The sequence below is a fragment of the Stenotrophomonas chelatiphaga genome, assembly GCF_032054965.1.
Lineage (GTDB): Bacteria > Pseudomonadota > Gammaproteobacteria > Xanthomonadales > Xanthomonadaceae > Stenotrophomonas > Stenotrophomonas chelatiphaga.
Genome location: NZ_DAMBRS010000012.1, coordinates 76,341 through 128,459, shown reverse-complemented (window position 1 = coordinate 128,459; position 52,119 = coordinate 76,341). Strand labels below are relative to the sequence as shown.

At 68.0% G+C, this 52,119-nt stretch carries 40 protein-coding genes, 1 pseudogene and 1 riboswitch (1 of these 42 cut by a window edge); of the genes and pseudogenes, 30 read left to right on the top strand and 11 right to left on the bottom strand.

Features of this window, described 5'->3' with window-relative positions; translation table 11 throughout:
• Nucleotides 1–98 precede the first annotated feature (98 nt).
• Both RTX79_RS14525 and RTX79_RS14520 read right to left on the bottom strand, forming a co-directional pair.
• Nucleotides 99–1,226 (bottom strand): alpha/beta fold hydrolase, encoded by a 1,128-nt coding sequence (locus tag RTX79_RS14525; protein ID WP_312684513.1) that lies wholly within the window; start codon nucleotides 1,224–1,226, stop codon nucleotides 99–101.
• 114 nt (nucleotides 1,227–1,340) lie between these two features.
• Nucleotides 1,341–1,826, bottom strand: coding sequence for an RDD family protein (locus tag RTX79_RS14520; protein WP_312684511.1), 486 nt, complete (start codon nucleotides 1,824–1,826; stop codon nucleotides 1,341–1,343).
• Nucleotides 1,827–1,883: 57 nt separating this feature from the next.
• Here RTX79_RS14520 and xerD point away from each other — a divergent pair, with 57 nt between their 5' ends.
• Nucleotides 1,884–2,861 carry a site-specific tyrosine recombinase XerD gene (gene xerD / locus RTX79_RS14515; protein ID WP_312684510.1) on the top strand — a complete coding sequence of 326 codons (978 nt, stop codon included), beginning with the start codon at nucleotides 1,884–1,886 and terminating at the stop codon, nucleotides 2,859–2,861.
• 4 nt (nucleotides 2,862–2,865) lie between these two features.
• Here the strand turns inward: xerD and RTX79_RS14510 are convergent, their stop codons facing one another.
• Nucleotides 2,866–3,897 (bottom strand): hypothetical protein, encoded by a 1,032-nt coding sequence (locus RTX79_RS14510; RefSeq protein WP_312684509.1) that lies wholly within the window; start codon nucleotides 3,895–3,897, stop codon nucleotides 2,866–2,868.
• Nucleotides 3,898–4,053: 156 nt separating this feature from the next.
• Between RTX79_RS14510 and RTX79_RS14505 the strand changes: the two genes are divergently transcribed.
• Both RTX79_RS14505 and RTX79_RS14500 read left to right on the top strand, forming a co-directional pair.
• Nucleotides 4,054–4,821: a thioredoxin fold domain-containing protein gene (locus tag RTX79_RS14505; protein WP_312684508.1), complete on the top strand. Its 768-nt coding sequence runs from the start codon at nucleotides 4,054–4,056 to the stop codon at nucleotides 4,819–4,821.
• Nucleotides 4,822–4,944: 123 nt separating this feature from the next.
• Complete coding sequence (locus RTX79_RS14500; protein WP_312684507.1) at nucleotides 4,945–5,367, top strand: hypothetical protein; 423 nt, start codon at nucleotides 4,945–4,947, stop codon at nucleotides 5,365–5,367.
• Between the two features lie 57 nt (nucleotides 5,368–5,424).
• On the opposite strand, the gene RTX79_RS14495 is transcribed toward RTX79_RS14500, so the two are convergent.
• From RTX79_RS14495 to RTX79_RS14480, 4 genes are all read right to left on the bottom strand, one after another.
• Complete coding sequence (locus tag RTX79_RS14495) at nucleotides 5,425–7,518, bottom strand: glycosyl hydrolase family 18 protein (RefSeq protein ID WP_312684505.1); 2,094 nt, start codon at nucleotides 7,516–7,518, stop codon at nucleotides 5,425–5,427.
• 225 nt (nucleotides 7,519–7,743) lie between these two features.
• Nucleotides 7,744–9,300: an OTU domain-containing protein gene (locus RTX79_RS14490; RefSeq protein WP_312684504.1), complete on the bottom strand. Its 1,557-nt coding sequence runs from the start codon at nucleotides 9,298–9,300 to the stop codon at nucleotides 7,744–7,746.
• Nucleotide 9,301: 1 nt separating this feature from the next.
• The gene (locus RTX79_RS14485) at nucleotides 9,302–9,991 is read right to left on the bottom strand and encodes a hypothetical protein (RefSeq protein ID WP_312684503.1); all 690 of its coding nucleotides are present in this window, start codon (nucleotides 9,989–9,991) and stop codon (nucleotides 9,302–9,304) included.
• Nucleotides 9,992–10,077: 86 nt separating this feature from the next.
• Nucleotides 10,078–11,037 carry a hypothetical protein gene (locus RTX79_RS14480; protein ID WP_312684501.1) on the bottom strand — a complete coding sequence of 320 codons (960 nt, stop codon included), beginning with the start codon at nucleotides 11,035–11,037 and terminating at the stop codon, nucleotides 10,078–10,080.
• A 139-nt stretch (nucleotides 11,038–11,176) separates the two neighbouring features.
• Between RTX79_RS14480 and purL the strand changes: the two genes are divergently transcribed.
• The 18 genes and pseudogenes from purL (at nucleotide 11,177) to pncB (ending at nucleotide 39,524) form a co-directional block, all read left to right on the top strand.
• Nucleotides 11,177–15,058: a phosphoribosylformylglycinamidine synthase gene (purL, locus tag RTX79_RS14475; protein WP_312684500.1), complete on the top strand. Its 3,882-nt coding sequence runs from the start codon at nucleotides 11,177–11,179 to the stop codon at nucleotides 15,056–15,058.
• Between the two features lie 439 nt (nucleotides 15,059–15,497).
• Nucleotides 15,498–15,839 (top strand): annotated as a pseudogene (locus RTX79_RS18305) (ESPR domain-containing protein); the annotation flags it as partial.
• A 96-nt stretch (nucleotides 15,840–15,935) separates the two neighbouring features.
• The gene (locus tag RTX79_RS14470; RefSeq protein ID WP_428696014.1) at nucleotides 15,936–23,099 is read left to right on the top strand and encodes an ESPR-type extended signal peptide-containing protein; all 7,164 of its coding nucleotides are present in this window, start codon (nucleotides 15,936–15,938) and stop codon (nucleotides 23,097–23,099) included.
• Between the two features lie 164 nt (nucleotides 23,100–23,263).
• Nucleotides 23,264–25,162 (top strand): S8 family peptidase, encoded by a 1,899-nt coding sequence (locus tag RTX79_RS14465; RefSeq protein WP_312684497.1) that lies wholly within the window; start codon nucleotides 23,264–23,266, stop codon nucleotides 25,160–25,162.
• A 138-nt stretch (nucleotides 25,163–25,300) separates the two neighbouring features.
• On the top strand, nucleotides 25,301–27,025 hold the full coding sequence (gspE, locus tag RTX79_RS14460) for a type II secretion system ATPase GspE (protein WP_312684496.1): 1,725 nt from the start codon (nucleotides 25,301–25,303) through the stop codon (nucleotides 27,023–27,025).
• Nucleotides 27,026–27,027: 2 nt separating this feature from the next.
• A complete protein-coding gene (gene xpsF / locus RTX79_RS14455; RefSeq protein ID WP_312684495.1) occupies nucleotides 27,028–28,248 on the top strand; it encodes a type II secretion system protein XpsF in 1,221 nt (406 codons plus the stop codon).
• A 33-nt stretch (nucleotides 28,249–28,281) separates the two neighbouring features.
• The gene (gene gspG / locus RTX79_RS14450) at nucleotides 28,282–28,716 is read left to right on the top strand and encodes a type II secretion system major pseudopilin GspG (protein WP_312684493.1); all 435 of its coding nucleotides are present in this window, start codon (nucleotides 28,282–28,284) and stop codon (nucleotides 28,714–28,716) included.
• Between the two features lie 19 nt (nucleotides 28,717–28,735).
• Nucleotides 28,736–29,230, top strand: coding sequence for a type II secretion system protein XpsH (gene xpsH / locus RTX79_RS14445; protein WP_312684492.1), 495 nt, complete (start codon nucleotides 28,736–28,738; stop codon nucleotides 29,228–29,230).
• Nucleotides 29,227–29,679, top strand: a complete 453-nt coding sequence (gene xpsI / locus RTX79_RS14440; RefSeq protein ID WP_312684491.1) for a type II secretion system protein XpsI — start codon at nucleotides 29,227–29,229, stop codon at nucleotides 29,677–29,679. Before xpsH ends, xpsI begins: the two co-directional genes overlap by 4 nt.
• A complete protein-coding gene (locus tag RTX79_RS14435; RefSeq protein WP_312684490.1) occupies nucleotides 29,676–30,308 on the top strand; it encodes a prepilin-type N-terminal cleavage/methylation domain-containing protein in 633 nt (210 codons plus the stop codon). Before xpsI ends, RTX79_RS14435 begins: the two co-directional genes overlap by 4 nt.
• Nucleotides 30,305–31,183 (top strand): general secretion pathway protein GspK, encoded by an 879-nt coding sequence (locus RTX79_RS14430; RefSeq protein WP_309688214.1) that lies wholly within the window; start codon nucleotides 30,305–30,307, stop codon nucleotides 31,181–31,183. Before RTX79_RS14435 ends, RTX79_RS14430 begins: the two co-directional genes overlap by 4 nt.
• Nucleotides 31,180–32,334 carry a PilN domain-containing protein gene (locus tag RTX79_RS14425; protein ID WP_312684488.1) on the top strand — a complete coding sequence of 385 codons (1,155 nt, stop codon included), beginning with the start codon at nucleotides 31,180–31,182 and terminating at the stop codon, nucleotides 32,332–32,334. The genes RTX79_RS14430 and RTX79_RS14425 overlap by 4 nt, the downstream gene beginning before the upstream one ends.
• Nucleotides 32,309–33,061: a type II secretion system protein GspM gene (gene gspM / locus RTX79_RS14420; RefSeq protein ID WP_312684486.1), complete on the top strand. Its 753-nt coding sequence runs from the start codon at nucleotides 32,309–32,311 to the stop codon at nucleotides 33,059–33,061. Before RTX79_RS14425 ends, gspM begins: the two co-directional genes overlap by 26 nt.
• The gene (locus RTX79_RS14415) at nucleotides 33,051–33,830 is read left to right on the top strand and encodes a hypothetical protein (RefSeq protein WP_312684485.1); all 780 of its coding nucleotides are present in this window, start codon (nucleotides 33,051–33,053) and stop codon (nucleotides 33,828–33,830) included. Before gspM ends, RTX79_RS14415 begins: the two co-directional genes overlap by 11 nt.
• 9 nt (nucleotides 33,831–33,839) lie before the next feature.
• Complete coding sequence (gene gspD, locus RTX79_RS14410; protein WP_312684484.1) at nucleotides 33,840–36,029, top strand: type II secretion system secretin GspD; 2,190 nt, start codon at nucleotides 33,840–33,842, stop codon at nucleotides 36,027–36,029.
• Nucleotides 36,030–36,128: 99 nt separating this feature from the next.
• Nucleotides 36,129–36,986, top strand: a complete 858-nt coding sequence (locus RTX79_RS14405; RefSeq protein WP_057508331.1) for a glycosyltransferase family 2 protein — start codon at nucleotides 36,129–36,131, stop codon at nucleotides 36,984–36,986.
• On the top strand, nucleotides 36,983–37,819 hold the full coding sequence (locus RTX79_RS14400; RefSeq protein WP_312684483.1) for a glycosyltransferase family 2 protein: 837 nt from the start codon (nucleotides 36,983–36,985) through the stop codon (nucleotides 37,817–37,819). Before RTX79_RS14405 ends, RTX79_RS14400 begins: the two co-directional genes overlap by 4 nt.
• Before the next feature lie 526 nt (nucleotides 37,820–38,345).
• Nucleotides 38,346–39,524, top strand: coding sequence for a nicotinate phosphoribosyltransferase (gene pncB, locus RTX79_RS14395; RefSeq protein ID WP_312684482.1), 1,179 nt, complete (start codon nucleotides 38,346–38,348; stop codon nucleotides 39,522–39,524).
• Between the two features lie 60 nt (nucleotides 39,525–39,584).
• Here pncB and RTX79_RS14390 read toward each other — a convergent pair whose 3' ends face one another.
• Both RTX79_RS14390 and ettA read right to left on the bottom strand, forming a co-directional pair.
• On the bottom strand, nucleotides 39,585–40,901 hold the full coding sequence (locus tag RTX79_RS14390; protein WP_312684481.1) for an NCS2 family permease: 1,317 nt from the start codon (nucleotides 40,899–40,901) through the stop codon (nucleotides 39,585–39,587).
• 90 nt (nucleotides 40,902–40,991) lie between these two features.
• Nucleotides 40,992–42,656, bottom strand: coding sequence for an energy-dependent translational throttle protein EttA (gene ettA, locus RTX79_RS14385; protein ID WP_057507783.1), 1,665 nt, complete (start codon nucleotides 42,654–42,656; stop codon nucleotides 40,992–40,994).
• A 240-nt stretch (nucleotides 42,657–42,896) separates the two neighbouring features.
• Between ettA and RTX79_RS14380 the strand changes: the two genes are divergently transcribed.
• The 5 genes from RTX79_RS14380 (at nucleotide 42,897) to ribD (ending at nucleotide 47,433) form a co-directional block, all read left to right on the top strand.
• Nucleotides 42,897–43,607, top strand: coding sequence for a hypothetical protein (locus RTX79_RS14380; RefSeq protein ID WP_312684480.1), 711 nt, complete (start codon nucleotides 42,897–42,899; stop codon nucleotides 43,605–43,607).
• A gap of 119 nt (nucleotides 43,608–43,726) precedes the next feature.
• Nucleotides 43,727–44,230, top strand: coding sequence for an RcnB family protein (locus RTX79_RS14375; RefSeq protein ID WP_312684479.1), 504 nt, complete (start codon nucleotides 43,727–43,729; stop codon nucleotides 44,228–44,230).
• A 147-nt stretch (nucleotides 44,231–44,377) separates the two neighbouring features.
• A complete protein-coding gene (gene glyA / locus RTX79_RS14370) occupies nucleotides 44,378–45,631 on the top strand; it encodes a serine hydroxymethyltransferase (RefSeq protein WP_057507786.1) in 1,254 nt (417 codons plus the stop codon).
• Between the two features lie 152 nt (nucleotides 45,632–45,783).
• Nucleotides 45,784–46,305 carry a transcriptional regulator NrdR gene (nrdR, locus tag RTX79_RS14365; protein ID WP_042613625.1) on the top strand — a complete coding sequence of 174 codons (522 nt, stop codon included), beginning with the start codon at nucleotides 45,784–45,786 and terminating at the stop codon, nucleotides 46,303–46,305.
• A gap of 36 nt (nucleotides 46,306–46,341) precedes the next feature.
• On the top strand, nucleotides 46,342–47,433 hold the full coding sequence (gene ribD, locus RTX79_RS14360) for a bifunctional diaminohydroxyphosphoribosylaminopyrimidine deaminase/5-amino-6-(5-phosphoribosylamino)uracil reductase RibD (protein WP_312684478.1): 1,092 nt from the start codon (nucleotides 46,342–46,344) through the stop codon (nucleotides 47,431–47,433).
• On the opposite strand, the gene RTX79_RS14355 is transcribed toward ribD, so the two are convergent.
• Nucleotides 47,372–48,496: a metallophosphoesterase gene (locus tag RTX79_RS14355; protein WP_312684477.1), complete on the bottom strand. Its 1,125-nt coding sequence runs from the start codon at nucleotides 48,494–48,496 to the stop codon at nucleotides 47,372–47,374. The genes ribD and RTX79_RS14355 overlap by 62 nt on opposite strands.
• Before the next feature lie 246 nt (nucleotides 48,497–48,742).
• Entirely contained in the window at nucleotides 48,743–49,366 is a 624-nt protein-coding gene (locus RTX79_RS14350; RefSeq protein ID WP_057507789.1) for an outer membrane beta-barrel protein, read from the bottom strand.
• 159 nt (nucleotides 49,367–49,525) lie between these two features.
• Nucleotides 49,526–49,679: riboswitch (FMN riboswitch) on the top strand.
• A 75-nt stretch (nucleotides 49,680–49,754) separates the two neighbouring features.
• Here RTX79_RS14350 and RTX79_RS14345 point away from each other — a divergent pair.
• From RTX79_RS14345 to nusB, 4 genes are all read left to right on the top strand, one after another.
• Complete coding sequence (locus RTX79_RS14345; protein WP_312684476.1) at nucleotides 49,755–50,357, top strand: riboflavin synthase; 603 nt, start codon at nucleotides 49,755–49,757, stop codon at nucleotides 50,355–50,357.
• Nucleotides 50,354–51,454, top strand: a complete 1,101-nt coding sequence (gene ribB / locus RTX79_RS14340) for a 3,4-dihydroxy-2-butanone-4-phosphate synthase (RefSeq protein ID WP_042613629.1) — start codon at nucleotides 50,354–50,356, stop codon at nucleotides 51,452–51,454. The genes RTX79_RS14345 and ribB overlap by 4 nt, the downstream gene beginning before the upstream one ends.
• 90 nt (nucleotides 51,455–51,544) lie before the next feature.
• Nucleotides 51,545–52,012: a 6,7-dimethyl-8-ribityllumazine synthase gene (gene ribH, locus RTX79_RS14335; RefSeq protein WP_057507792.1), complete on the top strand. Its 468-nt coding sequence runs from the start codon at nucleotides 51,545–51,547 to the stop codon at nucleotides 52,010–52,012.
• Nucleotides 52,009–52,119: the beginning of a transcription antitermination factor NusB gene (gene nusB / locus RTX79_RS14330; RefSeq protein ID WP_312684475.1), read on the top strand. The gene runs 369 nt beyond the window's last position; the window shows 111 of its 480 coding nt (coding positions 1–111); its start codon is at nucleotides 52,009–52,011; the stop codon falls past the right edge of the window. The genes ribH and nusB overlap by 4 nt, the downstream gene beginning before the upstream one ends.

Below are 52,119 nucleotides of genomic sequence, written 5' to 3'. Positions count from 1 at the left end.
AACGAGGCCCGCATGGATGCAGTTTTTGCCGTCCCCCGACCAGCCCCACCGCCCGACCCAAACCCAGTTCAAGCCTGAAAGCCACCCGCGAGGGGGTCTCACCCGTTCGACCCTCCCACGCCGCCCGCAAGCGCCATGAAGTTCGCCTCGACCGGCGTCCGCGGCGCAGGGCACAGGCCGTCCGGGGCGGACACATCACGCGACATCCAGTCGTCCACCACGCCGCCCAGCAGATCGATCCGCATCGGCAGGGTGATGTGATCTTCGCCGCGCATTTCGATGTAGTGCGCACGCGGACTGGCCTGCGCCAGCCGACGCCCCTGGTCCACGCGGATATGCTGGTCCTGGTCACCGTGCACTAGCAGCACGCACGCGCGGCTGGCGGCCACCGCACGGCTGACGTCCACCTGGTCCAGGTCCACCCCCAGCCGCCGGTTGGCTGCGGCGATCACCGCGTCCATGTCCTGGTCGGCATACCGCCAGCGGGCATACGCAGCCACTGCCTGCGCCTGCCAGCCACTCGGCTGGCTGGCCAGCAGGTGCGGGATCATGCTGCGGATCGCATCGCCGGCGTTGGCGAAGGACTCCATCGCCACGACGCCCTGTACGTCGCCGCCCAGTTTCTCGGCGGCGAACAGCGCGGTCGCCGCGCCGTAGGACACCCCGAACAGATACAACGGGCCCTGCACCTCACCGCGGGCGCGCAAGGCACGGATCACCTCGATCACCTCGTCCGATTCCACCGTTCCATACCCCGCCGGGCCACCGCCCGAGTGACCATGGTTGCGCAGGTCGATGGTGATGACGCGGTAGCCGGACTGGGCCAGCTGCAGCGACCACGGCAGCATCGCATCGCCACTCATCATCCAGCCGTGCAGCACCACCACGGTGCCGCGCGGCGCCTGCGCATGGAACGGCCGCGGCGGCTCCAGCCGAAGGTCCATGTCCACCGGCTCACCGCCTTCATGGCGCGGGCGCGCATAGCGGTAGCGCAGGCCATAGTCGCCGGCATCGAAAGCGCGCCAGAACAGGCGCACGTGTTCGCGGCTGGTGATGTAGCCGCTCCGGTTCGGCAGGGTGGCGATGGTGGCTGCGATATGGGCCTGGTCAAGCAACGGCGAGGCGCCGCCCGGAGACACCAGGCGTTCGCTCAGCGAGGTGGAAGCATCAGGAGAGCAGGCGGCCAGCCACAGGCACGCGCAGGCCAGCAGCAGGCGCATCATCATCACGGCATCAAACGGATTGGCCGCACAGGCTACGCAGCGTGCCGCCCTGCGATCTATCGTGGATCGATGACGGCCTGATGACAGTGCGGCGTTGGTTCAGCTACGCGTCGGGCCTCAGCGCCGGGGCCGGCGGATCATCCGCGTGCCGCTGGCGCGGTCGTGCCAGGTCAGCCGGTCGCGGTCGACCAAGGCCCACCAGAAGCCCAGTCCGGCCAGGCCCAGGGACACGCTGGCAACCGTGTAGCGGGCCCACAACGCGCGCAGTGACGGCGCCAGCGCATCATCGCCAGTGACCGCGATCCGCCACGGCCGCATGCCCAGAGTCTGGCCGCCGCGGCGCCAGCTCCAGGTGGCGTACAGGCCGGTCAGCACCCAGCAGCACGCCCACAGCGCCCACTGCCAGCGGCTGAAAGGGGCGATGTTTTCGTGCGTGGAATGGCCGGTGACGGTGAACGCGATGACGAACAGGGATCCGGCCAGCATCCACAACGCAAGCGCCGGGAACAGGTCGTACAGCAAGGCGAGCAGGCGCCAGCCCAGCAGGGCGGCAGGGCGCACGGCAGCAGCAGGGGCGGCGGGGGCATCATGAGGATCAGCCATGCGGGGAAGCATACGCAATGCTGGTGGGGTGTGCTGCGCGCCGCGTATCCTGCCCGCATGTCCGTTGCTTCCACACCCGCAGAACGCCGCCAGCTGGTCCAGGCGCTACCCGAACTGGATGCCGCCGATTCGGTGGCGATCACCCGGTTCCTGGATGCGGCCTGGGCCGAACATGGCCTGGCACGGGCCAGCGTGGACAGTTACCGGCGCGACCTCGAAGGGCTGGCGCGCTGGCGCAGTGGCCAGGTCGGTGGCCTTGCCGGCGTTGATCGCGCCGGGTTGTTCGACTACCTGGCCTGGCGCACGCGCCACGGATGGTCGCCGCGCAGCAACGCCCGGCTGCTGTCGGCCCTGCGCGCGTTCTTCGCCGACAGCGTGCGCCGTGGTGCCCGCAGCGATGACCCGACCGCGCTGCTGGACCCGCCGAAACTGCCACGGCTGCTGCCCAAGGCACTGGCGGAAAGCCAGATCGATGCGCTGCTGGCGGCCCCCGACGTGGATACGGCGCTGGGCCTGCGCGACCGCGCGATGCTGGAACTGATGTACGCCGCCGGGCTGCGCGTCAGCGAGCTGGTCGGCCTGCCGGCCACTGCGGTGAACCTGCGCCAGGGCGTGCTGCGCGTGACCGGCAAGGGCAGCAAGGAACGCCTGGTGCCGCTGGGTGAAGAGTCGCAGCACTGGCTGGAGCGCTACCTGCAGCAGGCGCGACCGCAGTTGGCGAACAAACGCAGCGTGCCCGCCGACGCCGGCGGCCAGGTGCCGTTGTTCATCGAGCCCAGCCTGCGCCCGCCGAGCCGGCAGGCGTTCTGGCACCTGGTCAAGCGTTATGCGGTGGTGGCGGGTATCGACATCGCGCGGATCAGTCCCCACGCACTGCGGCACAGCTTCGCGACCCATCTGCTCAACCGCGGGGCCGACCTGCGCGCGCTGCAGATGCTGCTTGGCCACAGCTCGCTGTCCACCACCCAGATCTACACGCTGGTGGCGCGCGAGCACCTGCAGAAGCTGCACGCCAGGCACCATCCGCGCGGCTGATCGGTCAGGCGTCGCTGGAATCGTTCCGATGCAGGGCGACCCCTTCGGCCCGGCGCGCGACCAGCTCGGCTGCGACCTCCCGCTCCAGGCGATCGGATTGGTGCTCCCACAGGGGACGTGATGGGTGATCAAAAGGTCCGCTGGTCGTCGGGACGCGCTGCCTGATGTACTCCAGCAGCTCGAACGTGCGCTGACAACGCTGGTCGCCCTGCGCGAGCCCTCTAACGTTCAGATCCATTACGTCCTCCACGGCGGCGGCGACCTCGGCGCGGAAGTGCTCATACGTGGGCCAGGGCCAGAGGTCGCCCCACACGCCGTTGGCCAGCCGCAGCCAGGATGGCGGTATCTGCAGCGCAGGGTCAGGGGCAGGGGCCGACGTGGCCAATGGCAACCGGGTGTAGAGGTCCTGCAGCAGCGTGCGGACGGGCTGCAAGGCTTCATCCGGCCCGTCCGGTTGCTGGGATGCGATGAAGGACAGGATGTCGCGTGCCGCTCGGCGTTCAACCTGATCCATCTGGTCCAGCGGGCACGCCGCGTCGACGGCTTCCAGGTGCGCCTGCCGGTGGACCTGGGCCAGCAGTTCGGTGGAACAGGTGATATGGCCCTTCCACGCCGCGTCAGCCAGCATGCAGCGCGCCCGTGTACGAACCATGGCCGGTTCCAGCAGGGCGACCAGCTCCTGCTTCTTGGCGTCGGCTGCCGCGCAATAGGCGCGGACCAGGACGCTCCGGAATGCTGACGCGGTGGCTACCGGCTGGCGTGCGACCGCCCCATCGCAATCACTTTCAGGATCCAGCCGCGTATTGAGCAGCACGTCCTGGTCGGCAAGCCGACGGGCCTGGTGGTACAGCTGGTCAACGCTCAGGCGCCCTTGGCTGAAGCGGTTGGCGAGCTGTTGCTCTCGATTGTCGATGCCCGTCAATGCAGCACTGAACCGGGAGGGAGAATAGTGCGAACTGGCCAGCCTGACCTTGGCGGCAAGCTGGTTGAGAACGGTCGCCCGGAACATCAATCCGAGCTGGCTGAGGATCTGCATGGATGCACCCCGTGTTGTTATGCAACGAGATTGCGGCAGGCCTTTCATCAAAGCTTCCATCAATCGCTCAGGCGATTGCGACACCGGCAGCCCATCGCACGACGCTCTGCCCTGCTGTGCGAGAATCGGCGTTCCTCATGATCCCGCGGGCCCCCGATGTTCCGAGTCCTTACCGCCGCGCTGTTCGGCATGCTCAGCCTCAGTGCGTGCGCGCAGCCCGCGCCGCCGGCCGCGAAAACGACGACGGCCCCCGCCGCGTCGCCACGCGGTGGTGCCGAACAGAGTGTCCGTGCCGCATTGACCCAGCTGGATCCCAACTTCAAGCCCGACTACATCGGTGCGGCGCCGTTCCCGGGCTTCCGTGAAGTGGTCGTATCCGGCCAGGTGCTGTACGTGTCCGATGATGGCAAGTACCTGATGCAGTCACAGCCCTATGACATCCAGGCCAAGGCGCTGGTCAACAGCGAAGGCCTGCTGGCGTATCGCCGCGGCCTGCTGGAGAAGGCCAACCACGGTGACCGCATCGTGTTCGCCGCGCCCAATGCCAAGCACACGATCAGTGTGTTCACCGACATCGAGTGCGGTTACTGCCGCAAGCTGCATCAGGATATTGCCGAGCTGAACCGCAACGGCATCACGGTGGAATACCTGGCCTTCCCGCGCATGGGCCTGGGCAGCAAGGATTACACCGACATGATCTCGGTCTGGTGCGCCAGTGACCGTCGCAAGGCGCTCACCGCCGCCAAGCAGGGCAGCCCGGTGCCAGCGAAGAACTGCACCAACCCGGTGGCCATGCAGTACGCATTGGGCCAGCAGCTGGGCGTGAATGGTACGCCGGCGATCTTCGCCGAAGACGGCACCCAGCTGGGTGGCTACCTGCCGCCGGCGCAGCTGAAGGCCGCCCTGGACCGCCGCGCGCGCTGATGCGGACGTCGGTCATGGCGCCGGGCCATCCGGCGCCTTGAACGGCGGCGCGGTGCCGCAAAACTGCAAGTCGACGCCGCCGCCGTGGCGCATTGTAAGGGTCCCCTTGCCGGATACCTGCCCATGATGCCTGCTTCTTCCCCCGTTGCCGTTGGCCATGCGCTGACCAGGCTCGCCACGCCGCCCCTGCCTGCGGGCGGTCACCCGACTTCCGTTGCGCCCACTGTCGTAGGCAACCGGCCACCGTCGCCGGTCCTCACGACGGTTGCCAGCAACGACGGAGCCACCACGCGCGCCGGTGGCCGGGCGCTCATCCGCCAGGTGTCCATCGACAGCAACGACTCGGCGACCTGGCCGCTGGGAGCAGCGGACGACGCCGTATTCCTGAAGGCGCCGTCGGCCAACAAGGTGCCATTCGGCAACTGGCCGCTGTCGCCTGCACGCGTTTTCTGTCTGGCACCGGCAACGCCGTATGGACGCCTGGACAGCGCCGCGCTGTCACACTCCGCCAGCGCGCCGCCGTCGGTTCCAGCGCGGCAGAACTGAGCTGCCCATCGAGCCAGCGACGGCTCCCCGCGCTGAGCGCGGAGAGCCGTCCCGGGCTTACTTCAGGCCATCACTGATGCTGCGTGACAGCGTACCCTGCGCATCATCACCGCTGAACTCCCAGAAGAACGCGCCACCCAGGCCCTGCGCTTTGACGTAGCCCATCTTGCGGGTCACGTTGGCGGGGGTGTCGTAGCTCCACAGGGTGCTGCCGTTGTAGGCCCACGTGGCGCCGGCGGTGGCGTCGGTGTAGGTCGGCCAGCCCAGGTTCTTCAGCACCTTCCAGTCTTCGATGCCGGCTTCATAGGTGCCGGGCGCCGCACCGGAGGCGGTCTGGTACATGCCGTTGTTGCCGCCGCCCACGCCGTTCCAGCCGCGGCCGTAGAAGCCGATGCCGAGATTCAGCTTGGACGCCGGAACTCCGCGCGAGATGAACGCCTCGATCGCGTCATTGCTGTTGTACAGCAGCTGGTCGCCGGTGGACGGGTCGGCGGCGGTATTGAACAGCGCAGAGTGATGGTTGGTCCGCGGGTCCCACGCGCCGTGGAAGTCGTAGGTCATCACGTTGATGTAATCCAGGTACGGATGATAGGCGGCGGGATTGGTGACCCGGATCTTGTCGATGCCGGCGCCGACCGCCACCGTCAGCAGCAGCCCGGGGCGCACCGCATCCAGCTGGCGGCGGAACTCGGCCAGCAGCGCGGTGAAGTTGGCATTGTCCTCCGGTGCCCCGCAGGCGATGCCGCAGGCAACCGGATACTCCCAGTCGATGTCGATGCCGTCGAACACGCCCAGCGCCGCACCGGGTCCGCCTGCGCCATCGGTGACCGGCAGGTTGCCGCGGATGTAGGCATCGATGCAGGAGGCCACGAACGCCTGGCGGTTCTCCGGGCGGGCGGCGCTGGAGAAGCCGCGCGACCAGGTCCAGCCCCCCAGCGATATCAGCGCCTTCAGGCCGGGATGCTTGGCCTTCAGCTGCTTGAGCTGGTTCCAGTTGCCGCGCAGCGGCTGGTCCCAGCTGTCGGCGCTGCCGCTGACACTTTCGCCGGCCGCGAAGGACTTGCTGTAATCCGCGTACGCGTCACCGCCGGCGCCGGTGTTGGCATCGGACGGCTGGGTGATGCCGACCTCGCAACGATTGTTGCGCACGTTGCCGAAGGCGTAGTTGATATGGGTCAAGCCGGCCGCCGAGCCGCTGCTGTCGATGTTCTTCACCCGATAATTGCGGCCATAGATGCCCCACTGGGTGAAGTAACCGATGACCCGTTTGCCGGTGCCATCGCCGCCGCCGGCCAGCGTGGCGGCACTGACCGTACTGCCCTGGGCGGAGGCGTTGCCGGCGTTGTCGCGTGCACGCACGCGGTAGCTGTAGGTCGTGGACGGCGACAGGCCGCCGTCGACATAGGCGGTGGTCGATGGCGAACCCACCAGCGCGCCGTTGCGGTACACGTCGTAGCCGGCCAGGCCACTGCCACCGGCGTTGTCGTTGGCCGCATTCCAGCTCAGCGCGATACTGTTGGCCGTGCGGGTTCCCACCGCCAGCCCGCCGGGTACGCTGGGTGCGGTGGTATCGCCACCGGCTGCGTTGACGGTGATGGTGATGGTGGCGGTACTGGTGGTGGCATTGTTGTTGTCGGTGGCCACCGCGCGCAGGGTATGCGTGCCGGCGCTGGCATTGGCCCAGCTGGCGCTGTACGGCGCGCTGGTGTCGATGCCGATCGAGCTGCCACCACGGAAGAATTCGACCTTGCTGATGCTGCCGTCGGCATCGCTGGCGTTGGCGCTGACGGTCACCGTGCTGCCGGCGCTGAAAGTGGCGCCGTTTGACGGCGAGGTCAGGCTGACCACCGGCGCCTGGTTGCTGCCGCTGCCGTCGCAGGCGCCCAGGTTGGTGTAATACGGAGCGCCGGCAGGATGGTCCGGCTGTGCGTTCCAGATGTCCTGTTTTGCCTGATACAGGACTCCGCCTTTCTGCAGGGTATCGCCGGCGCGGTAGATCCTGGCCTGGTCCCACTGGGCCACGCCGCTGCAGTTGGCGGCCTGCGCCAGCGCGGGCAGGGCGCCACTGATGGCCAGGGCCAGCAGCCACGCTGGACGGTGGCGGGCAAGGCGGACGGAACGAGCGGCACTGCGTGCAATCGGGTCATGCATGATGTGTCTCCGATCGAATCAGGTTGTCGTGCGGGCCTGGTTGGCACCGCACGTGACGCGGGTCCGGTGGCCGCCGAGCCAGGCGACTGAGGGGGCCGGATGCTACCGTCGGCGTGCTGCGCGGCGGTTACGACAACGTTGTCATCTAATCGGATGTGAAATTGTGCGCCAGTGCGCTTTTTGCCCTCGCGCCAGAAGATCCCCACGCCGCGGCCTGGCTTCGGACTACAGCGACGTCATTGCCGGGTCTCCCTGCCCGCCGCGTGCTTGTTCGATTTCGGGCAGCACCCCCTTCCGCCAATAGGAATCGATGCCTGCACGCAGCACGGCCAGATGGCCTTCGATGGGTTCGCCTTCACCCATTTTCGCGCGTAAGTTGCCGCTGAACTGCGCTTCGACCGACACGCGGATACGGTCGTGTTCCGCCGCCAATTCCGTGTGCGGCGTCTGCCCCGCAGCCCGTACATTCTCGATACGCTCCACGTAGGACGAAAGCGCCTTCTTCAGCGAACGGTTGATTTTGCTCTGCATGCCCTTCAACGCCGTCCTGTTCTGCTCCCGGTACTCTTCAAACGCCGCGTCCAGTTGCGAACGAACGGCATCCACCTGCGGTTGCGGCAGGTGGCTGATGCTGTCACCCAGCACTGTCATGGCTGCCTCGACCTGGGTCTCGTGCAACTGCTGAAGTTCGTGGGATGTAAAGACATCCAGGGTGAGGTAGGACGCCATCTCCGCGCGGTAACACGCCAGGGCAACGGACGACAGTCCGGCGGTGAGCGCCTGCAGGTCGGCGACCGGAGCGGCATCCACCGTTTCGTCAACGCGCGCAGGTTGGAGTGGACGCGCAGGCACCAGCGCGCCGTCATGGGCACTGGCCACCTGCAGCAGCTCGGGGCTGCTCCAGATCAGGTCGGCCAGCCGCCTGCGCAGGTCCAGGTTCGAGGTGGCCCGGTCTTCGGCGTGCAGGGCCGAGGAAATGCAGCTGAAGAAGCAGTCGCCATCGGCCGGAACGTCCTCGATGACCGATTCCTGGTCGCGGCGGATCAGGCTGAAGTGGTTGCCGTGCCGCAGCAGGATGATCTCGTCGTCCTCCGGTGGCGGCAGCTCCGGCCCGTTGCCGCGATGGCATTGTTCGGGCTCGCCGGGGCGATACAGATGGATCGCGTCATGGTCGGTATCCACGATGCGCAGGGCGCGTCCCTGCGGCCATCCGGCGACATTGACGATGAGCGACTGCAGGTCGCCGCTGGCTTCGTTCCAGGTGCGTGGACGCTGCAGCAGTTCAAGGTTCAGCCCGGCGATCAGGCAGGATTTCTCCCCCGCTGTCAGCGTATGGTCTGCATCCGCAGCCGCGAGCAGCGCTTGCCGCAGGTCCTTCAGTGCTTTGCAGGACAGCAGTCTGAGCGAAAGACCGCTGTCGCCGACAAGGCGGTCGAACGTGGCCCTGCACAGCGTATCCGGCGGGGCCGCCAACAGCGGGCTGCGGTACGCATCGCGCACTGCCGCTGCGAGGTGCTGCGGCGGGGCATGCAGGTTGCCATCTGCCGGGCGGGGCGGCGCAACGCCGGTGCGGGCGAAGCGGCAGGGAGGCGGTTCCGCGTTGCGCATGTTCGTAAGTGGCATGGGGTGGTGGCCCGCCCCGGCGGCTTCCGGGGTCGCCCGGTGAATGGACGACGAAGTTGCGTAGAGGACCGGAGAGGCGACTGAAGTTGCTGGCATGGTGCTTTCCTGCAGAACGGGATGGCCGACGGCGCGCCTGCAGGCACGCCGCCGGTGATCCACTTCAAGGGGTGACGTTGTGCGCGGCCATTATCTCGGCTCGGATCTGTTCCACTGAACAGGCCTGCGGCTGGAGCGCGCCGCTGGGCTTGGCGAACATGCCGTCCTGCCACTGCTTCCTGATTGCGGCAATCTGGCTCAAGACCGTGTCGCCGCTGATCTTCGGCTCGACACGCGGCGGCTGCGCTGGGGGGACCGGAGACGCTGCGCCGGCAGTCGTCGGGGCAGCATTCAGCGCATCGCCAACGGCCGATTGTGCGATACGCGGTGGCTGCGACGCGGTCAGCGGCGATGCAGAGCGGTCAGCCGTCCCGGCCGGGTTCGCCGCGGCGCTGACCACCACCACGGATGTCGTCACGGAGAGCGCCCGGTGAGGCGTCTTGCCGGTGTACGCAGCGACATCCGGCGGATTGAACCTGCCCGAAGTGCCAAGCAGCAAGCCGGTGAAGCTGCACAGCCTGCGCTGTCCGGTCGCGGACGCCTGCTGGGTCCCTGCAAAGGAGGACACTGCGCGCGGCATCCACGCCTGTGCAGCGACGCAGTAGTTTTCGATCCGCTGGGGCTGGCGCGGCAGGGTGGTGATGTTGGCGATGCGCGACAGCAACCCACCGCTCGGGTTGCTGGGGACCGCGCGGGGCAAGCTGGCGATGGTGCGCACGATGGAGCTAGGGGCTGAATACAGGGTGCCGATCATGCTGCTGTCTCACGGTGGGAAGGAAGGCGAGGGTGGAACCTGCAGCGTCGCCTCGCCGCCAGAAATCGCGCAGGCCACCGCCCCCTTCAGCGGCGCAGGCCGATCAGCGCCCGATGAATGGCGTACGGATGCAGCTCGCTCTTCTGCGGTCGGGTGGGGTAGTGGTGCGGCGGATGCGGGCAGCGCTCCGATGGCGTTGGGATCAGTCCCCGCAGCAGGTCCTCCAGGCGGGCCATGTCCGGGCAGTGCTGGCGCCGTGCGGCGATCTGGCGCGCACAGGCGGCGGCCTGTGCGCAGAGCGCTTCGTCGGAGCGCAGCTCCTCATCGCTGGATCCCATCGACAGGCCACTGTCGGGCGAGTCGGGCCTGGTGTCATGCGCACAGGGGGGCGCCGTCGCCGATCGCCACGGCGAGCCCCCGTTGCTGCGATCCTGCGCCTGTTTCAAGGCGACTGCCCCCGCAACCGTGCCATGCACGACGCTGGTGCTGGTGCGGCTGGGCCACGGCCGGTCGCCCTGGCAGGTGTTGCGCTCCAGCAGTGGCAGGCCATGCAGGCTGATCAGGCCCAACGGATGGCGTGGATCGCGGTGCAGCGGGACGGGCAGGGAGGCGAGCCAGTCCTCCAGCGCCAGCCCGGGCTCATGGCGCTTCAGGATCGCACCGACCACCCTCGGGGGGGCAGGCTGCGCAGGGGCGCTCCACGGGCCCGTCCGCGCCAGCGCGAACACCCGCGCGGGCGGCAGCGGCACGCTTGCGTACAGCGGCCGCACTGGCAACGGCTTCGGCTTCGGCGCGCTGCCCAACAGGCTCAGCGGGTTCTCCTGCTGGCGCCAGAAGCGCATCGCGTTTTCACGCACGGCACCCAGGCCGCCCGGGTCTGGCCGATGCGCGGCGATCCGGCCTGGGCCGGCGTTGACGATATGCCGGGGCGCAGGGCCGCGATCCAGCCCGGCCGCGCGGATCTGGCGCAGGCCCTGGCGAAGCAGGGCGGTCGAGGACAGGCATCCGGGCGTAGTGGACAACAGGGTCGCGGAGGCAGAAAGCATGGCAGCGTGCTCGTCGGGCCGGGGGACGATCACCTTTGCGCGTGGTCCGCGCGGCGGCCTCCAGTTATCGGCCATCGGGGCCCGCCACGCCGCTTCCGGTACACTATCGGGCCCGTTTCCCAACCACGGTTCCCCGGACATGATGGTCCTCGAGGGCGCGCCCGCCCTGTCGGCGTTCCGCCGCGAACGTCTCGAATCCCGCCTGCAGTCCATTGCCGCCGATCTGCGCATCAGCGGAGCCTGGCAGGTGTACTTCATCCAGCCCGACGGAAAAGGCACGGCCGATGCCGCCACCCTGTGCCGGATCCTGGAGGCGCGCGAACGGGCCGAGCCCGTGGCCGACGGCGCCATCCAGCGCTTCGTGGTCCCGCGCCTGGGTACGCTGTCGCCGTGGTCCAGCAAGGCCACCGAACTGGTGCGCGGTGCGGGCCAGCCGGTCAGGCGGGTCGAACGTGGCCTGCGCATCGATGTGCTGGGCTGGCCGACCGATCCGGCCGCGCAGCAGGCGCTGGTGAAGGTGCTGCATGACCCGATGACGCAATCGGTGCTGGATACCGTGGAGCAGGGCAGCACGCTGTTCTCCACGCCGGCGCGCGGCGCGCTGGAACGCGTGGCGCTGGACGACCTGGAAGGCGCCAACCAGCGCCTCGGCCTGGCCATGGCCCAGGATGAAATCGACTACCTGCGCGAGCGCTTCGGCCAGCTCGGCCGCAAGCCGTCGGACGTGGAGCTGATGATGTTCGCGCAGGCGAACTCCGAACATTGCCGGCACAAGATCTTCAACGCCAGCTGGACCATCGACGGCCAGGAACAGGATCGCTCGCTGTTCCGGATGATCAAGAACACCCACCAGCAGACCCCGCAGCACACGCTCAGCGCGTACAGCGACAACGCCGCGGTGATCGAAGGCCACGCGGCCGCGCGTTACCGCCCGGATCCGGCCAGCGGTGAGTACCGCAGCGAACCGGTCGTGCCCAGCGCCTTCCAGATCAAGGTGGAAACGCACAACCACCCCACCGCCATCGCACCGTTCCCGGGCGCGGCGACCGGTGCCGGCGGTGAAATCCGCGACGAAGGCGCGACCGGTCGGGGTGGCAAGCCGAAGGCCGGCCTGACCGGTTTCTCGGTGTCGCACCTGCGCATCCCGACCCTGCCGCAGCCGTGGGAAGCACCGCGCGCGCTGAACCCGCGCATGGCCCCGGCGCTGGACATCATGCTCGATGGCCCGCTCGGCGGTGCTGCGTTCAACAACGAATTCGGCCGGCCGAACCTGCTGGGCTATTTCCGTACCTTCGAGCTGGCCGAAGGCGGCATCACCCGCGCCTACGACAAGCCGATCATGCTCGCCGGCGGCCTCGGTGCGATCGACCGCGTGCAGGTCGACAAGATTCCGCTGCAGGCGGGCGATGCGGTGATCGTGCTGGGTGGTCCAGCGATGCTGATCGGCCTGGGCGGTGGCGCGGCGTCGTCGGTGGCCTCCGGTGAAAGTGCTGAAGACCTCGATTTCGCCAGCGTGCAGCGCGACAACCCGGAAATGGAACGTCGCTGCCAGGAAGTGATCGACCGCTGCGTCGGCATGGGCGTGGACAACCCGATCAAATTCTTCCACGACGTCGGTGCCGGTGGCCTGTCCAACGCCATCCCGGAGCTGCTGCATGACTCCGGCGTGGGCGGGGTGATCGACCTGGGCAAGGTGCCCACCGATGATCCGTCGCTGTCGCCGATGCAGCTGTGGTGCAACGAATCACAGGAACGCTACGTGCTGGGCGTGGCCCAGGAACGGCTGGCCGAATTCGCCGCGCTGTGCGCGCGTGAGCGCTGCCCGTTCGCGGCCGTTGGCGTGGCGACCACCGAACAGCACCTGGTGGTGGCCTACGGTGCCACGCCGGGCGCGACCCCGGCCGACGCGCCGATCGACCTGCCGATGGACGTGCTGTTCGGCAAGCCGCCGAAGATGCACCGCGATACCAACCATCCGCCGGCGCCGCGCTGGCCGGCGCTGAAGACCAGCGGGCTGGACCTGCATGAAGCCGGCCTGCGCGTGCTGGCGCACCCGACCGTGGCGGCCAAGAACTTCCTGGTCACCATCGGTGACCGCAGTGTCGGTGGCCTGACCGCGCGCGAGCAGATGATCGGCCCCTGGCAGGTGCCGGTAGCGGACGTGGCGATCACCCTGACCGGTTTCGACGGCGTGGTGGGCGAGGCGATGTCGCTGGGTGAACGCACCCCGCTGGCGTTGCTGGATGCCGCCGCCTCGGCACGCATGGCGGTCGGTGAAGCGATCACCAACCTGTGCGCCGCGCCGGTGGATGCGCTGGATGAAGTAAAGCTGTCGGCGAACTGGATGGCCGCTGCCGGCCATGAGGGCGAAGACGCGCTGCTGTACGACGCGGTCAAGGCCGTCGGCATGCAGCTGTGCCCGCAGCTGGATATCAGCATCCCGGTGGGCAAGGATTCGCTGTCGATGCAGGCGCAGTGGCACGACGCCGGCCAGGCACACAAGAGCGTGTCGCCGGTGTCACTGGTGATCACCGCCTTCGCGCCGGTGCTGGACGTGCGCCAGCAGCTCACGCCGCTGCTGCAGCGCGATGGGGACAGCGAGCTGTGGCTGATCGGCCTGGGTGCCGGCAAGCAGCGCATGGGCGGTTCGATCCTGGCCCAGGTGCATGCCGACCATGGCGGACTGCCGGCCTTCGGTGGCACCGCGCCGGACCTGGATGACCCGCAGCGCCTGCGCGCCTTCTTCGAACTGATCCGCGATGCACGCCGTGATGGCCTGCTGATGGCCTACCACGACCGCAGCGACGGCGGCGCGTTCGCCGCCCTGTGCGAGATGGCGTTCGCTTCGCGCATGGGCTTGGACATCCTGCTCGATGCCTGGGGCGATGATCCGTTCCGCAGCCTGTTCAACGAAGAGCTGGGTGCGGTGGTGCAGGTGGCGCGCGAAGACCGCGCGGCGTTTGCCGACCTGGTCGAACGCCACGCGCTGACCGAATGCGCGCAGCGCATCGCACGTCCGACCACCGCCCCCGTGGTGCGGGTGTCGCTGCACGGCGAAAACGTGGTCGAGTGGCGCTGGGAGGCGCTGTTCGACGCCTGGTGGTCGGTCACCCACGCCATGCAGAAACTGCGTGACAACCCGGACACCGCCGATCAGGAACGCGAGGTCGCGCGTGCGTTCAACGCGCCGGGCCTGAAGCCGAAGCTGGGCTTCGATGCCGACGAGGACGTGGCGGCGCCGTTCGTCAACACCGGGGTGCGGCCGAAGATCGCCATCCTCCGCGAGCAGGGCGTCAACGGCCAGGTTGAAATGGCCAACGCCTTCGAACGTGCCGGCTTCAGTGCGTTCGACGTGCACATGAGCGACCTGATCGAAGGCCGCGTGGACCTGGCTGACTTCACCGGCCTGGCCGCCTGCGGTGGCTTCAGCTACGGCGACGTGCTCGGTGCCGGCCGCGGCTGGGCGACCTCGATCCTGGAGCGCAGTGCGCTGCGCGATGCATTCGCGGCCTTCTTCGCGCGCGAAGACAGCTTCTCGCTGGGTGTCTGCAACGGCTGCCAGATGATCAGCCAGCTGAAGGCGATCATCCCCGGTGCCGAGCACTGGCCGCAGTTCCGTCGCAACGCCAGCGAGCAGTTCGAAGCGCGTACCTCGCTGCTGGAAGTGGTTGAATCGCCGTCGATCCTGCTGCGCGGGATGGCCGGTTCGCGGCTGCCGGTGGCGGTGGCCCACGGCGAAGGCCGCGCGGTGTTCGACACTGCCGTGGACCAGGCCGCTGCACGCGTGTCGCTGCGCTACATCGACGGCGACGGCAGCGTTGCCAGCCAGTACCCGCTGAATCCGAACGGATCGCCGGAGGGCATCACCGGCCTGACCAGTACCGATGGCCGGGTGACGATCATGATGCCGCACCCGGAGCGCACTCCGCGCGCGCTCAACCTCAGCTGGGCGCCTGCTGAATGGCAGGGCGACTCGCCGTGGATGCGGATGTTCCGCAACGCACGGGTATGGTGCAGCTGAACGCCATTCAGTGATGCGCAGCGCCAATCCGCAGGCGTACTGAGAACCCGCCGGGCAACCGGCGGGTTTTTTCATGCCCGGTCGAAATGGACGACGTTGAGCACCGATCGCTGAGTGAACAGGCACACCTCGCGTTCATCGCTGGATAACAGCCCGTTCACATGAATGCAGGGAACCGAGAAGGCAATCACGTCATTTCTTTTTTCTTCGTCAAGGTATTGACGTCAGGAAATGTTCACGTTAAACCTCTATCTCGTTCTGGAAACATTCAGTCAGCCGCACCCGCAGGACCGCGCGCACCGCTGTTAGCTCCGCTGCTCGCCGTTCGGCAACTGCAGTAAATCACGCGAAACAAGCGCCCTCAGGGGACGTTGGGCCATTGCGCCCGGCGGTGGCGTTGCTTTGCCCGAAAACCAGTCCAACCAGGAGTCGTACTCAGATGAATCGGATTTATCGCAAGGTCTGGAACAAAGCACTCGGACAGCTGGTCGTGGCCTCGGAACTGGCCTCTTCCGACCAGCCCTGCAACGTCATCGACAAGCGCCGCCGAGGCAGTGGTCCGATCCTGGTGGGCGCCTCGTTGGCGATGGCATTGGGATGGGGAGCGGTCGCGCCGTCCGCCCTTGCCCAGTCCGTTGCGGTGGGCGGCAGCGAAGAATGCATCCTGGCAGACGGCTCGCTGGCGCAGTGCGCGGTGACCGGCACCGCGGTGGTTTCCGGTGCGACCGCCGTGGCCGTGGGTGACAACAGCGCCGCAACCGGCCTGTACGCGGTCGCCATCGGCGCCGACACCATCGCCAGCAAATCCCTTTCGTCCGCCTTCGGTGGGGGCGCGCAGGCCAGCGCGACCAGCAGCACCGCCCTCGGTGCAGGCAGCGTGGCATCGGCCAGCAACAGCGTGGCGCTGGGCGCAGATTCCATCGCTACCCGCGCCGACAGCGTGTCGGTCGGCAGCGCCGGCAGCGAGCGGCAGATCACCAACGTGAAGGCCGGCACCGCCGACACCGATGCGGTCAACCTGGCCCAGCTCGACGCGGTGGCCGATATCGCCGAAACCACCGCCAGCTATTTCCAGGCCAATGGCACCGGCAGCGCCTCCGCATCCGGGTCGTCGGCCACCGCCGCCGGTGCCGGCAGCGTCGCCTCCGGCGCCAACGCCGTGGCGCTGGGTGATGCCGCGCTGGCCACCGCCGAGGGCACCGTTGCCGTCGGCGGCACGCTTGGCGGCCAGTACGCCACCGAAGCCGCGGGTCGCTATGCGACCGCCATTGGCAGTGGATCGTATGCCCTCGGCAACGGAAGCGCGGCGCTGGGCGCCGGCGCCGTGGCCGAAGGTGCGGACAGCGTGGCGCTGGGCAGTGGTTCCTACGCTGATCGCGCAGGCAGCGTGTCGGTCGGATCGGCCGGGCTTGAGCGCCAGGTCACCAACGTCGCCGCCGGTACCGAGGGCACCGACGCAGTGAACCTGGAGCAGCTGGACGAAGTGGCGGCCGTCGCCGACACCACGGCGAAGTATTTCCAGGCCACCGGCGGTGACGACAGCGACGCCGGCGCCTTCGCCGCCGGTGCCAACGCCACCGCCATCGGCGAAGCGTCCAATGCCCTGGCCGATGGCAGCACGGCCCTCGGCAGCGGTGCTACCGCGGTCGCCAGCAATGCCACAGCGGTCGGTTTCAACGCGCTGGCCAGCGGCCAGAACAGCGCCGCCTTCGGCAACAACGCCCAGGCCAACGGCCCGGGCAGCGTGGCGGTCGGTGGTGCGGCGGTGGACGCCGATGGCAACCCGCTGATCACCAACGGCGGGGTGCCGGTGGATACCGGCGCGACCAGCGCGGGGGTGGGCGCCACCGCCGTCGGCGCCAGCGCGGAGGCCAGTGGTTTTGCGTCGTCTTCGTATGGCCTGGGTGCCTACGCCGGCGGCGCGCAGTCGTCCGCCTTCGGTGCGGTGTCCAATGCGATCGGCGATTACTCCACCGCCATCGGTACCGAATCGGTCGCCACCGGCACCAGCAGCGTGGCCATCGGCGGACCGGCGGACCTCATCCCGGGCCTGGGCTACTTCGTGCAGACCCAGGCCAGCGGCGAATCGGCCACGGCCGTGGGCGCCGGTGCCATCGCCAGCGGTGACCTGAGCCTGGCCAGCGGCACGCTGAGCGAAGCGTCCGGCGAGCAGGCCACGGCCATCGGCTACTTCGCCTATGCACCCGGCGACCGCGCCAGCGCGCTCGGCGCGCAGAGCTGGGCCAGTGGCGATGACAGCACGGCGGTCGGCTTCTACAGCACGGCGCGGGGCGCCAACAGCGTGGCGCTGGGTGCCAATTCCGAAGCGGTGCGCGCCAACTCGGTCGCGGTCGGCAGCGTCGGCAACGAGCGCCAGATCACCGACGTCGCCGCCGGTACCGAGGCCACCGATGCGGTGAACCTCGAACAGCTGGATGCGGTCGCTGCGGTGGCCGACACCACCGCCAAATACTTCCAGGCCACCGGCAGCGACGACAGCGACGCCGGTGCATTCGCCGCCGGCGCCAATGCCACCGCCATCGGCGAGGCGTCCAATGCGCTGGCCGACGGCAGCACCGCACTGGGCAGCGGCGCAACCGCTGTGGCCAGCAATGCCACGGCAGTCGGTTTCAACGCGCTGGCCAGCGGCCAGAACAGTGCCGCCTTCGGCAACAACGCCCAGGCCAACGGCCCGGGCAGCGTGGCGGTGGGCGGTGCGGCAGTGGACGCCAATGGCGACCCGCTGATCACCAACGGCGGGGTGCCGGTGGATACCGGCGCGACCAGTGCCGGCGTGGGCGGCACTGCTGTCGGTGCCAGCGCCGAAGCCAGCGGCTTCGCCGCTTCGTCCTACGGCGTGGGCGCCTATGCCAGCGGCGCGCAGGCGTCGGCGTTCGGCGCGGTGTCCAACGCCACCGGTGATTTCTCCACCGCGATGGGTACCGGCAGTGCGGCCACGGGCGACAGTTCGGTCGCGGTGGGCGCCGATTCGGTGGCCAGTGGCGGTTACAGCACCGCGACCGGCCAAGCCAGCATCGCCAGTGGCACCAACAGCGTCGCGGTGGGTGGGGCGCTGTTCGGCCTGCTCGCCACCGAAGCATCCGGCAATTACTCCACCGCCGTCGGCGGCGGTGCCTGGTCACCGGGTGCCAACAGCACCGCGCTCGGCAATGCCGCCGAGTCACGCGGTGAGAACAGCGTGGCGCTGGGTGCCGACTCCATCGCCACCCGCGCGGACAGCGTGTCGGTCGGCAACGCCGACCTGCAGCGCCAGATCACCAACGTGGCGGCCGGCACCGAAGGCAGCGATGCGGTGAACCTGGACCAGCTCAATGCGGTTGCTGCAGGGGCGGAGAACACCAGCAAGTACTTCCAGGCACAGCCGGAGACCGGCACCGACGTCGGCGCATGGGCCGAAGGCGAAGGCGCATTGGCGGCCGGTTCGGCCAGCAATGCCATCGGTGAGGGTGCCGTGGCGCAGGGCGCAGGCGCCTCTGCGGTCGGCAACGACAGCGTGGCGGTGGGCCGCAACACCAGCGCCGGCGGCGAAGGCGCGGTGGCCATCGGTGGCCTCGGCCAGGCGTATGACGAATACAACTCGCCGATCTTCAACGCTGACGGCAGCGCCGTGCTGACCGGCACCAGCGCCAGCGCGGGCTCCACGGCGGTGGGCAACGCGGCGCAGGCGACCGGCCTGGTGAGCAATGCCTTCGGCTCCGGCGCACAGGCCACCGGTGACAACAGCTTTGCCGGCGGCAACAAAGCGCGCGCGACCGGCGGCTACAGCGTGGCGATCGGTGACAGCGCGTGGGCCAGCAGCGATGAAAGCACGGCCGTCGGTGGCTACAGCTTCGCCACCGCGGCAGGCGCCACGGCGTTCGGTTCCAGCGCATGGGCGACGGCGACCAATGCCTCGGCGTTTGGTCCGGCGGCATGGGCCAGCGGCAGCGGCGCTACGTCCATCGGTTACAACAGCTGGGCCGATGGCGCCAGCTCCACGGCGGTCGGACGCGGTGCATTCGGCTACGGTGACTACAGCGTCGCACTGGGCTACCAGGCGCTTGGCAACACCATCAACAGCATCTCCATCGGTACCAATTCCGAAGCGCTGGGCGAAAGTGCCATCGCGGTCGGTGCGGGCAGCAGCGCTGCCGGTGACAACAGCGTGGCCCTGGGTGCCGGTTCGGTCGCCGATCGCGAACGCAGCGTAGCGGTCGGCAGTGCCGGCAACGAACGCCAGGTCACCCATGTGGCAGCGGGTACCGAAGGCACCGATGCGGTGAACCTGGACCAGCTGGACGCGGTGGCCGCCGCCGGCGAAGCGACCAGCAAGTACTTCCAGGCCAGCGGCAGCGATGACAGCGACGCCGGTGCCCTCGCAGCGGGCGCCAACGCAACGGCCATCGGCGAGGCGTCCAACGCACTGGCCGATGGCGCGACTGCGCTCGGCAGCGGGGCTGCCGCGGTGGGCCAGAGTGCCACGGCAGTGGGCTTCAACGCCCTGGCCGCCGGACAGAACAGCGCCGCGTTCGGCAACAACGCGCAGGCCACCGGTCCGGGCAGCGTCGCCGTCGGCGGCGTGGCCGTGGACGAGGACGGCAATCCGCTGATCACCAATGGCGGGGTGCCGGTGGATACCGGCGCCACCAGTGCCGGACTCGGCGGCACCGCCGTCGGTGCCAGCGCCGTTGCCAGCGGCTTCGGTGCAGCATCCTACGGCCTGGGCGCGTATGCCTCCGGCGCCCAATCCGCGGCCTTCGGTGCGGTGTCCAACGCCATCGGCGACTACTCCACTGCCATCGGCACGCAGACCGTCGCCACCGGCACCAGCAGCACGGCCATCGGTGGTCCGGTCGACCTGCTGCCCGGCCTGGGCTTCTTCATCTCCACCGAGGCCAGCGGCGAAGCGGCCACGGCGGTGGGCGCGGGTGCGCAGGCCAGCGGCGACAACGCCACGGCGGCCGGTACGCTGGCGTTCGCTACCGGCGAACAGAGCACCGCCATCGGTTATTTCTCCACCGCCAGTGCGGTGAACTCGGTCGCGCTGGGTGCCGACTCGGTGGCCAATCGTGCCAATACCGTGTCGGTCGGCAGTGCTGGCAACGAGCGCCAGGTCACCAACGTGGCCGCCGGCACCCAGGGCACCGACGCGGTGAACCTGGACCAGCTGGAAGCCGTGGCGGCAGCAGGGGAAACCACCAGCAAGTACTTCCAGGCCAGCGGCAGCGCAGACAGCGATGCGGGTGCTCTCGTCGAAGGCGAGAATGCACTGGCGGCAGGTGAGGCCAGCAACGCCATCGGCGACGGTGCGGTTGCACTTGGCAGTGGCGCGACCGCGATCGGAACCAACGCTGCAGCCGTCGGCTTCAATGCCTTGGCATCGGGTGAAAATGCCAGCGCCAGCGGCTTCAATGCGCAGGCCACGGCGGCCAACGCCAGCGCCAGTGGTGCCAACGCGGTTGCTTCCGGTGAGTACGCGACCGCCAACGGTGCCGAAAGCCTGGCCTCGGGCGAAATGAGTGCGGCCTTCGGTGCCGGCAGCGTGGCCAGCGGCGCCGGCAGCACCGCCAGCGGCGTGCTGGCCGAAGCCAGCGGCGAAGAGGCCGTGGCCGTGGGTTACTTCAGCACCGCCGACGGCAGCGGCGCGACGGCGGTGGGTTCCGAAGCAGTGGCCATCGGTACCACGGCGGCCAGCTTCGGCTTCGCCGCCGAAGCCACCGGCGGCTACAGCACGGCGGTCGGCGGCTACGCGCAGGCATCGGCGTTCAACACCACCGCGCTGGGCAGCTTCGCCAACGCTTCCGGCTCCAATGCGGTGGCCCTGGGTGGTGATTCGGTGGCCAGCGGTGCGTACAGCACGGCGGCCGGCCAGGGCAGCATCGCCAGCGGCACCAACACGGTCGCCGTCGGTGGCACGCTCGGTGGGCTGTATGCCACTGAAGCATCGGGCAACTACTCCACGGCGGTGGGCGGTGGCGCGTGGTCGTCCGGGGTCAACAGCACCGCGATCGGCAACGCGGCGATTTCCGCTGGGCTCAACAGCGTCGCGCTGGGTGCCGATTCCATCGCCGACCGCGACAACAGCGTGTCGGTCGGTGGCGCTGGTGCCACCCGGCAGATCACCAACGTGGCTGCCGGCAGCCAGGCCACCGATGCGGTCAACCTGGCCCAGCTGGAAGCGGTGGCCGCAGCCGGTGCAACGGTCAGCAAGTACTTCGCCGCCAGCGGCAGCGAAGACAGCGATGCCGGTGCCCTCGTCGACGGTGAAAACGCCTTGGCCGCAGGTGAAGCCAGCAACGCCCTCGGTGATGGCGCGGTTGCGCTGGGCAGTGGCGCGACCTCGGTGGGTGCCAATGCCTCGGCGGTCGGCTTCAACGCCTTGGCGTCAGCTGCCAATGCCACCGCAAGTGGTGCCAATGCGGCTGCATCGGCCGAATATGCCACCGCCAACGGTGCCGAAAGCAGTGCATCGGCGGAGTCCAGTTCGGCCTTCGGCGCGGCCAGCGTGGCCAGTGCCACCGGCAGCACCGCCGCCGGTGCCCTTTCCGAGGCATCGGGCGTGGAATCGGTGGCGGTCGGTTACTTCAGCACGGCTGCCGGCGATGCCGCCACTGCCGTGGGTGCCGAAAGCAGCGCGGGCGGCAGCGTGGCCGCCAGCCTCGGCTTCCGCGCCGATGCCAGCGGTGACTTCAGCACGGCCGTCGGCGGTCTATCGCAGGCCAGCGCGTTCAACGCCACCGCCGTCGGTAATTCGGCCATCGCCTCCGGCTCCGGCTCGTTGGCGCTCGGCGGCGACGCGGTTGCCAGTGGCGCGCGCAGCGTCGCGCTGGGCGCCGGTTCGCAGGCACTGGAAGCCAACGTGGTGTCGGTCGGCGGCGGCAATGGGGCCAGTGCACCGGCTACCCGTCGCATCGTCAACGTGGCCGAAGGCCGCCTGACCGCCGACAGCAGCGATGCGGTGACCGGTTCGCAGCTGACCAGCACCAACCAGCGCGTGGGTGCGGTGGAAACCAAGGTCAGCGATATCGACAGCCGCATCGGCGGCCTGCAGACCACCCAGGCCAACACCCTGGCCTATGACGATGCCGAGCACGGCAAGCTGACCTTCGGCGGGGCGCAGGGCACGGTGGTGGACAACATCGCCGCCGGCAGCATCAGCGGCGACAGCCGCCAGGCCGTCAACGGTGGCCAGTTGTTCCAGTCGCTGGCCAATGCGGCCAGCATGCTGGGCGGTGGCGCCAGCGTCGGCCTGCAGGGGGTGTTCGTCGCACCGAACTACATCATCCAGGGCAACACCTACACCAATGTCGGTGACGCATTGACCGCACTGGACAGCCGGGTCTCCAACCTGGGCCAGAGCCTGGCTTCAGGCACGCCGGTCAGCACCGCGCCGTCACCGGCGGCCGGTGGCAACGGACCGTCCACCGCCGCCGGCGGCGCGTTGCCGGTCGCTACCCCGAGCGCGCAGGCCAGCGCGCAGGCGGTGGTCGGCCAGGGCGCGGTCGCCAGTGGCGCAGGTGCCACGGCGATCGGGCTGGGCGCGACGGCATCGGCGGACAACTCGGTCGCACTGGGCCAGGGTTCGGTTGCAGACCGTGCCAACTCGGTGTCGGTCGGCAGCGTCGGCAACGAGCGCCAGGTGACCAACGTCGCCGCCGGCACCCAGGCCACCGACGCGGTCAACAAGGGCCAGTTGGACAGCGGCGTGGCCTCGGCCAACAGCTATACCGATTCGCGCATCAAGTCGGTCGCCGACAGCTTCGACGTGTTCAAGGGTGATGTTGACGGCAAGCTGCGCAACATGGATCGCCGCATCGACCAGCAGGGCGCGATGAGCGCGGCGATGCTGAACATGGCCACCAGTGCGGCCGGCGTGCGTACCCAGAACCGGGTCGGCGTCGGCGTCGGTTTCCAGGGCGGCGAATCGGCGTTGTCACTGGGCTACCAGCGGGCGGTCAGCGACCGTGCGACGGTCACCTTCGGTGGCGCCTTCAGCAGTGATGACAGCTCGGTAGGCGTCGGTGCCGGCTTCGGCTGGTAACGCCTGGACGAGCGAAGAAACACGGTGGCGACCGCCCGGTCGCCGCCGGCCAGTGAAGCCTGAGGGGGCGGGTCACGGCAACCCTGGCGAGGCCAGCCAGGGGTAGTTGCAAGGAGTAAGGCCGCAGGTTTGGTTCCACCATCGACCCAGAAGAGGATTTCGACGTGATCAACAAGCACAACCTTCGCATCAACGTACTCGCCGCCGCCGTGTTGTCGCTGACGACGGGTGCGGGCATGGCCCAGGCCGCCGACCTGAAGGTCAGCGCCCCCCAGCAGGTCCCCGCCACGCAGCAGCAGGCGACCAACGGCATCATCGTCAAGTACAAGGCCGGCACCAGCGCGGTGAGCACCAGCGCTGCCAAGGTGGCGGTCGTCAATGGTGCGCTGTCGCGTGCCACGTTGTCCGGCAACCGTTCGACCGCCAGCGCCCGCGCTGCCGCGTTCAGCCCGCAGGTCGTGCGCAGGCTTGGCGTGGGTGCCGACCTGATCCGCCTGAAGACCCGCCTGGGCAGCGCCGACCTGGACAAGGTGCTGGCTGAACTGCGCGCCGACCCGGCCGTGCAGTACGCCGTGCCGGATGCACGCATGTATGCCATCGACGCCGGCACCCCGGCGCGCGCCCGTGCCGTCGTGCAGGCCGATGCAACGCCCGCCCTGGTGCCGAACGATCCGTACTACGCGCAGTACCAGTGGCATCTGAACAGCGCCACTGGTGGCATCAATGCACCGGCGGCGTGGGATGTGGCTGCCGGCGAAGGCGTGGTGGTAGCAGTGCTGGACACCGGCATCCTGCCGCAGCACCCGGACTTCGCCAGCGGTGCACTGCTGCCGGGCTACGATTTCATCAGTGACGCCGAAACCTCGCGCCGCCCGACCGATGAGCGCGTCCCCGGTGCGCTGGACATGGGTGACTGGGTCGAGAACGACAACGAATGCTACGACGGCTCGCTGGCCGACGACAGCTCGTGGCACGGCACGCACGTCGCCGGCACGATTGCCGAAGCAACCAACAACGCGCTCGGCATGGCCGGCGTGGCGCACAAGGCCAGCGTGCTGCCGGTGCGCGTGCTGGGCAAGTGCGGTGGCTACCTGTCCGACATCGCCGACGCGATCACCTGGGCATCGGGTGGCACGGTGGCCGGGGTTCCGGCCAACACCACGCCTGCCGACATCATCAACATGAGCCTGGGTGGCGGCTCGGCCTGTGACCCGCTGTACCAGGAAGCGATCAACGGTGCGGTGTCGCGCGGCACCCTCGTGGTGGTGGCAGCCGGCAACTCGGCCTCCAATGCAGCCAACTTCCGTCCGGCCAGCTGCAGCAACGTGATCGCGGTGGGCGCAAGCCGCATCACCGGCGGCATCGCCTCCTATTCCAACTTCGGTACGGTCGTGGACCTGTCCGGACCGGGCGGCGGTGGCGGTGTCGATGGCAATCCGGGTGGCTACGTGTGGCAGGCCGGCTACAACGGCACCACCACCCCGACCTCCGGTGCGTACAGCTACATGGGCATGGCCGGCACCTCGATGGCATCGCCGCATGTCGCCGGCGTGGCCGCCCTGGTCCAGGGCGCGCTGGCCGATGCCGACCGCGATCCGTTGACCCCGGCGGAAATGGAGACGCTGCTGAAGAAGACCGCCCGCGCGTTCCCGGTCACCATCCCGGCCGGCACGCCGATCGGCACCGGCATCGTCGACGCCAAGGCCGCGCTGGATGAAGCCCTGAAGGAGCCGTGCACCGAAAACTGCGCGCCGCCCGCCACGCCGCTGACCAACAAGGTCGCCGTGGCCGGCATCGCCGGTGCCAGTGGCAGCGAGAAGCTTTACAGCTTCGTGGCGGCGGCCGGCAAGCCGGTCAGCTTCGTCACCTACGGCGGCACCGGCAATGTGTCGCTGCACGTGGGCGCGGACACCGGTACTTCGACCGTGGTGTACACCGCCAAGTCGACCCGTGCAGGCAATGCCGAAACCGTGCGCATCACCGCGCCGGTAGCAGGTACGTACTACGTGAAGCTGGCCGGTGACGCGGCGTTCTCCGGTGTCTCGCTGCTCGCCACGCAGTAAGTCATCGTCTTGACGTGGAAGGCCCGCCAGCACGCCTGGCGGGCCTTTTTATTTGACGCAATCGAGATTTTCCCGTGCTGAACGGCTGTGACTGACGGCGAACTGCTAAAGTCTGGACGATTGCAGGCGAGGCATTTCGTGAACGCAGTAGCCGACCAGGTCAACGTGGACACCATCGAAACGTCGCTGATCGACGCGCTGCTGCTGCGCGGGCGGTTGAAGGATGCCGATCTGGTCCGCGCCCGCACCCTGCACGCCGAATCCGGCGGCAGCCTGCTGTCGCTGCTGGTGCGGCTGGGGCTGGTGTCCGAACGCGACCAGGCACAGGTCAGTGCCGAGGTGCTCGGGGTGCCGTTGCTGGACGCGCGACAGATGCCGGAAACACCGCCGCCGTCGCTGGTCGACGCCTTGCCGGTCACCCTGCGCTTCCTCAAACAGTTCCATGTCTGTCCGGTTTCGCTGGATGAACAGGGCCTGCTGCTGTGGCAGGCCGACGTGCATGATCCCTATCCCTGCCAGGCGATCAGCCTGGCCATGGGCGTGGCGGTACATCCGCGGGTTGGCCAGCGTGCGGAGATCGACGACCAGATCGAACGCTGGTTCGGCCAGGGCCGCAGTGCCATGGGGGCGATCGTGGAAACCGCCGATGGCGAAGGCGCCGCGGTGGATGACATCGAGCACCTGCGTGATCTTGCCTCCGAAGCGCCGGTGATCCGGCTGGTCAACCTGGTCATCCAACGTGCAGTGGAACTGCGCGCCTCTGACATCCACGTGGAGCCCTTCGAAACGCGCCTGAAGGTGCGCTACCGCGTCGACGGCGTGCTGATCGACGGGGAGAGCCCGCCGTCCAACCTCACGGCCGCGGTGATCAGCCGCATCAAGATCATGGCGCGGCTGAACATCGCAGAACGTCGCCTGCCGCAGGACGGACGCATCATGCTGCGCGTGCAGGGCAAGGAGCTGGACCTGCGCGTCAGCACCGTGCCCACCGCGCATGGCGAAAGCGTGGTGATGCGCCTGCTGGACCGCGAAACGGTGGTGTTCGATTTCCAGCGCCTCGGCTTCACCGACGAATTCCTGCCGGCCTTCCGCAAGGTGCTGGAACAACCGCACGGCATCCTGCTGGTCACCGGCCCCACCGGTTCGGGCAAGACCACCACGCTGTACACCGCGCTGAGCCAGCTCAACACCGCCGACGTCAAGATCATCACCGTCGAAGATCCGGTCGAGTACCAGATCGAAGGCATCAACCAGATCCAGGCCAAGCCGCAGATCGGGCTGGATTTCGCCAATGCGCTGCGCAGCATCGTGCGCCAGGATCCGGACATCATCATGATCGGCGAAATGCGCGACCTGGAAACCGCGCGCATCGCGATCCAGTCCGCCCTGACCGGCCACCTGGTGCTGTCCACGCTGCACACCAACAACGCCGCCGGTGGCATCACCCGCCTGCTCGACATGGGCGTGGAGGACTACCTGCTCACCTCCACCATCAACGGGATCCTGGCCCAGCGCCTGGTGCGCCGGCTGGAGCCCACGCACGCCGAACGCTATCCCGCTTCGCCGGAAGAGATCGAACGCTTCGACCTGCGCCGGCTGCAGCCGGAAGGCACCATCCACCTGTACCGTCCGCGGCCATCGGCGTTGGCGCCCACCGGTTACCTGGGGCGCACCACGATCGTGGAATTGCTGGTCATGAACGATGAACTGCGGCGCGCGGTGATGCGCCGCGACGGCATGGGCGAGATCGAACGCATCGCCCGCAGTGGCGGCATGCGCACCATGTACGAAGACGGCCTGCTGAAGGCACTGGCCGGGCAGACCACGCTGGAAGAAGTCCTGCGCACCACCGAGGAAAGCTGAGCATGCCGGTGTTCCGTTACAAGGCACTGGATGCGCAGGGCGAAGTGGTGGACGGCCAGATGGAAGCGGCCAGCCAGGCCGAACTGGTGGTCCGCCTGCAGGAGCAGGGCCACCTGCCGATGGAAACCCGGCTGGCCAGCGAAGGCGGGCTGGAGGCGGGGCGCCTGCGTGGCCTGTTCAAGCAGCGCCCGTTCCAGGGCGCCGCGCTGCTGCAGTTCACCCAGCAGCTGTCCACCCTGCTCGGTGCCGGCCAGCCGCTGGACCGGGCCCTGACCATCCTGCTGAGCCTGCCGGAAGACGAACGCTCGCGTCGCGTGGTCAGCGAAATCCGCGATACCGTGCGCGGCGGCGCATCGCTGTCCAGCGCGCTGGAACGCCAGCACGGACTGTTCTCGCGCCTGTACATCAACATGGTGCGCGCCGGTGAAGCCGGCGGCAGCCTGCACGACACGCTGCGGCGCCTGGCCGACTACCTGGAGCGCAGCCGCGCGCTGCAGGGCAGGGTGGTCAATGCACTGATCTACCCGGCGATCCTGCTGGTGGTGGTGGGTGGGGCGCTGTTGTTCCTGCTTGGCTACGTGGTGCCGCAGTTCGCGCAGATGTACGAAAGCCTGGATGTCACGCTGCCGTGGTTCACCCAGCTGGTGCTGCAGCTGGGCCTGCTGGTGCGCGATGGCTGGATCTTCTTCATCGTGGTGCCGGCGCTGCTCGCCTGGCTGGGCGAACGCAAGGCGCGGCAGCCCGCGTTCCGGCTGGCGCTGGACGGCTGGCTGCTGCAGCGCAAGGGAATCGGTGGCCTGCTCGGCAAGCTGGAAACCGCGCGGCTGGCCCGTACCCTCGGCACCCTGCTGCGCAATGGCGTGCCGCTGCTGGCCGCGCTGGGCATCGCGCGCAACGTGCTGGGCAACCGCGCGCTGGCCGCCGACATCGACCTGGCTGCCGATGAAGTCAAGAACGGCAACGGCCTTTCGGCCGCGCTGGCGCGTGGCAAGCGCTTCCCCCGCCTGGCGCTGCAGATGATCCAGGTCGGCGAGGAATCCGGTGCACTGGATACCATGCTGCTGAAGACCGCCGACACCTTCGAGCAGGAAACCGCACGCAGCATCGACCGCATGTTGTCGGCGATGGTGCCGGCGATCACCCTGGTGCTGGCATCGGTGGTGGGGCTGGTGATCATCGCCGTGCTGGTACCGATGTACGACCTGACCAATGCCATTGGCTGACCCTGTTTTCCCCGTGGAAAGGAACCCCTGACGATGCGACACCGTCCCCTGAAAGCTTTCACCTCCGCTCGCCGGCAGTCGGGCATGAGCCTGCTGGAAATCATCATCGTCATCGTGCTGATCGGCGGGGTGCTCACCCTGGTGGCCAGCCGCGTGCTGGGTGGCGCCGACCGCGGCAAGGCCAACCTGGCCAAGGCCAAGGTGGAGACCATCGCCAGCAAGATCGAAAACTACCGCCTGGATACCAACCGCCTGCCGGGCAAGCTGGATGAACTGGTGACCGCTCCCAGTGGCGTCAATGGATGGATGGGACCGTATGCCAAGGCGTCGGACCTGGACGATCCGTGGGGCCGGCCGCTGGAATACCGCGCCCCGGGCGAAAGCCAGGATTACGACCTGATCAGCCTGGGCAAGGACGGCAAGCCGGGTGGCAGCAGTTTCGATGCGGACATCCGCTACGAGCAGTGATGCAGCAACAGGGCCGTCCATGTCCGGGCTGAACCGCCAGCGCAGGTCGCCGCGGCGCACGCGGCAGCTGCGCGTGGGCGGGATGTCACTGTTGGAGATGCTGCTGGTCATCGCGCTGATCGCGCTGGTCGGGCTGGTCACCGGTGGCATGTTCGCGCGTGGCATGGCCGGAGCGCAGCTGCGCAACGCCGGCAAGGAACTGGCCAGCCAGCTGCGCCTTGTGCGGGCCGAAGCGGTCGCGCGGGGATCGGTGCAGCGCTTTGTCATCGAACCGCGTGCGCGCCGCTGGGAAGGCGCGGGCGGACGCAGTGGCACGTTGCCCGAGTCATTGCAGGTCAGCTTCGAAGGGGCCGCGCAGCTGCAGCAGGGAGCGGGACGTGGCGCCATTGAATTCCATCCCGATGGCGGCTCCAGTGGCGGTCGCATCGTGATCCAGCGCGGGGATGCCCGATGGCGCATCGATGTGGGCTGGCTGACCGGCGAAGTCCGCTCCGGTCCGGATGCAGTGCAATGACGCGGTCCCGGTCGGGACTGCGGGGGCGCCGCCATGCGCGCGGCTTCACCCTGCTCGAGGTGCTGGTGGCATTTGCATTGCTGGCCATCGCACTGACCCTGCTGCTGGGCACCTTGTCCGGTGCCGCGCGGCAGGTGGGGCAGGCCGACGCCCGCACCCGGGCGGTCCTGCACGCACAGTCCCTGCTGGCCAGCATGGGAATCGAATCGCCATTGCAGGAAGGCCGGCAGCAGGGACGCTGGGAGCAGGGGCGTTACCAGTGGCAGCTGCAGGTGCGTCCGTACGTGGAACCGCGTGCGGCGCCGGCGACCGCCGCGGGGTCCGAAGCCGTTGCCGGCCCGCGCCTGGTCGAGCTGGAACTGCAGGTGCGCTGGACCCAGCCGCGCGCCGGTGAGCTGCGCTGGCGCACGCTGCGCCTGCTGCCGCCGACGCTGGAGGCACGCCCATGAAGCCGCGCGCGGCAGGCTTTACCCTGATCGAAGTGCTGCTGGCTACCGCCCTGCTGGCGGCCGGGCTGGCGTTGGCCTTCGTGACCGTGCGTTCGGCGATGACCATCAGCCAGCGCGGCGAGACGATGGCCGCCGACAACGAACGCATGCGGGCCGTGCAGGGGCTGCTGCGGCGGCAGCTGGGCCACGCCCTGCGCAGCCGCATCGAGCCGGCCGACCCGGCGCGCGAGCCGCTGTATTTCATCGGCGAAGCACAGCGCCTGCGCTTCGTTTCCGAGGTTCCGGGGTACCTGGGGCGCGGCGGTTCATACGTGCATGACCTGCAGGTCGTGCGCAGTGGGCAGGGCGTTCGCCTGCAGCTCGGGCTGGTGATGGTGCAGGGAGGCGTGCAGATCCAGGAACGTCCTCCGCGCGCGCCGGAGCTGTTGGCCGATGGCCTGCGCCAGGTGACGCTGCGTTACCGTGGCATGGACGAGACCACCGGCGCGTTGGGCGATTGGATGGACGCCTGGCCCGATACCCGGCGCCCACCAGTGCTGATAGCGGTGCAGGTGCAGCCGCTGCGCGGCCCAGCGTGGCCGGAGCTGCGCGTGGCGATTGAAAACGCCGGCCAGGAGCAGCCGCGATGACCCCGACGCGTTCGCACATGCAGCGGGGCGCGGCGCTGGTGCTGGTGCTGTGGCTGATCGCCTTGCTCACCGCGCTGGTCGGCGCCTTCGCCCTTTCCGCGCGGATCGAACAACTGCAGCAGCGTGTGCAGGACGACACCGCCCGTGCGCAGGAAATCGGCCACGCAGGGGTGGCCTATGCAATGTCGCGGCTGCGCGCCGATCCCGCGCGGCCGCCGTGGCAGCCTGATGGCCGGCTGTACCGCTGGCAGTACGACGGCGCGAAGGTGGATATCCGCATCGAGGACGAAAGCGGCAAGATCAACCTCAACCTGGCCGACCCGGCCCTGCTGGAGGGCTTCCTGCGGGCGCTGGAGGTGCCCCAGGCGCAGGCCACGCAGCTGGCCGGCGCCATCATCGACTGGCGTGATGGCGATGACCTGAGTCCTGCCGGAGGAGGCGCCGAGCTGCCCGACTATGTCGCCGCCGGCCTGCCGTATGGCCCGCGCAACGCGCGTTTCGAAACGTTGGGGGAGCTGCAGCGGGTGCTGGGCATGACTCCTGCGCTGTACCTGCAGATGCGCCCGATGCTGACCCTGCACGGCCGCCAGGCGCGCCCGGACGCGCGTTTCGCCCGCGCGCCGGTGCTGACCGCACTGGGCCTGGATGCGGCGCTGGTACTGGCCCAGCGCGAACAGGAATGGAGCGGTGCCGACGATCCTTCGCGTCCGGCCTCTATTGCCACCGGCAGCGGCACCTATAGTATCGACTGTCGGGTCACGGACGACCGGGGGCGCATCGCCACCAGCCGGGCAGTGGTGCGCAATGCCCGGAACGTGGCGATGGGACGGGCTTACACAGTGCTTGAATGGGAGCAGGGAATGGCGTCGCAATGACAGCATGGCAGCAAGGATTCAGGCAGGTCACCGCGCAGATCGCGCCGCGTGCCGGCCATTTCCTGCGGTGGTGGCGCAGTTCGCTGCTGGCCTGGTTGCCCGAGCGCTGGCAGTGGGCACTGGGCTGGGCGCCTGCCCGCCTGTTGCTGCTGCAGCAGGGTGACCAGCTGCATCTGGAACGCGAAATCGGCAGCCAGCGCCTGCGCGTGGCCAGCCTGGCCTGGCCCTGCCAGGCGACGGCGCTGGCGGCCGCGCTGCCCCCGCGCCTGCAGCGGTTGCCGCGCTACTGGCTGCTGGATGGCGCACAGGTGCTGCGTCGCACGTTGCGCGTTCCCACTGCCGCAGCGGGTCGCCTGCTGGACGTGATGGGCTTCGAGATCGATCGGCAGACGCCCTTCACCGCCGACCAGGTGACCCATGACGTACGCCTGCTCGGCGATGCCGGCACCGGCCAGCTGGACGTTGAACTGGTGGTGCTGCCGCGGGTGCGCCTGGAGCAGTGGCAGCAGGCCGTGGGCAGCTGGGCCGATGCGGTCAGCGGCATCGACGTGATCGATCCCGCCGGCAACCCGCTGCAGGTGAATCTGCTACCGCCATTGCTGCGCCGGCACATGCGCAATCCCCAGCTGCGTCTGGAACTGCTGATGGCGGTCGCAGCGGCGGTGATGCTGCTGCTGGCGGGCAGCCAGCTGCTGAACAACCGCGAACAGGCGGCCGACACGCTGCGTGCGGACGTGGAGCGCAGTGCGCGCAACGCGCGTGGCGTTGCCGATGAACGCGCACGGCTGCAGGCGCTGGTGGATGGGGCGCGCTTCCTGGACGGTGAGCGCGCGAAGCGACCGACGATGCTGGCGGTGTGGACTGAACTGAGCGGAAGGCTGCCTGACGGCAGCTTCCTGGAGAAGATCGGCGTGGAAAACCAGCAGCTCCAGTTGATCGGCCTGAGCCGCGAGGCCAACCAGCTGGTGCCGCTGCTGCAGGCATCACCGTTGTGGCAACGGGTGAACCTGACCGGCGTGCTGCAGGCTGATGGAACGGCAGGCGGACGTGACCGCTTCACCTTGACTGCCGAGCTGCGTGCTGCCGCTCCTGCCGCTGCTGCCATGACGAAAGAGGGAGCGGCCGATGCCGATGCAGCCGACACCCCGTGACCGCTGGCTGGCGCTGGCCCTGCTGCTGGCCGTGCTGGCGCTGGTGTACCTGGTGCTGGTGCACCCCTTCTTTACCGTGCCGTGGCGTGCGATCGACCAGGACATCAGCGCACTGCAGCAGCGCCAGCACCGCGTGCAGGTCCAGATCGACCAGCGACCGGAAGTGAGCGCACGCCTGCAGCAGGTGCAGCAGGCGCTGCGTGAGCGGCCCGGATTCCTGCCCGAAGCCACGGCCGAAGCGGCGGCCGCCGCGTTGTCTTCACGCGTGCAGGACGTCGTGCTGTCTGCCAGCCCGGGCAACCGCGGCTGCGTGGTCAGCAACCGCACGCCCATGCCGGACAACCGCAGCGAGGCCAGCTATACCCGGGTCGCCCTGCAGGTGCGGCTGCGCTGTGGCGTGGACGAAACCGCCAGCGTGCTGCATGCCCTGGAAACTGGAAACCCGCGGTTGTTCGTGGAAAACCTCAACATGCTCGCGCAGCGCTTCCAGCAGTCCACCGATGAAGCCGGCACCGGCCTGGATGTATCGTTCGAGTTGATCGGCTATCTGCAGCCCGGAAGCGTCGATCCCGGTGCGGCAGCCGCCGCAGGCGCGGCCACCGCCGACGGCGATGGCGAAACCGCCATGGCAGAGAGCGCCCCGGTGGCGGATCCGGCCCCGGCCACCGGGCAGGACGACGCCACCCGCGTCCCGCCTGCCGATGCGGAGCTGATCGATGCAGAGTGAGCGCTTCAGCCTGCGGGGCGCGATCCTGCTCGGGCTTGCCCTGCTGGCCGCCGCCGCATGGCTGGCGACGGTGCTCGGTGCAGGCACCCACATCCGTGGCGAGGACAACAGCGAGGTGGCCGCGCCGCGCCTGCCGACGCTTCCCGATGCCGTGGCCGATCCGATGCTGGCGCCGTCCAGCTTCGCCGCCATCACCGAACGCCCGGTGTTCGCCGAAGACCGCCGTCCGCACCCGTTCCGCCTGGGGGGGCAACCCCAGGCCACGCCGGGCGGGGCATTGCGCCTGACCGGCGTACTGCTCAGCGGCAGCTTCGGCATGGCCACCTTGTCCGGTGACAACAACCGTTCGCTGCGCCTGCGCCTGAATGGCGAAGCGCTGGAAGGCTGGCAGCTGCTGGCACTGGAGCCGCGCCGCGCCACCGTGCTCGGGCCTGACGGTGCGCAGGTGCTGGAACTGGCGGTATTCGATGGCCAGGGCGGACAACCCCCCACCCAGCTGCGCGATCCGGGTGCCGCCGGTCCGATCCGGCCGCTCGCCGCCGCACCGTCGGTGCCCGCCGCCAGCGCGCGCGCAGGCCAGGCCACGCCGGCAGCCCTCCCTGCCGGCGCTACACCCGCGCCGGCCACCCAGGAAGGGCCGGCCAACCAGGGCCCGAGCGAAGAGCAGATGCGTGCCATCCGCGAACGCATCCGTGCCCGTCGCGAACAGCTGCAGCAGCAACAGCAACGCCAGTCGACGCCGCCCCCCGGCGGCGCTGCCAACCCTTAGAGTGAAAGCATGAACCTGCGTTACCTTTCCTGCTCCTTCGCCCTTGCCCTGCTGGCCGGGTGCACCACGGTGCCGACCCCGGACGTGCGCCGCACGGCGCGCTTCGACAGCGGCACCAGCGTGCCCGCCAACGATCCTGCACTGGCCGCCGAGGACGGCGCGCCGAAGGCGGTGATCCGGCGCGGCACCGGCACCATGATCAACCGCGGCGCCGCATCCGCTCCTTCACCTGCCTTGGCGCAGGCCAGCAGCGGCGATGCCACGTTCAACTTCGAAGGCGAGTCGCTGCATGCGGTGGTCAAGGCGATCCTGGGCGACCTGCTGGGACAGAACTACGTCATCGCGCCAGGCGTGCAGGGCACGGTCACCCTGGCCACGCCCAAGCCGGTGTCCGGTGCGCAGGCACTGAACCTGCTGGAGATGGTGCTGGGCTGGAACAACGCCCGCATGGTCTACAGCGGCGGCCGCTACAACATCGTCGCCGCCGACCAGGCCCTGGCCGGCACGGTGGCGCCGAGCACCGCCCCGGCCGCCAACGCGCGAGGGTTCGAAGTCCGCGTGGTGCCGCTGCAGTACATTTCCGCTGCGGAAATGAAGAAGGTGCTGGAGCCCTATGCGCGACCCAACGCCATCGTCAATGTCGACAGCGGGCGCAACGTGATCACCCTGGGCGGCACCCGCGCGGAACTGGAAAACTACCTGCGCACCGTGCAGATCTTCGATGTGGACTGGCTCTCGGGCATGTCCGTCGGCGTGTTCCCGATCAGTTCGGGCAAGGCCGAACAGGTCGCCGCCGACCTGGAAAAGATCTTCGGCAAGGACAGTGAAACGCCCAGTGCCGGCATGCTGCGCTTCCTGCCGCTGGAAAACGCCAATGCGGTGCTGGTGATCACCCCGCAGGTGCGTTACCTGGACCAGATCCAGCAGTGGCTGGACCGTATCGACACCGCCGGCGGTGCGCCGCGGCTGTTCTCCTACGAACTGCGTTACGTCAAGGCGCGCGATCTGGCCGAGCGCCTGGCCGAAGCCTTCGGCAGCACCGGCGGTGGCCGTGGCGGCGACAGCAGCGCCTCGCTGGCACCGGGTGCCACCAGTTCGCGGATCGACGGCGGCGACGGCCGCGCGCAGGACGCCGGACTGGACAGCAGTACGCTGGGCAGCTCCGGCAACAGCGGTGGCCAGGGCGGTCCTTCGATGAACCTGCCGCAGCGCCAGTCGGGCAATGCCAGCGTCACCCTGGAGATCGCCGGTGACACCGTCGGCGTGTCGGCCGTGGAAGAAACGAACACCCTGCTGGTGCGGTCCACGCCGCAGGCCTGGCGTTCCATCCGCGAGGTGGTGGAAAAGCTGGACGTGATGCCGATGCAGGTGCACATCGAGGCCCAGGTCGCCGAAGTCAGGCTGACCGGTGAGTTGAGCTATGGCGTGAACTGGTACTTCGAGAACGCCGTGCAGGGCGTCGGGTATACCGGCGCGGTGGGCGGTGCCACGCTGCCCAACGCGGCGGGGCGCGACATCTGGGGGACGTTCTCCGGTGCAGTCACCGGTGGCAACGGACTGGGCTGGACCTTCCTCGGACGCAATGCCGCCGCCGTGGTCAGCGCACTGGACAAGGTATCCGATGTCAGGCTGCTGCAGACGCCCTCGATTTTCGTGCGCAACAATGCCGAGGCGACCCTCAACGTGGGTGAGCGGGTACCGATCACCAGCACCTCGTTCAACAGCGGCGTGGGCGGTGGAACCTACGGCCAGGTGCAGTACATCGACACCGGCGTGATCCTGAAGGTACGGCCGCGCGTGACCCGCGATGGCACGGTGTTCCTGGATATCGTGCAGGAGGTGAGCAACGCCGAGGCGGTCGCCAGCAACTGCGACCAGGCCAGCGGTGGCTGCAACCCGCGCATCACCACGCGCAAGCTGGCCACCGAAGCGGCGGTGCAGAGCGGCGATACGATCATGCTGGCCGGGCTGACCACCGACTCCGGCACCGACAGCAGCAGCGGCATCCCCGGCCTGAGTCGAATCCCGGTGGTCGGCGCGCTGTTCGGCAGCAAGGGGCGCAACAGCGGCCGTTCGGAAGTGATCGTGCTGCTGACCCCGACGATCGTGCGCAACGGCCAGGAATCGCGCAACCTCACCGACGAATACAGCCGGCGCTTCCGCGCGATGGAACCGATCAACACCCCGCGCCCGAAGTAACGGGCGACGACGGCGGTCGCATTGCGGCCGCCCTGCTTGCTACGCTGGCGGCACACGGCCGTGGCACCCGCCCGCCGTGCATCCACCAGCGGAGGCGGGATGGGGGCGATCGTGTTGTTGCCGTTGGGCGTGGATGATTCGTCGCTGGACCGCTGCCTGGCGGCACTGGATGCCGGCACCGCAGCCGGCACGGCGGTATGGCTGGCCGATGATGCCCAGGCCGGCCCACGCGCGCAGGCGGTGGTGCAGCACTGGCTGGCGCACACGCCGCTGCAGGCCGAGTACACACGCCGCGCGCGGCCCTTGGGCGAAGTCGCCCATCTGGATGAAATGCTGCGCGCCTGCGCGGGCCTGGATGTCGCGGTGCTGGCGCCGGACAGCGTGCCCGGAGCGGGCTGGCTGGACCAGCTTCAGGCCTGTTTCGCACGCGATGCCTCGATCGCCACGGCCACCCCCTGGTGCAATGCGGGGGAGACCGTTGCCTGGCCGCGGATGGGCGAGGTCAATCCAGTGCCGGAGGCACCTGCTGCGCTCTCGCAGGCCTGCGCCGGCATGCCGCCGGAACATCCGGAACTGCCTTCGGCGGTGACCCACGCGGTGCTGGTGCGGGGCACCGCCCGGCAACGTGCCGGTGGCCTGGACGCCGACAGCTATGGCGGCTGGAGCGCGGCGCTGATCGACCTGGGCCTGCGCATGGCCGGCCTCGGCTGGCGCAACGTACTGTGCGAGACCGCGTTCGTGGCACGGGCCGACGAGGGCCGGCATGCGCCGGGTGACCTGGAGGCGCTGGCCAGTCGCTGGCCGGCGTGGACGCCACGGCTGGCTGATTTCCTGATGCACGATCCGCTGCGTGCCGCACGTGAGGACCTGCAGCTTCGCTACCAGCGCGCGATAATGCCCAAGGCGCAGGGCGATCTGTTCGGCGTCGCATCGCCGCTGCAGGAGCCGCACGCTTGAACCTCGCCATCGTCGCCGTCGTCGTCACCTACCAGAGCAGCAGCACCATCGAGGACTGCCTGCAGCGCCTGCGCGACGCGCGCGGCATCGCCGAGATCCGCGTGGTGGACAACGGCTCGGTGGACGACACCGTGGACATCCTGCAGCGCCATGCCAGCCATGATCCGCGCGTGCGCTTCATCGCCAACCCGGACAACCCCGGCTTCGCTGCGGCCAACAACCAAGGCGTTGCCGATTCCAGCAGCCCCTGGCTGGCCTTCATCAACCCTGACGTGATGGTGGAAGCGGATACCCTGGCGGTGCTGTGCGAGCGTGCGCAACCGCTGGGCGATTGCCTGCTGGGGGTCGAGCAGGTGGATGAGCACGGCCGCGCGGATGATGCGGTGCGTCGGCGTGATCCGGATTTCCTGGCGATGCTGCGTTCGCCGGGCAGCGGGTCGAAGCTCGCCCTTGCGCGTGATCCGGACGTGGCGATGCAGTACGTGCCGGCGATTTCCGGTGCGGTGATGCTGATGCCGCGCGGGTTGTTCGACCGCATCGGCGGCTGGGATGCCGGCTACCGGCTGCACGCCGAAGACCTCGACCTGTGCCGTCGCGTGCGCGGCGCCGGTGGCGTGGTGGCCATTGCCAACGACCTGCAGGTGCTGCACGTACGCGGGGTGTCCAGCCGCTCGCGGCCGTTTTTCGTGGAATGGCACAAGCATCGTGGGCTGTGGCGGTATTTCCAGCGCTTCGAGGCACGGCAGCGCAGCCTGCCGGTGCGGGTGGCGGTGTGGGGGGCGATCTGGGCGCATGCCCTGCTGCAGGTGCCAAGGCTGCTGCGAGCGGCGTAGCCCCTCGTGGCTGGCGGTCTGGTTCTGGCTGCTGGTTTGGCGCCGGCTGGGTGGGTCATGCAGGACACGCCGTGAATCCGTCCATGGAGGCTCGCTGTTCGCATCCATGCGAACAGACGGTCCTGCGTGACCCACCCACCCGGCGCCCTGACAGCTTCCGTGCGCCGCCAGCCACGTAATGAAAATAAAGGAACAAAGGCAGGGGTCAGAGTCCTTTCGCTACGCGAAAGGACTCTGACCCCATCTTTCTCCCCCCTTCAAACCCCGCTCTGTCCAAGGCCACCCTGGACCTGTCGAAGGTGGGGCGGGGTGGGTTGGCGGGGGCGTTGAGCGCCATGGATGGCGCGAAACGAGGCCCGCATGGACGCAGTCTTTGCCGTCCCCCGCCAACCCACCCCGCCCCGCCAACCCACCAGCCCTGCAGCCGTTGCCGTTGCCGTCGCTCTCGCCGTTGCTCCGGCTTGAAGAAGCGGGCGCCGGGCCGCAGGCCCGGCAACAACCCCCGCACGCGGCGCATAATGGCGGCATGATCATCCAATCCCTGCTCGACACCGACCTGTACAAATTCACCATGATGCAGGCGGTGCTGCACCAGTACCCCGGCGCCACGGTGCAGTACCGGTTCAAGTGCCGCACCCCGGGCATCGACCTTGCGCAGTTCATCGATCAGATCGACGCGGAGATCGACCACCTGTGCAGCCTGCGCTTCAGCAGCGAAGAACTGGATTACATGCGCGGCCTGCGCTTCGTGAAGCCCGACTTCGCCGACTTCCTCGGCCTGTTCCACCTGGACCGCAAGTACATCACCCTGCGTGCCTCGGACAGCGTGCCCGGCGAGATCGAGCTGGACATCACAGGGCCGTGGCTGCACACGATCATGTTCGAAGTGCCGCTGCTGGCGATCATCAACGAGGTCTGGTTCCGCAACACCACCACCGCCGACATCGCCGAAGGCGAACGACGGCTGCAGGCCAAGGCGGCGCTGCTGCGTGACACCCCCGGTTTCGAGCAGTGCCGGGTCGCCGACTACGGTACGCGCCGACGCTACTCGCGTGATTGGCATGCACGTCTGTTGCCGCTGCTGCGTGACGCGCTGGGTACCCAGCTGGTAGGTACCAGCAACGTACATTTTGCCCGGCTGTATGGCATGACCCCGCACGGCACGATGGCCCACGAGTACCTGCAGGCCTTCCAGGCGATCGGTCCACGCCTGCGCGATTCGCAGGTGGCCGCGCTGGAATCGTGGGCACGCGAATACCGCGGCGACCTCGGCATCGCGCTGTCCGACGTGGTCGGCCTGGACGCATTCCTGCGCGATTTCGACATGTATTTCTGCAAGCTGTTCGACGGCGTGCGGCATGACTCCGGCGACCCCTTCGACTGGGGCGACCGCATGCTGGCGCACTTCCAGCAGCGCCGCGTCGATCCCCGCAGCAAGGTGCTGGTGTTCAGTGACGGGCTGGATATCGAAAAGGTCATGCGCCTGTTCGATTACTTCCGCGGCCGCTGCCAGGTGGCCTTCGGCGTTGGCACGCACTTGACCAACGACCTTGGCCCGACGCCGTTGAACATCGTGATCAAGATGGTTCGCTGCAACGGACAGCCGGTGGCCAAGCTGAGTGATTCACCGGGCAAGAGCATGTGCGACGATCCCGGTTACCTGGCCTACCTGCGCCAGGTTTTCGAGCTGCCGCCGGGCGTCTGATCCGCTGCGTTTACCGCTGTGCTCGCCGCGCCATGCTCGGCGAGCGTTGCGGCAGCGCGGTCACTCCAGCGCGAAGCGCAGCACGAACAATCCGGCCACCAGCCATACCGCCGGGTGGACCTCGCGCCAGCGCCCGGTGCCGGCCTTCAGCGCTGCATAGGCGATGAAGCCGAACGCCAGGCCATTGGCGATGGAATAGGTGAACGGCATCGCCAGCGCGCACAACGCCGCCGGGACCGACTCGGTCAGGTCGTTCCACTCCACTTCCACCAGTTCACGCAGCATCAGGCCGGCCACGAACAGCAGCGCCGGGGCCGTTGCATAGCCGGGCACCATCGCGGCAAGCGGTGAGAACAGCAACGCCGCCAGGAACAGCGCGGCGACCACCAGCGCGGTCAGTCCAGTGCGCCCCCCCACCTGTACGCCGGAAGCGCTTTCGGCAAAGGCGGTGGTGCTGCTCGTGCCCAGCAGCGAGCCGGCGACGATCGCCGTGCTGTCGGCCAGCAGTGCGCGGCCGAAGCGCTTCCGCGCGCCGGGCAGTTTCAGCAGGCCGGCCCGGCCCACCACGCCGTACAGCGTGCCGGTGGCATCGAAGACCTCCACCAGCACGAACACCAGCACCACCTGCAGCAGCACCGCCAGCGGCGCGCCACCGTCATGGTGCAGCAGGCCAGGCAGGTCCAGCTGCAGGAACGTGGGTGCCAGGCTCGGGGGCAGCGACACCAGCCCCTGGTACTGCACGCTGCCGAGCAGCCAGCCGGCGCCGGTGACCGCCAGGATGCCGATCAGGATGGCACCACGCACGCGGCGCGCCTCCAGCACGGCGATCAGCAGGAAGCCGGCCAGGGCCAGCAGCGGCGGGGCGGTAGTGAGGGGCCCCAGCGCCACCAGGGTGTCTTCGTTACCGACGATCACACCGGATTTCTGCAGCGCGATGATCGCCAGGAACAGCCCGATGCCGGCCACGATCGCCGAGCGCAGCGAAGCCGGGATGCCGGCCACCAGCCAGGCGCGCACACCGGTCAGCGACAGCACCAGGAACACCAGCCCGGAAATGAACACCGCCGCCAGCGCCTGCTGCCACGGCAGGCCCGCCGCGCCGACCACGGTGAAGGCGAAGAACGCGTTCAGGCCCATGCCCGGTGCCATGCCGACCGGGAAGTTGGCGGCAAAGGCCATCACCAGCGAACCCAGCGCGGCGGCCAGGCAGGTAGCCACGAACACCGCGCCGGCATCCATGCCGGTGGTGGACAGGATGTCCGGATTGACGAAGACGATGTAGGACATCGTCAGGAAGGTGGTCAGGCCGGCCAGCAATTCGGTGCGCACGGTGGTGCCGTGCTGCTGCAGCTGGAACAGGCGTTCGAAGAGGGCCATGGGAGTCTCGTGACGATCAGGTGTCACGACCCACGGTCGTGACCTGCCGGAATGCAGAAAGGCCGCGCGAGCGCGGCCTTTCCGGTTGCCTTACTTCAGTGCCTTGAAGCGCAGGCGCTTGGGCGCGGCATCGTCGCCCATGCGGCGGCGCTTGTCTTCTTCGTATTCGCGGTAGTTGCCCTGGAAGAACTCCACGTGCGAATCGCCTTCGAAGGCCAGGATGTGCGTGGCGATGCGATCCAGGAACCAACGGTCATGCGAAATCACGAAGGTGTTGCCCGGGAACTCCAGCAGCGCATCTTCCAGTGCACGCAGGGTTTCGATGTCCAGATCGTTGGACGGTTCATCGAGCAGCAGCACGTTGCCACCCTGCAGCAGGGTCTTGGCCATGTGCAGGCGGCCACGCTCACCACCGGACAGCGAACCGACCAGCTTCTGCTGGTCCTGGCCCTTGAAGTTGAAGCGGCCGATGTAGGCGCGCGACTGGATCTCCACACCGTTGATGTTGAGGATGTCCAGGCCGCCGGCGATTTCCTGGAAGACGTTGTGGTTGCCTTCCAGCGCGTCGCGGCTCTGGTCCACGTAGGACAGCTTGACGGTCGGGCCGACCACGATTTCGCCGGTATCCGGCTTTTCCTGGCCGGTGATCATCTTGAACAGGGTCGACTTGCCGGCGCCGTTGGGGCCGATGATGCCGACGATGGCACCGCCCGGCACCAGGAAGTTCAGGTTGTCGAACAGCAGGCGATCGCCGAACTTCTTCGAGACGTTCTTGAATTCCATCACCGCGTTGCCCAGGCGTTCGCCCGGCGGGATGAAGATTTCATTGGTCTCGTTGCGCTTCTGGTAATCGACCGACTGCAGCTCTTCCAGGCGCGCCAGGCGGGCCTTGCCCTTGGTGCGGCCGCCCTTGGCATTCTGGCGCGACCATTCCAGTTCCTTCTGGATCGCCTTCTGGCGCGACTTTTCCTGGTTGTCTTCCTGCTTCAGGCGCTCGTCCTTCTGGGTCAGCCAGTCGGTGTAGTTGCCCTTCCACGGAATGCCGCGACCGCGGTCCAGTTCCAGGATCCACTCGGCGGCGTTGTCGAGGAAGTAGCGGTCATGGGTGACGGCCACCACGGTGCCGGTGTAGCGCGCCAGGAACTGTTCCAGCCATTCCACCGATTCGGCATCGAGATGGTTGGTCGGCTCATCGAGCAGCAGCATGTCCGGCTTCTGCAGCAGCAGGCGGCACAGTGCCACGCGGCGCTTTTCACCACCGGACAGGGTGCCCACGATGGCTTCCCACGGCGGCAGGCGCAGCGCATCGGCGGCCACGTCCAGCTGGTTTTCCAGGGTGTGCGCGTCACCGGCGGCGAGGATCGCCTCCAGCCGCTCCTGTTCCTTGGCCAGCTTGTCGAAGTCGGCACCTTCTTCGGCGTAGGCCAGGTACACCGCATCCAGCGCGGCCTGCGCCTGCAGCACTTCGCCCACGCCTTCTTCGACCGATTCACGCACGGTCTTGGTCGGGTCCAGCTCCGGTTCCTGCGCCAGGTAACCGACCTTGATGCCGGCCTGCGGGCGGGCTTCGCCCTCGAAATCGTTGTCCACGCCGGCCATGATCTTCAGCACGGTGGATTTGCCCGAGCCATTCAGGCCCAGCAGGCCGATCTTCGCCCCCGGGAAGAACGACAGCGAGATGTCCTTGATGATCTGCCGCTTGGGCGGAACCACCTTGGACACGCGGTTCATGGTGTAGATGTATTGCGAGGACATGAAGTCTCCCAGAGGGTCGATCCACCGGGCCGAAAGCCCGGGCCGGCGGAAAACGGAATATTTGACCCGGCATTATCGCCGATCCCCCCTTTCACTGCCATGGCAGCCGGTGGCAGGTTCAGCCCTGGGAAAACGCCGAGCCGGACGAGTGGGCCTGCACGCCGGACGGCGGCCTGAAACCTGACTGTGATCGCCCGGGGCAGCGTCCAGGCTGATGGCTCCAACCCATGGAGATCACGCATGAAAGCTATCGGTTTGTTGCTCAGCGCCCTGCTGCCGGTATCGGTGGCCGCCCGGCAGGCGCCTCCCCTGCTGTTGCCGAACCTCCAGGTGTTGGATCTGCAGATGGCCCCGGGCGGCTTGAGGGAGTTCGATGTCGAAGTGGCGGCGACCGAGAAATGGCTGCCGTACGAGCTGGTCGCCGCAGCGGACGGCGCGGGTCTGTCCGGCACCCTGCTGGTGTCGCTCGCCGACGGACAGCCGCTGCGCGAGGTGGCGCTGGATGGCACGCGCATCGTCGGCGGGCTGGTGACGCTGCCTTCCAGCAGCTCCAGGCGCCGCCTGCGGATCAGCCTGCGGGGCGGCGCCAGTGATATGCGCGCCGACTTTTCATTGATGCCGTCGCGTCCGCAGCTGAGGTCCGGGCAGGTGACGCCGGTCTTTCCCCGTCGTCGCAGCGCAGCCACCTTCGCCGAGACCCTGGAGCTGCGCCTGAGCAAGGCATCCGACGTGGACCTGCGCACCTGGGGCGGGGATGCCACCGTCACCCTGCAGGTGAAGGGCGAAGCGGCAGGGGGCGGCTTCCCGGTGTCGGTGTGCAAGGACGAAGGCGATGCCTGGCGGCGCTGCCACCTGCCCGGACTGAAGGCCGGCGTCTACTACGTGTCCGTTGAAGGCACCGGCGCGCCGGTCAACCTGCTTGGAAGCTGGACGGCCAGCGAGGGCGGCTGAAGCCTTGCCGAAAAATGAACAGGGGCGTTTCCGGACGCGGAGGAAGCGTTTCCAGCCGGAATCCATTCAGATCGCATGGGCAATATGGACATCGCCCACCCATCCTGCAGAGGTAGACCATGCGCATCAATCGATTCCTGGCCGGTGCCATGGCCTCCGCACTGGCCTTTGCCGCCGTCACTCCGGCATTTGCCGACAACGACCGTCATCGTGGTCACGACCGCCGCGAGTGGCGGGATGAACGTCGCGATGATCGTCGGGACCATCGTGATCATCGCCGTGAAGCGCGCCGCGACTGGCGTGACGACCGGCGACATGACCGCCGCGACTGGCGAGATGACCGGCGCCATCCGGGTTACTACCGTCCAGCCCCGCCGCCGCGGGTGGTCTATCGACCGGCCTACCGCCCGGCGTATGGCCCGGGCCCTGGCTATGGCTGGAAGGTCGGTCACCGCTACCGGGATTACTACCGTGGTCCGATCTATGTCGTGAATGATTACAACAGCTATCACGTGCGTCGTCCGCCCCGCGGTCACCACTGGGTGCGCGACGACCGGGGCAACCTGTTGCTGGTGGCCATCGCCACCGGGATCCTGGCCGACTTCGTGATCAACGGCCGCTGAGAGCAGAGTACCCCGCATCGCCACGACGGCGCCCGCTGAGGGCGCCGTCGTCGTTCACGGCGTTCTGCGGCGATGGCCCCCCTCCCGGCGCAGGCACTACAATTGACCGCCTTGCTGTTCCTTTCCTGCCTGCCCCCGGAGAAACCGATGTTCCCGCGCGACGTCCGAATCGAAAGCTACGACCCCGAACTGGCCAAGGCCATCGCCGATGAGTCCCAGCGCCAGGAAGACCACGTCGAGCTGATCGCGAGCGAGAACTACGCCAGCCCGATGGTGATGGAAGCCCAGGGCAGCCAGCTGACCAACAAGTACGCCGAAGGCTATCCGGGCAAGCGCTATTACGGCGGCTGTGAGTACGTGGATATCGCCGAACAGCTGGCGATTGATCGTCTGAAGCAGCTGTATGGCGCTGATTACGCCAACGTGCAGCCGCACAGCGGCTCGCAGGCCAACCAGGCGGTCTACTTCGCCCTGCTGCAGGCCGGTGACACCATCCTGGGCATGAGCCTGGCGCACGGCGGCCACCTGACCCACGGCGCCAAGGTCAATGCCTCGGGCAAGCTGTTCAATGCGGTGCAGTACGGTGTGAACGACCAGGGCCTGATTGATTACGACGAAGTCGAGCGCCTCGCCGTCGAGCACAAGCCGAAGATGGTCGTCGCCGGCTTCTCGGCCTATTCGCAGGTGGTTGATTGGGCGCGTTTCCGCGCCATTGCCGACAAGGTCGGTGCGTACCTGTTCGTGGACATGGCGCACGTGGCGGGCCTGGTCGCCGCCGGCGTCTACCCGAGCCCGCTGGAGCACGCCCACGTGGTGACCTCCACCACCCACAAGACCCTGCGCGGTCCGCGTGGCGGCATCATCATCGCCAAGGGCGCCAGCGAAGAACTGGTCAAGAAGCTGCAGTCGATCGTCTTCCCGGGCATCCAGGGTGGCCCGCTGATGCACGTCATCGCGGCCAAGGCCGTGGCGTTCAAGGAAGCGCTGGAGCCGGACTTCACCCGCTACCAGCAGCAGGTGGTGAAGAACGCCCAGGCCATGGCGAAGACCCTGATCGCCCGTGGCTACAAGATCGTTTCCGGCGGCACGGAAAACCACCTGATGCTGGTCGACATGATCGGCAAGGACGTGTCCGGCAAGGACGCTGAAGCGGCCCTCGGCAAGGCCCACATCACGGTCAACAAGAACTCGGTCCCCAACGACCCGCGCTCGCCGTTCGTGACCTCCGGCCTGCGCCTGGGTACCCCGGCGGTGACCACCCGCGGCTATGGCGAACAGGACTGTGTCGATCTGGCCAACTGGATCGCCGACGTGCTGGACGCACCGGCGGACGAAGCGGTGATCGCACGCGTGCGCGATGCGGTCAGCGCGCAATGCCGGAAGTATCCGGTCTACGGCTGAGCGATCACGGCCCCAGCGGTCGGGGCGGTAACGCCCGGCCGTGCGCCTGCCCCTGCCATGAGCGGCCTTTGTTTGCTGCTCATGGCCTTCTCAGGTACCGTTGCGACGCCGCCATGTCCATCGCATGACGTTTCCGAGACTCAAGGCGCCCCATGCATTGTCCGTTCTGCCAACATGCCGACACCCGTGTAATCGATTCGCGCGTCTCTGAAGACGGCGCGACGATTCGGCGCCGGCGTGAGTGCGAGGCCTGCAGCGAGCGCTTCAGTACGCTGGAAACCATCGAGCTGAAGCTGCCGACCATCGTCAAGGGCGATGGCAGCCGCGAGGCGTTCGAAGCGCGCAAGGTGCGCGCCGGCTTCGACCGCGCGCTGCAGAAGCGTCCCGTGCCGGAAGACAAGATCGAAGCGGCGGTGCGGTCGGTGATCCACCAGCTGCGCATCTGCGGCGAGCGTGAAGTGCCCTCCATCCGCGTTGGCGAGTTCGTGATGAACGAACTGCGCAAGCTCGACCATGTCGGCTACGTACGCTTCGCCTCGGTCTACCGCAGCTTCGAGGATGTCGCGGACTTCCGCGAAGAGATCGAAAAGCTGGAACGCGACCTGCCGGCCAGCACCGAACAGCTGCAGCTGCTGGGCGATGTGATCGCCCTGACCAAGAAAAAGAAAGGCTGACGCGCGCCGCTGCGCGCCTGTGTCCAAGGAGCACCGATGAGCGCTTTCTCCGCGCTGGACCACCTGCACATGGCACGTGCGCTGCGCCTGGCCGAACGTGCTGCCTACACCACCCGCCCCAATCCCATGGTCGGGTGCGTGATCGCCCATGGCGAGCAGGTGGTGGGGCAGGGCTGGCATCAACGTGCCGGCGGCCCGCATGCCGAAGTGTTCGCACTGCGCGAAGCGGGCGAGCAGGCCCGGGGGGCCACCGCCTACGTCACCCTTGAACCGTGTGCGCATTTCGGCCGCACGCCACCCTGTGCATTGGCCCTGATCGAGGCCGGCGTCAGCCGCGTGGTGGCCGCCCTGCGTGATCCGTTCCCGCAGGTCGACGGCGGCGGTTTCGATCTGCTGCGCGCAGCGGGGATCGAGGTCGACGAAGGGCTGATGGCCGTGCAGGCACGGGAGCTCAACCGCGGCTTCCTGTCGCGCGTTGAACGCGGCCGCCCGTGGTTGCGGGTCAAGCTGGCCGCCAGCCTGGACGGCCGCACGGCGATGGCCGATGGCAGCTCGAAATGGATCACCGGCCCGGCTGCGCGGGAAGACGTGCAGCACTGGCGGGCGAGGGCGGGCGCGATCCTGACCGGGGCCGGCACGGTGTTGGCCGACGACCCGCAGCTGACCGTACGCCTTCCCGGCATCGAGGTGATGCCGCCGTTGCGCGTGGTGCTCGACGCACGGCTGCGTTCACTTGAGTGCGCGCGCGTGCGCGAAGGCGGGGCGCCTACGCTGTATCTGCACGACGCTGCGGTCAGTGCCCCGGATGCCGCCGATGCGCAGTTCGCCAGCGTGCCCAGCGTGGCCGGTCGGCTGGATCTGGGTGCGGCCCTTTCCCTGCTCGCAGAGCGGGGCATCAACGAAGTGCACACCGAAGCCGGTGCCACCCTGGCCGGGGCCTTGCTGGCGGCCGGATGGGTGGACGAACTGCTGCTTTACCAGGCGCCGACGTTGCTTGGCGAACGCGGCCTGCCGCTGTTCGCCGGCCTGGGTATCGACGCGATGGACCAGCAACTGCGCATGCAGGTCATTGAACAGATTCGAGTGGGTGAGGACCAGCGCTTGCTGCTACGTCCGCGGGCGCGGTAACGAGAGGCGTCGCGTAACTGCCGGGGGCGGGGCCTGAGGCGCTGCGTGGCGCGGTGGCTTTCGAACGTCCGACCAGTTTTCTGTTGTTGCGCCAGTCATTCCCGGCGACTTTGAACACCAGAAGTTCGCGGTCCTGCGGATTGTAGAACGCAGTGAGGAATGTCTCGCGGGATGGTGCGCCGCTCAGGTACACCGGAATCGTGCCGACTGTCTTGTACTTTCCTGACACGCCGTGGAGATGGCCGGCAAAGATGCCGAGAATGAGGTCTTCATTGTCCTTCATCAGCTGCCGGAAGCGCGGATTGTCGGGCGACTGCCAGTGTGCATAAGGCGGCTTGTGCATGTTGAGCATCACATCCTTGCCGGCTTCGCGCGCCCACTTCAGCTCCTTCTCGAGGAAGTCCAACGAGTCATTGATGATGAATGTCCTTCGAGCGGATTCGTACCTCACGCTGTAGGTCGGTTCGTTCTGCAGCTGGATCGCCAGGATGTCACCGAGAACCAGGGAGTAAGCCAGGCTGCCACGATGCGTCTCCCAGCCGTTGTCCTTGACTGAATGATCGAACGCGCGCGTGGGGTAGTTTCTTGCCCAGCCGACCATGTCCTTGTACATGTCCCGCGCGCAGCCGTTGCTGGCGCAGTCGTTTACATTGTTCTGATAGTCATGATTGCCGAGGTTGGCGTAGAAGTTCCGGCGGAAGTAGTCCTTGAACGGATGGTTGTACATGTAGTCCCGTTCCCCGCCATGCCCGAAGGCGGTGATGTCGCCGTTGAGGAACAGCGGTACGTTGTCCAGGCCACCGAACTCCATCCGGTACTCCATCGTGGCCAGCGCCTGGCGGTTGATGAAAAGTTTTGATCGGCGCACCTTCTCGTTATTGCTCTCAGGCTCTCCAGAATCTGATTTTTCGGTCCACGGATGTTGCGTGTCCGAGATGAAGACGAACTCCTGCAGTACCGGCTCTGATGCCGAGACCGGGAAGGACAACGCGCAGAAGAGGGGCGCCGACAGAAACCAGCGAGCGCTGGCGAGCGCGGGGAGAAAGGAGAAGCGGAAATTCATGGCGACACTCCGTGTGGAATACCGTCGATCAGATACTTGCTGGCCAGGGAATGCCGTCGGTGAAGTGCCCGCGGCCCCGGGAGAGTCAGGGCCGGCAGCCCGATGTGATGCCGTCCTCGGGGCAGCGAGCGTCGTCGCGCGTCACGAACGCCCTGGATGCTGTGGGTTTTCACGCACTTTCCAAAAGGCGCAAAAAAAAAATGGGCTCCCAAGGGAGCCCATCCTGTCCAGCGTGCGGTGACGGAATCAGAAGCTGGCGCGGACGCCGGCCGAGTACTGGGTCACGTCTTCGATGACCTGCACTTCACCCACCACGCCCCACATCGGGGTGATGTTGATCTGGCCGCCGACGTTGCCGACCCAGGTGCCGTCCATGTCGCTGCCATCCATGTAGCCGGCTTTCAGCCAGGCTTCGGTGCGTGCCGAGGGCTTGCCACGCACGCCCAGGGTGCCGCGGGCCGCGTTGAAGTGGTCCTTCTGGCGCAGCGTGTCGAAGCCGGTTTCCTTCAGGGTCAGCTCGGCGTTCTGGCGGGTCCAGGCGATGTCGGCGGTGAAGTCGACGCGGTCGCTCATGCCCATGTGGTAACCGATACCGAACTCAGGCTGGTCCAGTTCCAGCTTCAGGCTGCCGCCGTCGAAACCGTAGGACTTGGACACCTGCGACCAGGCGCCGAACAGGTAGACCTGCGGTGCGATCGCGAAGGAACCACGGATGTAACCGCCGTCGACCTTGGGGTCGTCCAGGAAGTCATCGTTCACCTTGAACTGGGTCCAGCCGGCTTCGACGTAGGTGTAGCTCAGCTCGTCGGCGGCGAAGGCCGACAGCGGCGACAGGGCGAGCAGGGAAGCGGCCAGCAGCATCTTGCGCATGCGTGAGTTCCTATGAGGTTGCGTTCCATTGCAGGCGGCCGGATGGACCGCCCGGGGCGACATCTTTGTCGCACTCGGCGCGGATTCTAACGAAACTTTCACAAAAAGCGAGCCTTCAGGTGCATTTGTTACACTAGCGCCGCCGGTTCGCCGGTACACAAACGTCTTCAGGGCGGGGTGCGATTCCCCACCGGCGGTAGGTGCCTCTGGCACGAGCCCGCGAGCGCTCCGGCAGGGTCACCCCGGCAGGAGGTCAGCAGATCCGGTCCGATGCCGGAGCCGACGGTCATAGTCCGGATGAAAGAAGACGGTGCCACGGGACCTTGCGGTGCCGTGTGTGCCTGTTTGCCTTGCGGCGTTTTTCGCTCACTTCCGCGGAGAACGTTACTTGTTTACTGGAATCATTGAAGGCCTCGGCCACCTGGCCGCTCGCGAAACCATGGGCGGCGATGTCCGCTTCACCTTCCACGTCGGCAGCCTGCCGTTCGACCACGTCCAGCTGGGTGAAAGCATCGCCATCAATGGCGTATGCCTGACCGTGATCGCGTTCGACGCGCAGACCTTCCAGGCCGATGCGTCGACCGAAACGCTGGGGCTGACCACGCTGGGCCAGCTTGCCGACGGTGCGGTGATCAACCTGGAGCGCGCCATGCGCCCGACCGATCGCCTCGGCGGTCATCTGGTCAGCGGGCATGTAGATGGGCTGGGACAGGTCCTTTCCATCCACGACGATGCACGCGCGCAGCGCTGGCGCTTCGCTGCCCCGGCCGGCCTGCGTCGTTACATCGCCAAGAAGGGCTCGATCTGCGTCGACGGAGTCAGCCTGACCGTCAATGAAGTGGACGAGCAAGGCTTCGAGGTCGCCCTGATCCCGCATACCGTCGCGCACACCGCGTTCTCCAGCACGGCCGTCGGCAGTGCGGTGAACCTGGAAATCGACCTGGTCGCCCGCTACGTGGAACGCCTGCTGGGCGAAGGAGCACGCGCATGAATTTCGCCCCCATCCCCGAGATCCTGGAAGACATCCGCCAGGGCCGCATGGTGGTCATCGTCGACGACGAAGACCGCGAGAACGAAGGCGACCTGATCATGGCCGCCGAGCTGGTCAAGCCCAGCGACATCAACTTCATGGTCACCCATGGCCGTGGACTGGTGTGCCTGCCGCTGACCCGCGAACGGGCCGCCGACCTCGGCCTGGCGCCGATGGTGCAGGCCAATACGGCACAGTTCCAGACCAACTTCACGGTCAGCATCGAAGCCGCCGAGGGCGTGACCACCGGCATTTCCGCGTACGACCGTGCGCACACCATCCGCACTGCGGTAAAGCCCACGGCCAAGGCCAGCGACCTGCACCAGCCGGGCCACATCTTCCCGTTGATCGCCCAGCCGGGCGGGGTGCTGACCCGCGCCGGACACACCGAAGCGGGCGTGGACCTGGCGATGCTGGCCGGGCTGGAACCGGCCGGCGTGCTGGTCGAAATCCTGAACCCCGATGGCAGCATGGCGCGGCGGCCGGAGCTGGAAGTGTTCGCCCGCGAGCACGGCCTGAAGATGGGCTCCATCGCCGACCTGATCGCCTACAGGCTGGCTACCGAAAAGACCGTCGAGCGCGTCGATGAGCGGGAAATCGACACCGAGTTCGGCGCGTTCACCCTGGTCACCTACCGCGACCGCATCGCGCATGACCTGCATTTCGCACTGGTCCGTGGCACCCCGGATGCCGATACCCCCACCCTGGTGCGGGTGCAGGTGGAAAACCCGCTGGCCGACCTGCTGCATTGGCGTCGTGATGATTTCGGCGTGGCCGCGACCGACGCGCTGCGCGCGATCGCCGCTGCAGACAGCGGCGTGATGGTGGTGCTGTCGGCCCCGCGCGACGGCGAGGCCCTGCTGGCACGGCTGCGCCAGCAGCCGCAGCCGATCGCCCCCGGAAAGGACAAGGATGTAAGCCAGTGGCGCCGCAACGGAGCCGGCGCGCAGATCCTGTCCGACCTCGGCCTGGGCAAGCTGCGCGTGCTGGGCACCCCGCGTCGGCAGGTCGGCCTGGCCGGCTATGGCCTGGAAGTGGTTGAAACGCTGGGCTGCTGAGTCCCGCATCGTGAAGGCGGGCCCGCCGAGGGCCCGCGCACCGCCTGCGCGCGGTAAACTTGCCCCCTCTTACGTACCCCAAACCCGCACATGAGCCATTTCGAAGGCGATCTTCGCTCTCCCGGATCGGCGCGCCTGGCCATCGTGGCCAGCCGCTGGAACGCCCGTATCACCGACGCGCTGGTCACCGGCGCACGGCAGAGCCTGGCCAGCAATGGCATCAGCGAAGACGCCGTGGATGTCATCCGGGTGCCCGGCGCCTGGGAAATCCCACTGGTCGCCGCGCGCCTGGCGGCTGCCCACCAGCACGCCGCCATCATCACCCTGGGCTGCGTGATCCGTGGCGATACCCGCCATTACGAGCACGTGGCCGACCGCTGCGCCGAGGGCCTGATGCGCGTGCAGCTGGACTTCGGCGTGCCGGTGCTGAACGGCGTATTGGCGGTGGAACGTGCCGAGGACGCCGAAGCCCGCGCGGGCGGCAGCCACGGCAACAAGGGTGAAGAGGCGGCCTTGGCCGCCTTGGAAATGATCAATCTTCTGGAGCAGCTGCCATGAACAATAATTCCCAGGGCAGGCCGTCCGGCAGACCCGTGCGCCGCGATGGCGTCGATCCCGTACTGCGTTCGCGCGCGCGCCGCCGTGCCGTGCAGGCCATCTACGCC

Excerpts from the sequence above, each read along its gene's own strand:
- RTX79_RS14510 (WP_312684509.1), bottom strand. The coding sequence starts at position 3,897 with ATGCAGATCCTCAGCCAGCTCGGATTGATGTTCCGGGCGACCGTTCTC.
- ribH (WP_057507792.1), top strand. The coding sequence starts at position 51,545 with ATGAGCCATTTCGAAGGCGATCTTCGCTCTCCCGGATCGGCGCGCCTG.
- gspD (WP_312684484.1), top strand. The coding sequence starts at position 33,840 with ATGAACCTGCGTTACCTTTCCTGCTCCTTCGCCCTTGCCCTGCTGGCC.
- RTX79_RS14525 (WP_312684513.1), bottom strand. The coding sequence starts at position 1,226 with ATGATGATGCGCCTGCTGCTGGCCTGCGCGTGCCTGTGGCTGGCCGCC.
- xerD (WP_312684510.1), top strand. The coding sequence starts at position 1,884 with ATGTCCGTTGCTTCCACACCCGCAGAACGCCGCCAGCTGGTCCAGGCG.
- glyA (WP_057507786.1), top strand. The coding sequence starts at position 44,378 with ATGTTCCCGCGCGACGTCCGAATCGAAAGCTACGACCCCGAACTGGCC.
- RTX79_RS14485 (WP_312684503.1), bottom strand. The coding sequence starts at position 9,991 with ATGATCGGCACCCTGTATTCAGCCCCTAGCTCCATCGTGCGCACCATC.
- xpsH (WP_312684492.1), top strand. The coding sequence starts at position 28,736 with ATGTCCGGGCTGAACCGCCAGCGCAGGTCGCCGCGGCGCACGCGGCAG.
- gspM (WP_312684486.1), top strand. The coding sequence starts at position 32,309 with ATGCCGATGCAGCCGACACCCCGTGACCGCTGGCTGGCGCTGGCCCTG.
- RTX79_RS14390 (WP_312684481.1), bottom strand. The coding sequence starts at position 40,901 with ATGGCCCTCTTCGAACGCCTGTTCCAGCTGCAGCAGCACGGCACCACC.
- gspG (WP_312684493.1), top strand. The coding sequence starts at position 28,282 with ATGCGACACCGTCCCCTGAAAGCTTTCACCTCCGCTCGCCGGCAGTCG.
- RTX79_RS14430 (WP_309688214.1), top strand. The coding sequence starts at position 30,305 with ATGACCCCGACGCGTTCGCACATGCAGCGGGGCGCGGCGCTGGTGCTG.
- RTX79_RS14480 (WP_312684501.1), bottom strand. The coding sequence starts at position 11,037 with ATGCTTTCTGCCTCCGCGACCCTGTTGTCCACTACGCCCGGATGCCTG.
- RTX79_RS14415 (WP_312684485.1), top strand. The coding sequence starts at position 33,051 with ATGCAGAGTGAGCGCTTCAGCCTGCGGGGCGCGATCCTGCTCGGGCTT.
- nrdR (WP_042613625.1), top strand. The coding sequence starts at position 45,784 with ATGCATTGTCCGTTCTGCCAACATGCCGACACCCGTGTAATCGATTCG.
- RTX79_RS14435 (WP_312684490.1), top strand. The coding sequence starts at position 29,676 with ATGAAGCCGCGCGCGGCAGGCTTTACCCTGATCGAAGTGCTGCTGGCT.
- purL (WP_312684500.1), top strand. The coding sequence starts at position 11,177 with ATGATGGTCCTCGAGGGCGCGCCCGCCCTGTCGGCGTTCCGCCGCGAA.
- ettA (WP_057507783.1), bottom strand. The coding sequence starts at position 42,656 with ATGTCCTCGCAATACATCTACACCATGAACCGCGTGTCCAAGGTGGTT.
- RTX79_RS14425 (WP_312684488.1), top strand. The coding sequence starts at position 31,180 with ATGACAGCATGGCAGCAAGGATTCAGGCAGGTCACCGCGCAGATCGCG.
- RTX79_RS14520 (WP_312684511.1), bottom strand. The coding sequence starts at position 1,826 with ATGGCTGATCCTCATGATGCCCCCGCCGCCCCTGCTGCTGCCGTGCGC.
- RTX79_RS14505 (WP_312684508.1), top strand. The coding sequence starts at position 4,054 with ATGTTCCGAGTCCTTACCGCCGCGCTGTTCGGCATGCTCAGCCTCAGT.
- RTX79_RS14350 (WP_057507789.1), bottom strand. The coding sequence starts at position 49,366 with ATGCGCAAGATGCTGCTGGCCGCTTCCCTGCTCGCCCTGTCGCCGCTG.
- xpsI (WP_312684491.1), top strand. The coding sequence starts at position 29,227 with ATGACGCGGTCCCGGTCGGGACTGCGGGGGCGCCGCCATGCGCGCGGC.
- ribD (WP_312684478.1), top strand. The coding sequence starts at position 46,342 with ATGAGCGCTTTCTCCGCGCTGGACCACCTGCACATGGCACGTGCGCTG.
- RTX79_RS14355 (WP_312684477.1), bottom strand. The coding sequence starts at position 48,496 with ATGAATTTCCGCTTCTCCTTTCTCCCCGCGCTCGCCAGCGCTCGCTGG.
- RTX79_RS14500 (WP_312684507.1), top strand. The coding sequence starts at position 4,945 with ATGATGCCTGCTTCTTCCCCCGTTGCCGTTGGCCATGCGCTGACCAGG.
- pncB (WP_312684482.1), top strand. The coding sequence starts at position 38,346 with ATGATCATCCAATCCCTGCTCGACACCGACCTGTACAAATTCACCATG.
- RTX79_RS14405 (WP_057508331.1), top strand. The coding sequence starts at position 36,129 with ATGGGGGCGATCGTGTTGTTGCCGTTGGGCGTGGATGATTCGTCGCTG.
- xpsF (WP_312684495.1), top strand. The coding sequence starts at position 27,028 with ATGCCGGTGTTCCGTTACAAGGCACTGGATGCGCAGGGCGAAGTGGTG.
- RTX79_RS14375 (WP_312684479.1), top strand. The coding sequence starts at position 43,727 with ATGCGCATCAATCGATTCCTGGCCGGTGCCATGGCCTCCGCACTGGCC.
- RTX79_RS14380 (WP_312684480.1), top strand. The coding sequence starts at position 42,897 with ATGAAAGCTATCGGTTTGTTGCTCAGCGCCCTGCTGCCGGTATCGGTG.
- RTX79_RS14495 (WP_312684505.1), bottom strand. The coding sequence starts at position 7,518 with ATGCATGACCCGATTGCACGCAGTGCCGCTCGTTCCGTCCGCCTTGCC.
- ribB (WP_042613629.1), top strand. The coding sequence starts at position 50,354 with ATGAATTTCGCCCCCATCCCCGAGATCCTGGAAGACATCCGCCAGGGC.